This window comes from Shewanella marinintestina (assembly GCF_023283845.1).
GTDB classification, from domain to species: Bacteria; Pseudomonadota; Gammaproteobacteria; order Enterobacterales; family Shewanellaceae; genus Shewanella; species Shewanella marinintestina.
The window spans coordinates 57,672-101,962 of sequence record NZ_JAKILC010000019.1 but is presented as its reverse complement, the minus strand read 5'-3'; the positions used below and the strand labels follow the sequence as shown (position 1 = coordinate 101,962).

Annotated in this window: 44 protein-coding genes and 1 tRNA gene (1 of these 45 only partly in view); 21 read left to right on the top strand and 24 right to left on the bottom strand. The window is 42.5% G+C overall.

Annotated features, from left to right (window positions below; translation table 11 throughout):
• Window positions 1–12: 12 nt before the first annotated feature.
• Window positions 13–88 (bottom strand) — tRNA-Phe (locus tag L2747_RS18040).
• 192 nt (window positions 89–280) lie between these two features.
• Here L2747_RS18040 and L2747_RS18035 point away from each other — a divergent pair.
• Window positions 281–856: a YceI family protein gene (locus L2747_RS18035; protein WP_346347791.1), complete on the top strand. Its 576-nt coding sequence runs from the start codon at window positions 281–283 to the stop codon at window positions 854–856.
• A 91-nt stretch (window positions 857–947) separates the two neighbouring features.
• Here the strand turns inward: L2747_RS18035 and L2747_RS18030 are convergent, their stop codons facing one another.
• Both L2747_RS18030 and mutY read right to left on the bottom strand, forming a co-directional pair.
• A complete protein-coding gene (locus L2747_RS18030) occupies window positions 948–1,226 on the bottom strand; it encodes an oxidative damage protection protein (protein WP_249000394.1) in 279 nt (92 codons plus the stop codon).
• Window positions 1,227–1,228: 2 nt separating this feature from the next.
• Window positions 1,229–2,293: an A/G-specific adenine glycosylase gene (gene mutY, locus L2747_RS18025; RefSeq protein ID WP_249000393.1), complete on the bottom strand. Its 1,065-nt coding sequence runs from the start codon at window positions 2,291–2,293 to the stop codon at window positions 1,229–1,231.
• A gap of 250 nt (window positions 2,294–2,543) precedes the next feature.
• On the opposite strand from mutY, the gene trmB reads away from it, so the two are divergent.
• The 6 genes from trmB (at window position 2,544) to L2747_RS17995 (ending at window position 9,467) form a co-directional block, all read left to right on the top strand.
• Entirely contained in the window at window positions 2,544–3,257 is a 714-nt protein-coding gene (gene trmB / locus L2747_RS18020) for a tRNA (guanosine(46)-N7)-methyltransferase TrmB (protein ID WP_249000392.1), read from the top strand.
• Between the two features lie 50 nt (window positions 3,258–3,307).
• Complete coding sequence (locus L2747_RS18015) at window positions 3,308–3,634, top strand: YggL family protein (protein WP_249000391.1); 327 nt, start codon at window positions 3,308–3,310, stop codon at window positions 3,632–3,634.
• Window positions 3,634–4,548: a glutaminase B gene (glsB, locus tag L2747_RS18010; RefSeq protein ID WP_249000390.1), complete on the top strand. Its 915-nt coding sequence runs from the start codon at window positions 3,634–3,636 to the stop codon at window positions 4,546–4,548. The genes L2747_RS18015 and glsB overlap by 1 nt, the downstream gene beginning before the upstream one ends.
• A 240-nt stretch (window positions 4,549–4,788) precedes the next feature.
• A complete protein-coding gene (locus L2747_RS18005) occupies window positions 4,789–5,604 on the top strand; it encodes a YggN family protein (protein ID WP_249000389.1) in 816 nt (271 codons plus the stop codon).
• A gap of 341 nt (window positions 5,605–5,945) precedes the next feature.
• Window positions 5,946–6,887 carry a LysR family transcriptional regulator gene (locus L2747_RS18000; RefSeq protein ID WP_220781900.1) on the top strand — a complete coding sequence of 314 codons (942 nt, stop codon included), beginning with the start codon at window positions 5,946–5,948 and terminating at the stop codon, window positions 6,885–6,887.
• Window positions 6,888–7,478: 591 nt separating this feature from the next.
• Window positions 7,479–9,467 (top strand): hypothetical protein, encoded by a 1,989-nt coding sequence (locus L2747_RS17995; RefSeq protein WP_249000388.1) that lies wholly within the window; start codon window positions 7,479–7,481, stop codon window positions 9,465–9,467.
• A gap of 341 nt (window positions 9,468–9,808) precedes the next feature.
• Here the strand turns inward: L2747_RS17995 and L2747_RS17990 are convergent, their stop codons facing one another.
• From L2747_RS17990 to L2747_RS17955, 8 genes are all read right to left on the bottom strand, one after another.
• Entirely contained in the window at window positions 9,809–11,662 is a 1,854-nt protein-coding gene (locus tag L2747_RS17990; RefSeq protein ID WP_249000387.1) for a DUF885 domain-containing protein, read from the bottom strand.
• A gap of 165 nt (window positions 11,663–11,827) precedes the next feature.
• The gene (hemW, locus tag L2747_RS17985) at window positions 11,828–12,979 is read right to left on the bottom strand and encodes a radical SAM family heme chaperone HemW (RefSeq protein WP_249000386.1); all 1,152 of its coding nucleotides are present in this window, start codon (window positions 12,977–12,979) and stop codon (window positions 11,828–11,830) included.
• On the bottom strand, window positions 12,979–13,578 hold the full coding sequence (gene rdgB, locus L2747_RS17980) for an RdgB/HAM1 family non-canonical purine NTP pyrophosphatase (protein ID WP_249000385.1): 600 nt from the start codon (window positions 13,576–13,578) through the stop codon (window positions 12,979–12,981). The genes hemW and rdgB overlap by 1 nt, the downstream gene beginning before the upstream one ends.
• A 122-nt stretch (window positions 13,579–13,700) precedes the next feature.
• The gene (locus tag L2747_RS17975; RefSeq protein ID WP_249000384.1) at window positions 13,701–14,135 is read right to left on the bottom strand and encodes a DUF4426 domain-containing protein; all 435 of its coding nucleotides are present in this window, start codon (window positions 14,133–14,135) and stop codon (window positions 13,701–13,703) included.
• A gap of 82 nt (window positions 14,136–14,217) precedes the next feature.
• A complete protein-coding gene (yggU, locus tag L2747_RS17970; RefSeq protein ID WP_283107343.1) occupies window positions 14,218–14,490 on the bottom strand; it encodes a DUF167 family protein YggU in 273 nt (90 codons plus the stop codon).
• 14 nt (window positions 14,491–14,504) lie between these two features.
• Complete coding sequence (locus tag L2747_RS17965; protein ID WP_249000382.1) at window positions 14,505–15,053, bottom strand: YggT family protein; 549 nt, start codon at window positions 15,051–15,053, stop codon at window positions 14,505–14,507.
• A 27-nt stretch (window positions 15,054–15,080) separates the two neighbouring features.
• Window positions 15,081–15,899 (bottom strand): pyrroline-5-carboxylate reductase, encoded by an 819-nt coding sequence (gene proC / locus L2747_RS17960; protein ID WP_249000381.1) that lies wholly within the window; start codon window positions 15,897–15,899, stop codon window positions 15,081–15,083.
• 162 nt (window positions 15,900–16,061) lie between these two features.
• On the bottom strand, window positions 16,062–16,760 hold the full coding sequence (locus tag L2747_RS17955; RefSeq protein ID WP_249000380.1) for a YggS family pyridoxal phosphate-dependent enzyme: 699 nt from the start codon (window positions 16,758–16,760) through the stop codon (window positions 16,062–16,064).
• 35 nt (window positions 16,761–16,795) lie between these two features.
• Here L2747_RS17955 and L2747_RS17950 point away from each other — a divergent pair, with 35 nt between their 5' ends.
• The 3 genes from L2747_RS17950 to hemH all read left to right on the top strand — a co-directional run bounded on the left by L2747_RS17950 (window position 16,796) and on the right by hemH (window position 20,119).
• Entirely contained in the window at window positions 16,796–17,833 is a 1,038-nt protein-coding gene (locus tag L2747_RS17950) for a type IV pilus twitching motility protein PilT (protein WP_249000379.1), read from the top strand.
• 16 nt (window positions 17,834–17,849) lie between these two features.
• Window positions 17,850–18,962 (top strand): PilT/PilU family type 4a pilus ATPase, encoded by a 1,113-nt coding sequence (locus tag L2747_RS17945; RefSeq protein ID WP_249000378.1) that lies wholly within the window; start codon window positions 17,850–17,852, stop codon window positions 18,960–18,962.
• A 143-nt stretch (window positions 18,963–19,105) separates the two neighbouring features.
• A complete protein-coding gene (gene hemH, locus L2747_RS17940; RefSeq protein ID WP_249000377.1) occupies window positions 19,106–20,119 on the top strand; it encodes a ferrochelatase in 1,014 nt (337 codons plus the stop codon).
• Window positions 20,120–20,201: 82 nt separating this feature from the next.
• On the opposite strand, the gene ruvX is transcribed toward hemH, so the two are convergent.
• From ruvX to L2747_RS17920, 4 genes are all read right to left on the bottom strand, one after another.
• The gene (ruvX, locus tag L2747_RS17935) at window positions 20,202–20,627 is read right to left on the bottom strand and encodes a Holliday junction resolvase RuvX (protein ID WP_220781888.1); all 426 of its coding nucleotides are present in this window, start codon (window positions 20,625–20,627) and stop codon (window positions 20,202–20,204) included.
• A 43-nt stretch (window positions 20,628–20,670) separates the two neighbouring features.
• Window positions 20,671–21,231, bottom strand: coding sequence for a YqgE/AlgH family protein (locus tag L2747_RS17930; RefSeq protein ID WP_249000376.1), 561 nt, complete (start codon window positions 21,229–21,231; stop codon window positions 20,671–20,673).
• 24 nt (window positions 21,232–21,255) lie between these two features.
• Window positions 21,256–21,585, bottom strand: a complete 330-nt coding sequence (yciH, locus tag L2747_RS17925; RefSeq protein WP_249000375.1) for a stress response translation initiation inhibitor YciH — start codon at window positions 21,583–21,585, stop codon at window positions 21,256–21,258.
• Between the two features lie 137 nt (window positions 21,586–21,722).
• On the bottom strand, window positions 21,723–22,082 hold the full coding sequence (locus tag L2747_RS17920; RefSeq protein WP_249000374.1) for a hypothetical protein: 360 nt from the start codon (window positions 22,080–22,082) through the stop codon (window positions 21,723–21,725).
• Window positions 22,083–22,209: 127 nt separating this feature from the next.
• Between L2747_RS17920 and L2747_RS17915 the strand changes: the two genes are divergently transcribed.
• Window positions 22,210–22,773, top strand: a complete 564-nt coding sequence (locus L2747_RS17915) for a DUF4136 domain-containing protein (protein ID WP_249000373.1) — start codon at window positions 22,210–22,212, stop codon at window positions 22,771–22,773.
• Between the two features lie 75 nt (window positions 22,774–22,848).
• On the opposite strand, the gene L2747_RS17910 is transcribed toward L2747_RS17915, so the two are convergent.
• A complete protein-coding gene (locus L2747_RS17910; RefSeq protein ID WP_249000372.1) occupies window positions 22,849–23,679 on the bottom strand; it encodes a leucine-rich repeat domain-containing protein in 831 nt (276 codons plus the stop codon).
• A gap of 53 nt (window positions 23,680–23,732) precedes the next feature.
• Window positions 23,733–24,611, bottom strand: coding sequence for a LysR family transcriptional regulator (locus tag L2747_RS17905; RefSeq protein WP_249000371.1), 879 nt, complete (start codon window positions 24,609–24,611; stop codon window positions 23,733–23,735).
• An 84-nt stretch (window positions 24,612–24,695) separates the two neighbouring features.
• Here L2747_RS17905 and L2747_RS17900 point away from each other — a divergent pair, with 84 nt between their 5' ends.
• The 3 genes from L2747_RS17900 to L2747_RS17890 all read left to right on the top strand — a co-directional run bounded on the left by L2747_RS17900 (window position 24,696) and on the right by L2747_RS17890 (window position 26,984).
• Window positions 24,696–25,130, top strand: coding sequence for a PACE efflux transporter (locus tag L2747_RS17900; RefSeq protein WP_249000370.1), 435 nt, complete (start codon window positions 24,696–24,698; stop codon window positions 25,128–25,130).
• Window positions 25,131–25,531: 401 nt separating this feature from the next.
• Entirely contained in the window at window positions 25,532–26,128 is a 597-nt protein-coding gene (locus L2747_RS17895) for an OmpA family protein (protein WP_249000369.1), read from the top strand.
• 31 nt (window positions 26,129–26,159) lie between these two features.
• Entirely contained in the window at window positions 26,160–26,984 is an 825-nt protein-coding gene (locus L2747_RS17890) for a mechanosensitive ion channel family protein (RefSeq protein WP_249000368.1), read from the top strand.
• An 80-nt stretch (window positions 26,985–27,064) separates the two neighbouring features.
• On the opposite strand, the gene L2747_RS17885 is transcribed toward L2747_RS17890, so the two are convergent.
• On the bottom strand, window positions 27,065–27,703 hold the full coding sequence (locus L2747_RS17885) for a trimeric intracellular cation channel family protein (protein ID WP_249000367.1): 639 nt from the start codon (window positions 27,701–27,703) through the stop codon (window positions 27,065–27,067).
• Window positions 27,704–28,041: 338 nt separating this feature from the next.
• Here L2747_RS17885 and ltaE point away from each other — a divergent pair, with 338 nt between their 5' ends.
• Window positions 28,042–29,058 carry a low-specificity L-threonine aldolase gene (ltaE, locus tag L2747_RS17880; RefSeq protein WP_249000366.1) on the top strand — a complete coding sequence of 339 codons (1,017 nt, stop codon included), beginning with the start codon at window positions 28,042–28,044 and terminating at the stop codon, window positions 29,056–29,058.
• Between the two features lie 95 nt (window positions 29,059–29,153).
• Here the strand turns inward: ltaE and L2747_RS17875 are convergent, their stop codons facing one another.
• The 3 genes from L2747_RS17875 to L2747_RS17865 form a co-directional block, all read right to left on the bottom strand.
• Window positions 29,154–29,987, bottom strand: a complete 834-nt coding sequence (locus L2747_RS17875) for a hypothetical protein (protein WP_249000365.1) — start codon at window positions 29,985–29,987, stop codon at window positions 29,154–29,156.
• 155 nt (window positions 29,988–30,142) lie between these two features.
• Window positions 30,143–31,747 (bottom strand): alkaline phosphatase family protein, encoded by a 1,605-nt coding sequence (locus L2747_RS17870; RefSeq protein WP_249000364.1) that lies wholly within the window; start codon window positions 31,745–31,747, stop codon window positions 30,143–30,145.
• A gap of 91 nt (window positions 31,748–31,838) precedes the next feature.
• Window positions 31,839–33,338 carry an alkaline phosphatase gene (locus tag L2747_RS17865; protein WP_249000363.1) on the bottom strand — a complete coding sequence of 500 codons (1,500 nt, stop codon included), beginning with the start codon at window positions 33,336–33,338 and terminating at the stop codon, window positions 31,839–31,841.
• A 397-nt stretch (window positions 33,339–33,735) separates the two neighbouring features.
• Here L2747_RS17865 and L2747_RS17860 point away from each other — a divergent pair, with 397 nt between their 5' ends.
• Complete coding sequence (locus L2747_RS17860) at window positions 33,736–34,104, top strand: acyl-CoA thioesterase (RefSeq protein ID WP_220781874.1); 369 nt, start codon at window positions 33,736–33,738, stop codon at window positions 34,102–34,104.
• 104 nt (window positions 34,105–34,208) lie between these two features.
• Here L2747_RS17860 and L2747_RS17855 read toward each other — a convergent pair whose 3' ends face one another.
• A complete protein-coding gene (locus L2747_RS17855; RefSeq protein WP_283107341.1) occupies window positions 34,209–34,433 on the bottom strand; it encodes a hypothetical protein in 225 nt (74 codons plus the stop codon).
• Window positions 34,434–34,522: 89 nt separating this feature from the next.
• Here L2747_RS17855 and L2747_RS17850 point away from each other — a divergent pair, with 89 nt between their 5' ends.
• The 3 genes from L2747_RS17850 (at window position 34,523) to L2747_RS17840 (ending at window position 37,635) form a co-directional block, all read left to right on the top strand.
• Window positions 34,523–34,804 (top strand): hypothetical protein, encoded by a 282-nt coding sequence (locus L2747_RS17850; RefSeq protein WP_249000361.1) that lies wholly within the window; start codon window positions 34,523–34,525, stop codon window positions 34,802–34,804.
• 607 nt (window positions 34,805–35,411) lie between these two features.
• A complete protein-coding gene (locus tag L2747_RS17845) occupies window positions 35,412–36,815 on the top strand; it encodes a KAP family P-loop NTPase fold protein (protein ID WP_249000360.1) in 1,404 nt (467 codons plus the stop codon).
• Between the two features lie 127 nt (window positions 36,816–36,942).
• A complete protein-coding gene (locus tag L2747_RS17840) occupies window positions 36,943–37,635 on the top strand; it encodes a hypothetical protein (RefSeq protein WP_249000359.1) in 693 nt (230 codons plus the stop codon).
• 676 nt (window positions 37,636–38,311) lie between these two features.
• On the opposite strand, the gene L2747_RS17835 is transcribed toward L2747_RS17840, so the two are convergent.
• Window positions 38,312–39,613, bottom strand: coding sequence for an NAD(P)/FAD-dependent oxidoreductase (locus L2747_RS17835; protein WP_249000358.1), 1,302 nt, complete (start codon window positions 39,611–39,613; stop codon window positions 38,312–38,314).
• 415 nt (window positions 39,614–40,028) lie between these two features.
• Window positions 40,029–40,391, bottom strand: coding sequence for a cytoplasmic protein (locus tag L2747_RS17830; protein ID WP_220782357.1), 363 nt, complete (start codon window positions 40,389–40,391; stop codon window positions 40,029–40,031).
• Between the two features lie 459 nt (window positions 40,392–40,850).
• Here L2747_RS17830 and L2747_RS17825 point away from each other — a divergent pair, with 459 nt between their 5' ends.
• Together L2747_RS17825 and L2747_RS17820 are read left to right on the top strand one after the other, a co-directional pair.
• Window positions 40,851–42,008 carry an efflux RND transporter periplasmic adaptor subunit gene (locus tag L2747_RS17825; protein WP_249000357.1) on the top strand — a complete coding sequence of 386 codons (1,158 nt, stop codon included), beginning with the start codon at window positions 40,851–40,853 and terminating at the stop codon, window positions 42,006–42,008.
• 93 nt (window positions 42,009–42,101) lie between these two features.
• On the top strand, window positions 42,102–44,291 hold the 5' portion of the coding sequence (locus L2747_RS17820) for an efflux RND transporter permease subunit (RefSeq protein ID WP_249000356.1). Its footprint extends 957 nt past the window's final position; only the first 2,190 of its 3,147 coding nucleotides appear in the window; it begins with the start codon at window positions 42,102–42,104; its stop codon lies beyond the right edge, outside the window.

Here is a 44,291-nt window from a genome sequence, read left to right as displayed (position 1 = left end):
ATTAATAAATGTTGGTGCCCGAACCCGGAATCGAACCAGGGACACGAGGATTTTCAATCCTCTGCTCTACCGACTGAGCTATTCGGGCAACTAAGTATTACGTTAAGTAAATCTTAGATTTGCTACTGCAAACTTCTTGGCTTTAAAGCCTGTCTCGTTTGGAGTGCGCGTATCTTATAGCGACTCAAAAAATCCTGCAAGTGCTTTTTTACTTCATTTTGATTGTTCGGCTAGTTTGTGTTCAGCACGCTTTCAAATAACAATCAATTTCCCCTCGTGTATCTACACTCTATTTGGAAAAGCTTCACTTACCACTTCTCTGGGTATGACCAATATAGTGCAAACTGCGGACTATAAAATAGATACAGAAGGTGCACATGCATCAATCGAATTTAAAGTCAGTCATTTAGGTTATAGCTTTGTTGTCGGACGCTTTAATCAATTTCAAGGCGACTTTAGTTTTGATGCAAATAATATTGCAGACTCAAAAGTGAATGTGACGATTGATACCGCGAGCGTAGATTCTAATCATGCCGAACGTGATAAGCATTTACGCAGCAGTGACTTTTTAAATACTGGACAATTCCCTAAGGCAAACTTTGTTTCTACTTCGGCAGTAGATAAAGGTGACGGAAATTTTGTTATTAATGGTGAGTTTACCTTTAATGGGGTGACCAAACCGCTAGCCATTGATGCGCAAATGATAGGAGAGGGACAAGATCCTTGGGGCGGTTACCGTTCTGGTTTTGCCGGAAGCACTGAGTTTGCGTTAAAGGATTATGATGTGAAAGTCGATTTAGGACCTGCATCTGCAAATGTAATGTTAGATTTGGTCATAGAAGGGATCCGACAATAGTCCAAGCGAAATACTATTTATAGTAATAAGGCGCCGCTTAAAAGTTTAAGCGGCGCCTTATGTATTGTGCAGTGAATAGAGCCTTTAGGTGTTACTCATCATCTTTTTGCGGTACGTAGCCTTCGATTTCTACGTCTTTACCTTCAAACAAAAAGTTGATCATTTGCTCTTCAAGAAACTTGCGATCATCAACATTCATCATGTTCAATTTCTTTTCATTGATCAGCATGGTCTGCTTAGATTGCCAAAGGGCCCAAGCTTCTTTACTCACATTGTCAAAAATACGCTTCCCCAAGTCCCCTGGGTACAGCTGAAAACCTAGGCCTTCAGCCTCTTTATTCAAATACACGCAATTTACTGTGCGAGCCATGATTACTCCTTATTTAATACTGAACCTAAGTCGGCTAAAATTCGCTCGGTAGCTGAGGCTAAACCAACTTTAGGTGGATGAGTTAAGTTATACCAGACAGTGGAAGCTTGTTCCATGATCTGGTTATCGCAATATCCACTTACTCGTATCAGTATTGGCTGGATATCGAGGTGAAAGTGACTAAATGTATGTCTAAAACCTAACAGCTCTTGCTGTGAAGTCAGTTTTAACTGCTTATCTGAAATATAAGAGTCTAATTCTGCTCGGCTGCTAAATTGTGGAAAACACCAGAGTCCTCCCCAAATACCAGCTGAAGGACGTTTCTCTAACTGAACTTGCAGTTCATTTTCTATGACCAGTAACCAAGCAGACTTCTCTGGAATCGTTTTCTTTGGTTTTTTGCCAGGAAATTCACTTTGGCGCCCACTTAATTGGGCTTTGCAGTCAATAGCAACGGGGCAGAGTGGGCAGTTGGGTTTGGAACGGGTACAAACTGTTGCACCAATATCCATCATAGCCTGATTATACTTTTGAATATCTTTTGCCGGAGTAAAAGCTTCGGTTAGATGCCAAAGTTGCTGTTCAACAGGCTTTTTACCTGGCCAACCTTCAATAGCACCATGACGGGCTAAGACTCGCTTTACATTGCCATCTAAAATTGGAAAGTTAAGCCCAAGCGATAAAGACAACACCGCACCAGCGGTTGAGCGCCCAATCCCTGGCAGAGCTAATACATGGTCAAAGTCAGTCGGGAATTTACCGTCAAACTCTGACTGCATGATTTGCGCTGCTTTATGTAAGTTACGTGCGCGGGCATAGTAACCTAATCCTGTCCAATAATGCAGGACTTCATCTTGATCTGCTTTGGCCAAGGTTTCGATATCAGGAAAGCGGGCAATAAACTTTTCAAAATAGGGGATAACAGTCGCTACTTGCGTTTGTTGTAGCATGATCTCTGAAATCCATACTTTATATGGGGTTTTGTTTTGTTGCCAAGGGAGTTGTTTACGACCAAAGTTGTCGTACCATTCGATAATTCGAGTTGAAAAAGCTGCGGTAGTTTTCATCGGCGCAGTGTAACTTTAGGCAAAGCTTTAAACAAGGCACTGACCTAGGTTTATCCGTGACAAAGTCAATTAAAGATAGGCACAATTCTATTGATTTAATGGCAAACTAAAGCCACTGTTCGCACAAACTGAGATTCTTGGTATAATTTTGCCACAATAAGGCTTGCACTGAAGGTTTAACTTTGGATAATGCCTTTCTTTTTTAAATAATAGCTGTCTAATGCTAGCGCAGCCTTAAGTGAGGGCGAAAATGAGCGACGTAACAACCGCTGAATTCAATGAAGAAGGTAAATACCTTCGCAAAGTCAGAAGCTTTGTGTTGAGAGAGGGCCGCCTAACTAAAGGTCAAGCTCAAGCAATGGAGCAGCAGTGGCCGCTAATTGGTCTTGACTACACTCCAGAAGCTATCGACCTAGTTGAAGTGTTTGGCCGTGAAGCTGATACCGTTTTAGAAATTGGTTTTGGTATGGGCGCGTCATTAGTTGAAATGGCAAAAGCCTCTCCAGAGCTTAACTTCATTGGTATTGAAGTGCATAAACCTGGTGTTGGTGCGTGTTTAGCTGAAGCTGCAGAAGCTGGTGTAACGAACTTACGTGTTTATCACCATGATGCAATTGAAGTGCTAGAGAACAGCATTGCCGAAGGTAGCTTGTCTCGTGTGCAACTTTTCTTCCCAGATCCTTGGCATAAAAAGCGTCATCATAAGCGTCGCATCGTTCAAGCGCCTTTTGCTGAACTGATCCGCAGTAAACTTAAGGTTGGCGGTGTATTCCATTTGGCAACTGATTGGGAAAACTACAGTGAACATATGCTGGAAGTAATGACTGCAGCACCTGGTTATAAAAACCAGTCTGCTACAGGTGACGTTGTTGAGCGTCCAGATCATCGTCCACTAACTAAATTCGAAGCGCGTGGCCACCGTTTAGGTCATGGTGTTTGGGATCTTATGTTTGAGCGCGTTTAATCGCCCCAAAAAACATATACTTTAAAAATAAGTTATCTAGGAGAACAACCATGGCAGCAAACCGTAGCCGTCGCTTACGTAAAAAATTACGCGTAGATGAGTTCCAAGAGTTTGGATTTGACGTTAACTGGACATTTAATGAATCAGTAACAGAAGAGCAAATTGATGCAATCGTTGATCAGTTTATCGACGAAGTGATTGAACCTGCAGACCTTGGTTACCACGGCGGTGGTCATAAAGAGTGGGAAGGTATTATTGCTACTCAAGGTATTGGTAAGTGTACTGAAGAAAACCGCGCTGCCGTTAAAGCATTCTTTGACGCACAACCAGTATCGGATCTCGAGATTGGCGAGCTTTATGATATTTGGTGGGGTTAATGCCTGAATTGGCATTACTCGAAGAGGTCGTCGAAAAAGTTCGACCTCTTTTAGGCCAAGGTAAAGTGGCGGATTATATTCCTGCACTTGCCGAGGTTGATGCTAATAAACTGGGTATTGCAGTGACAACCGCTGATGGTGTCACTATAGGGGCTGGAGATTATCTCGAGCCCTTTTCTATTCAGAGTATCTCTAAGGTTTTTAGCCTTACTTTAGCGCTAATGTTGTATGAAGAAGATGAAATTTGGTCACGTGTGGGTAAAGAACCCTCGGGTCACTCATTTAATTCTCTGGTGCAGGTTGAGCTAGAAAAAGGTTTACCGCGAAATCCATTTATTAATGCGGGTGCTTTAGTTATTGCAGATTTACTGCAAAGTCGGCTTGGCGCGCCTAAACACCGTATGCTCGAAATTGTGCGGGGTTTAAGTGAAAATCATCGGGTCGGTTACGACAAAGTTGTAGCAGCATCTGAATATCAACACAGTGCACGTAACGCGGCTATTGCTTATTTGATGAAGTCATTTGGCAACTTTAATAATGATGTCGATACTGTACTGCATAGCTATTTTCACTACTGCTCATTACGTATGAGTTGCGCAGATCTATCTCGTGCCATGTTTTACCTTGCTAATTCAGGTAAGAGCCTTGCTGGAAAACAGTTGGTTAGTCCGGTGCAAAATAGGCAATTAAATGCTTTATTGGCTACCTCGGGTCTATACGATGGCGCTGGTGAGTTTGCTTATCGTGTTGGTATGCCAGGTAAAAGTGGTGTTGGTGGCGGCATAATTGCTGTGATCCCCGGTGATATGTCGGTTTGCGTATGGTCTCCAGAGTTAGATGCAAACGGTAACTCCTTAGCTGGTACTGCAATGCTCGAAGCATTGAGCCAGACTTTAGGTCGGTCAATATTTTAAATCGAGTGTCAGCTCGATATAGAAAAACCGCAATATCAGTAAGTTTTGATATTTAGCCAATTGTTAGTTTAATTGGCTAAATATATCATCCATTCGATTATTCAAAATCAACAACCTCAAGTTGCAATATCTATCAATGCATTTAAAAACATAGCTTTAGCTATTTTGGCATGCTCTGTGCTTTATCCTAGTCAAGATTGAATAAATCATTTAGATACTAAGCGATAAGGGATTAATGCAATGAAAAAACTACTTACCTCAGTCGGGATCACTGCCGTATTGTTATCAGCGTCTAGCTTACAGACTGTGGCAGCTCACAGTGAGCATGACGTCAATAATGAATGCGAAGTCATGCTTAATTACGATATAACTGTTGAGCCTAAAAAGCTGGTTGTTAGCGAAACTGGTGATGAAAAGTATCGTATCGAAATGGACAAACTATTTGTTAATGGCAAGCAGGTTGCACTTAGTAGCCAGCAACAAGCTTTAGTCGAACAATATTCGCATGAGGTTTCTTCGCAAGTACCAGAAGTTATTACGTTAGTGAATGATGCGGTGTCAATAGCTTCAACTGCGGTAAGTCTAGCGCTTACTCCGCTTCTTGGTGATAGTGCTGGGGCGCAAATTGATGAGATGATGGCTGGTCTTGAGGAGCGCATTGAAGAGGTTGCTTATCAGCAAGGAGATACTTTTTATCTAGGCGCGACAGAGTCTTCTTTAGAAGATGCTTTTGGGGAAGAGTTTGAACAAGAGATGGAACAGCTAGTTCAAAACTCTTTGGGAAGCATGATGATGTCTCTAGGCGCGCAAATGATGTCTGGCGACGGCGACTCATTTGAGCAAAAAATGCAGTCTTTCTCAGTAAAAATGGATTCTATTGGCGAAGAAATAGAGCTGCAGATCGAGCAGCAAGCTGATGATATTGAAGCGCGTAGTGAAAAGCTATGTCAAAACTTTAAGTCTTTAGTGGTATTGGAAAAGCAGCTTCGTACAGCTATCCCTGAATTGGCAAGCTATCCCTTGGTGGAGCAAACGAACGGGACTTTACTAGAGTAAACCGTACTGAAGTAAATCTTACTGGACTAACCTGTTGCCTTTGACAGCCTTGCAACACCCCTGCATCCTTCCTTTGTGCAGGGGCTTTTCTATTTTAAAACCTTTTGAATTTCAACACTGAAACATAGTCTTGTAATAACCCCAAAATGACATATTTGATGAGTTATGGGGAATTTTTGGTATACTTCTAAAAATAAAAGCAAAAACCAATAATTGGTTTCATAATAAAAATCCTACTCTAGCGTACATATATTCACTTAAGATATTGTTTTTATAAATGAAACTTCATGTCTTAGCGATGGAAGTACTATTACTGTCGTAAACACCTTAAGGCGATTTACATGTTAGAACTTTTAGAACCAATCGCAATTTTCACCCATGTGGCACGAGCAGGCAGTTTTAGCTCTGCAGCGAGAAAGTTAGGCATATCTAAGTCTAAAGTTAGTACTCAAGTTGCCGACTTGGAACACAAACTGGGTGTTCAGTTAATACAGCGTACCACCAGAAGTCTAAGTTTGACCGAAGCCGGTCAGCTGTTATATGCCCAAGGTGAAGAGCTATTAAGAGATGCTGACCAAGCTGTTGCTAGTGTTCATAATCTTAATGATGCAACTCGTGGTGTATTGAAAGTGGGTATTTCTCAATCTTTCGGTACCATGCATATAATACCTGCCTTGCCTGAATTTATGGCAAAACACCCTGAACTTGAATTACAAGTTAGCCTTCTTGACCATAAAGTTGATGTCGTCAGCGAAGGTTTAGACTTGCTATTGACTATGTCTGAGCAGCTACCGCTTGGTATGGTGGCACGGCCATTAATGAAGTGCCAATTCCTACTGGCAGCATCACCTTCTTATGTTGAAAAACATGGTGTACCCAATCGTCCTGAACAGTTAGTTGATCATAATTGTTTGGTATATCAAGGCGAATGGCATGAGCACAGTATTTGGCAGTTTAAACAAGGTGATGATTACTGTGAAATTGGTGTAACAGGTAATTTTAGAGTCGATAATGCACCAGCATTAAAGTCTGCAGCGGTAAGTGGTTTAGGTGTGGTTTATCTTGCTAGTTACTTACTTGAAGATGAGCTTGAAAAAGGTACCTTAGTCCCTATTCTAGAAGACTGGCAGTTAACGCATCACTTACCGTTACAAGCTGTTTATCCAAGACGTAAACATTTAGCGCCAAAGGTAAGCGCTTTTATTGATTTTATTAAGGATCATATCGGCACGCCTCCATATTGGGACACACCGCTTAAAGAATTGTATGCAAAACGTAAGTAAATTGGGGAAACATTGTTCTAATTAATGAACAGTGTGAACCACCTCTAATGTAGAGGTTGCTTATTATCTTTTATTTCAGTGTTTTATGCGTGTTGTGTGGCTTGTTTAGTTAAGTTGAATTTAGGCTTGGCTAAACAAGTTGAAATCATTTTGGTTGAAGTTTGTTCTCATTTTAATACAATTGCAGTCAGTTGATTCAAAAGCTCTGAGCCCTATACTGCAGTTGAGAATGACCCCTCTTTGTTGTGATATACAGAGCAGCTAAAAGCAGTTTTGTTTCAATGTTGACAGAAGTTTACGAACTAAAACAATGTCAGCCTTAAAACCATCATCCTAATTTTGGTTTACCCCGGCTTTAACCGGGGTATTTTTCTTTCTAGGCTTTATTAAAACTCTAGCTTTCCTTTCTATTTCTGTTACTTCAAATAGTTTCATAATTTCTTATCGTAAAAGAAAGATAGCGAGTGACGAGCTACTTGCATCATAAAGCACTTGAAAGTGTTGGCTTTATAGCTTTAAGCTGCTTACTTATCTTCAGCAATAGTGACATGTATGGCGTAAAGTCATTTATTTTATGAGACGAGTATTACATTGAATAAATTTATTAAGACATTTTTCCCTCGTATTTTAGGCTCTGTAACTAAAAGCTCTGATGTTGAAACTGAACTTTTAGATATTGAGCTTATAGAAAATAAAGATACTGCTTCTACAGAGACGCTTAGCACTTGTTTAGCCTCTAACGAATATTCGTTTCAGCACCACGGTTTGTTTTATGATGGGCTTATACAGTTACAAGTAATTAAGCGTACCGGTTTTAATACTGACGTTATTAGTCAGTTTGAACTGCTTGAAACTCAAAACTGTGAGCTATTGATTGCCGAGTGGCTTGATAACCAGCAGTTTATCGCTGTTGACTCAACAGGGCGGATTTTTAGCTCGAGATTTAATGCTGCGGAACCGAGTAAACAGAGTCTCTCTGCCATCGCATCACTCGGTCTATATCCAACCAAGGATGCCTGTATCAGCAATGGTAAATTATGGATAGCGGGGGCGCCTAAAGGTGGACGACGCAGTGCAAGCTCTTTGTATTGTGTTGATATAACAGCTAAGAATTTAAATGTCAGTCATTTTGAGCTTAATGATACTGCCATTAGCAACTACGAAATGCCGTTTAAGTTTGTTAATGACAGCATGGTGTGCGTCCAAGGTACAGAGTTCGTATTCTATCAGCGTGAAAAGCGTAGAACGCATCAACTTGTCAGTTTTAATCCAATGACTGCAGAGACTCAGATATATCCGCTTCAAGGTCAGCCTGCGCCCGAAGAGATCTCTGTGCGTAATACCTTTTTTATGGATAAAAAGCGCGGCGTTGCATTACTTGCTAACACCGAAACACTCAGTGTCTTAGAGTCTAGTGATGAGAACCTCCGCTTTAACTTTGAACTGCAGTTTATCGATTTTAAGCAAAAAAAAGTACTGTGGAGCCATAAAGTCAGAGTGCTTGAAGCTGCACAGATTTGTGCAGAATATCAGGCTGAAGACCTTATTGAATCATTGACGGCGATTGCGGCGGGGAACACCAGTTCTGAACACCATGACGAGTTGCAAACGTTTATTGAATGTCTTACGTCAGCGACTATTTCAGCTGATGGCAACAGTGTTTGGCTGGGGTGGCAGGACGGTGTTGTACAGCAGTTATCGTTAACTGGCGACTCTATATTGCCATTGCACAAGTTGATGAAAGATAGTAACAATGGCAACCAGCGCTCAGTCCAAGTATTTGAACATGATCCCGTTGTCATTAAAGGTAAAATTGATAAGCAATTGATCGTGGCTGTTGGTGAAGATGAAGACGCGCTGATTTGGCGTGTGGATCTTCAAGAAAGGAAGGTCAATAGTGTAGAGACTGCTATTAGTGAACCTCATAGAGCCGCTGAAGAACAGGGTGAATGCTTAGTCAACAGCGTTGTGCCAATCATATGTCAGTCTCTAGGGTTAAATTTGTCTATGCCGACTAGCTTGACAGAAGTCCCGACCTCTAATGGCCAAGTTGATATTAGTCTGCAAAATGTCAATGATACGGCTGCCAAGGTTCACTCACTTACAGAGCTTAACGCGCTTATGCCTGCACTTGAGTCGCACTATCTTAAAAGTGGTCAAACATCATTATTTTTTGGTTTTGTGGCGCAACAAGTCGACAGTTGTGCCGTGCTAAGTGAATATGATTTGTTTGCCTCAGCAGCTTACGATGAAAAGGGCGCAGAGTTATTGGCAAGTATTATTAGGCAGTTTGCGAGTTGGCGCTGTGCCGCGGATTTATCGGGGTTGAAAGGTGCGCCAGTAATGGCTGATGCGGTGCTAGGCTTAGCCGATAAAAGGCAGTATTTAGCGACGCTAGCCGAATACTTTATTGCCATTGGTGGGCAAGAGCCAATTCATCAATTTCATGTAAACAGAACCATGATGGTGATCCGTGAACAACATGCTGATACGCCTGAACTGGCGGCGTTTATGGCAAAAGTGCCATGGCCTTGGAATGATGCAAGCTTTAGCGTGCCGAATGTCGGTGATTATGACTAATACCAATTAGTATAAAGATTTGATCGCTTAGCGAGAATTTAGCGACACTGAGACAATGCAACGAGTGAAGAGCATAGTTGTTCTACGTTCAAGCTTGTTAAAGCAGTATCAGAGCCGCTAAAACTCGCCATTCTGGAGTGTTTTTGGCTGCCTACTTCTGCGTTGAATAACTTCACAAGAGAGCTACCATTCTTTCAGTTATTCGCCTTGAATTAGTTTGCCAAAAACGCTCTAAGTAGATCAACTTCTTATACTAAGTGGTATAATACTTAACAGCTCTAGATAAAAAAGCCTCGTCAGCAATAATTTGCTGACGAGGCTTTTTCGTTTAATGCTATTAACTAGCTGCTTTGTTCAATCCATAAGTTGATTTCACTTTCTAGTACGTCCAATGGTACAGGGCCATTTTTGAGTACAATGGTGTGGAAATCACGGATATCAAATTTATCACCAAGAGCTTGTTGCGCTTTGTCTCTAAGGGCTAATAGTTTAAGCATACCGACTTTATAAGCGGTTGCTTGTGACGGCATGACTACATGACGTTCAACCATTTTCACTGCATCAGACTTGGCGTTTGGTGTATTAGATACGTAGTACTCAATAGACTCTTCTCGAGTCCACTTTTTAGCGTGAATACCGGTATCAACAACCAAACGGCAGGCGCGCCATAGTTCCATTGCGAGACGACCGAAATCTGAGTATGGGTCAGAATACATGCCCATCTCTTTCGGGAAGTACTCGCTATAAAGACCCCAACCTTCTATGTAGGCTGTATAACCACCGAACTTACGGAACTTAGGCACTCCTTCAAGCTCTTGTGCAATCGCTATCTGCATATGGTGACCCGGCGTGCCTTCATGATATGCCAGTGCTTCCATTTGATATTTTGGCATTGCCTTCATGTCATAAAGGTTTGCGTAGTAAGTACCTGGGCGGCTGCCATCTGGTGATGGATTGTTATAAAACGCTTTGCCGGCTGACTTTTCTCTAAAGGCTTCAACTTGCTTCACAATCATCGGTGCTTTAGGTTTGACCTTAAACACTTCATCAAGACGGCTGCTCATGGTATCAATTAATGCCGTCGCTTCCGTTAGGTAAGCTTGGCGACCTTTGTCATCATTGCTGTAATAAAACTGCTCATCTTCACGCATAAACTTAAAGAATTCAGTCAATGAACCTTCAAAGTTAACCTTCTTCATAATGGCGCGCATTTCACTATGAATACGTGCCACTTCCGCTAAACCTAGTTCATGGATCTCGTTAGCGGTCATATCCGTTGTTGTCGTACGTGCAAGGGCATTGTTGTAGTAGGTTTCACCTTCAGGAAACTTCCAAGCACCATCGCGGGTATCGGCTTTGGCTTCAAGCTTAGTCATATAGGCAATAAGCTTGTCGTAGGCAGGTTTTACATCTTCAACAAGAGCAAGTTTTGCCTGACGTAATAGGTTTTCTTTGTCGCTATCACTTATTTCAAGCTTTGATACTTTACGTTTAAAGTCGCTCCATAGTGCGCTGTCTTCTTTGTTTGAACTAGGGGTGAATGGCGCACCGTTAATAATATTCTTACTGTCATTTATCACGTATGGGAATACAAACTTCGGCGCAATAATGCCTTTGCCTTCACGGACCTCTAGTGCAGTTTGTAGCTGTGATAAACGCTTAGGTACACCTTGTAAGCGGCTAATATAAGCCTTGGCATCTTCGACACTGCCAATTTGATGTTGGTTAATTAGGAAAGAAGCTATTTGCGAGTGGCCGCCATACATCTGGTTAACCGGGTAGTTATGGTAGCGCCATTTATCATCTTTAATACTTTGCTCAAGTTTCTGTGTCAGCAGTTGGTAACTCAGTAATGTTTGTCGGTCGAGTTTTCTGGTGTTGATTTGCTTTAGCTGAGCCAAGTGTTTTTTGTCGCGAGCAAGAGCGGCATCATCAGCAGCGTCACCCATTTCATCCCATTTATCATAATCGGTTTTGATACCTAGGTGAGTTTGTGAAATTGGACTAGCCATAACATTTTCCATGAAAATGCTTTCGAATAAAGCGTTGGCTTTTTCTGATTCACTATGTGCCTTATGAGCAACACTCTCACTTGGACTTAATTGTGCTATCGAGGTAGGGGCTGCAATCGCAGTGGCACTAAATGCCAAAGAGAGCGAAAGGGCAATAAAGCTAATATTTGTTTTTATAGGCATTTTTTGGGCTTCCTTAGAATTATGATTGTTATCCTAAAGAAGCCGCTGGTTAATTTTTTGATCTAAGTGTTAGCAAATGTGTCTGTATTCACTGGGTGGTGATTATTAACCATTTAATTCAATGGCTTATTTTATTTTTTGCGTATTAGTATGAATTAATGCACATTACAAAAATTGTGACAGTAGCTCATTGACGAATAAGTGACCTTTGCTAGTGAGCTGCCAATGTTCTTCTGAGTCAGTCATTAAGCCTTTTGCGCAGGCTTGCTTAATCCCTTCGCTAATCGTCGCTCTTGCAAGACCTGTTCGCTGTTCGAACTCAATCTTTGGAATTGGACTCATTAAACGAAGGCGGTTCATTAGGTACTCCAAAGGCCTATCTTCTTGCTCGACTTCAGTTGTTTCGTAGCAGTAGTCATTTGCGGTCAAGTAGCCTTTCGGGTGCTTAATTTTCACAGTGCGCACAATCTTGCTGTCATTAACATTAGTGTTGTTAATCTGGGTGATTTTGCCGTGAGCACCACAGCCGATCCCTAAGTAATCACCAAATTGCCAGTAGTTGAGGTTATGTCTGCATTGGTAGCCTTCTTTGGCATAGGCAGAGATTTCATACTGCTGGTAGCCAAGCGCCGCTAACCGTTTTTGACCTTGTTCATAGATCCGCCATAGATTCTCATCATCTGGTAGTTGCGGGGGCTTAGAGTGAAACAGGGTATTTGGCTCAATCGTTAACTGATACCAAGACAGATGTGGCGGTGCTAAACCTGCCGCGGTTTCAATATCGGCTAATGCTTCGTCAAAACTCTGATCAGGCAAGCCGTGCATCAAGTCTAAGTTGAAGCTTTGGTAACCAGAAACTTTTGCTTTTTGTGCGGCAACCTGTGCTTCATTTTTATCATGAATACGGCCGAGTAAATTGAGCTTATCGCTTGAGAAACTTTGTACCCCTATAGAAAGACGAGTGACACCGGCTTTATTGTAAGCTGCAAAATCATCATGCTCTAACGTACCTGGGTTGGCCTCCATGGTGATCTCAATATTGTCGCTAAAGGGGATAAGTGCATCAACCTCTGTCAGTAAGCGGCCAATATGTGCTGCGTCAAATAAGGATGGAGTTCCGCCACCGATAAAAATGGTGTGAAGCTGTCTGCCTTGCACATAATGTAGGTCTTGTTTGAGATCATTAATCAGTGCATCAACATATTCTGTTTGTGGTAACTCGCCATGTTGACCATGTGAGTTAAAGTCGCAATAAGGGCATTTTTGTACGCACCAAGGAATATGAATATATAGGCTTAACGGTGGCAGGGTTAGCATTAGTTAAAAATACCTTGTTGCTTCATGGCTTCAATTAACAACACAAGTGCTTTACCACGATGGCTAAGCTTATTTTTTTCTTCACTACTTAGATCTGCTGCTGCGCAATCGTGCTCCGCAGGGATAAAAATGGGGTCGTAGCCGTGGCCATTTTCGCCTTGTGGAGCAAAACCTATTGTACCTTCCCAAGAAGCTTGGCAGATAATTGGAGTTGGATCTTTAGCGTGACGCATGTAAACCAATACACACTGAAAGCGTGCATTACGTTCTGTTTGACCATCAAGTGCATTAAGCAATTTTGTATAGTTTTGCTCATCTTTAGCGCCTTCTCCCGCATAGCGCGCAGAGTAAATTCCTGGTGCGCCTTGTAAGAAATCGACCTCTAGACCAGAGTCATCGGCAATCGCTGCATGGCCGGTCACCTCTGCTGCGTTTCTTGCTTTTATAATGGCATTTTCAACAAAGGTGGTACCGGTTTCTGGTACTTCAGCTACGTTTAACTCGCTTTGAGCCAAGATTTCAACGCCGTAATCTGCCATTAATTCTGAAAATTCTTTTAGTTTACCTTTATTGCCACTAGCAAGGACGATTTGATTCATTGGGAGCCCGTAGATGAGTCATAAAATAATGGCGGCAATAATAGCCGAGATACGGTTTTTTCGATAGTAGAAAGGCAATAAAAAACAGGGGCGCTTGGCCCCTGTTTTTAGTGATTTGGCAATTATTCTACGTAAAATTTTTGCTTGAAGGTTAGCGTAGTGTTGAGCTTTTTATCGTACTTAACCGCAATTTTAAAGTTAATTTCTTGGTCGTCACGGTAAGGGACTTCAGCAATATAATAAATGGAATCACCTTCACGAATCTCTCTAAATTTCAGATCAATCCGAGCATCGAGTAAGTTATTGGCAACCCCCGAAATTTCTACCGGAACCGCAGGATTGCCTTCTACACTGGTATCGAGCACTGCGATATTAATAATACCTGTGTAACTACTGCGTTTTATCCCGTATGACTTAGCAATACTGGGAGTTAAAAAGGTACTGCTGAGAGCGACATAGTGGATATCGAAATTACCCACTTTTTCTTTTTGTTCGGCGAATGCGGTACTGCTTAGACAAAAGCAGAGCACTAGCATAGTGGTTAATAAGCGGATCATATTAGCTTTCCTTAAATGATATCTTGATAACAGTATAGAACTTAACCGGCCTCAATGCCCCATAGTAATGGTAAGTACAAGGTTACAATAGGTTTTGTACTTCCTCAGGGATAAGTTTCGGGTCGATAATCCTAACTTGCTTGTGGCGACCCATTTGACCTTTAACGATTTCAATATCCCCTTTAGGTACTTTAAAGGCTTTAGAGAGGTACTTAGTGAGGTGAGCGTTAGCTTTTCCATCAACGGGGGGAGCGGTAATGGCTATTTTGATTTCTTCGCCATGAAGACCAACAATCTGATCGCGACTCGCTTTAGGCTGGATATAAAGTTGTAGCAGCAGGTTTCCCTGCTGCATCTGTGCTGGAGTCACTATACGCTAGCCCAAAATGGAACGTATTGTGCGAGCAAAATGTTTAAAAAGTTTAGGATAATCATCATCACTAACAGTGATAAATCTAAACCACCCATGGGTGGTAATATGCGGCGAATTGGTGCAAGTAATGGCTCTGTTAATTGACCCATGACCATTTCAATTGGATTACCCCCTTGGCTTACCCAGCTCAAGATCGCACGTAGAATTAACATCCAGAAAAGTAATACACCAGCTTCTTTAATCACTGACACAAGTGAGATGAGCAGTAACGTTGGCACGTTAATCGCTGCGCCAGCCATCAAGCTTAAAATCACAAACTTGAGTACGACTACCGTAATCGCAAGTACAAACGATGCTGTATCAAAGCTACCAAATGAGGGTAATACGCGGCGCATCGGGCCGACAATTGGGTGTGTCGCTTTAACAATAAATTGGCTAAATGGATTATAGAAATCGGCTCTAGCGAGTTGTAGCCAAATACGCAGTACCACGACCATCAGGTATAAGTCGAATACTGTGCTGATTAGAAAACTAAATGCATTCATCTATTTACTCTACTTGTTTAAATTAAATTAGTACTGCTTTGCCATTTCTTCAGCGCGGGCGATGCAATTGCTCATTGCGCTGTCGACTAGGCCTCGTAAATCACCTTTTTCAAAGGTCTCGACTGCTTGTGCTGTAGTGCCGCCTTTAGACGTAACGTTAGCTCTAAGTTGCGCCAAGCTTACATCTGGGTTTTGTTTAACCATTAACGCCGCACCCAGCGCTGCTTGTTGTGCCATTTCTCTAGCAGCGACTTCTGACATACCACCTTTGACCGCACTTTCCACCATAGATTCTAAAAATAGGAAGAAATAAGCAGGAGAGCTACCAGCAAGGGCGATAACTTGGTTTAAGTCTGCTTCTTTTTCAACCCAAACTATTTCACCACCGGTTGCCATCAAGGTTTCGCAAATTACTTTTTGCTCGGCAGATATATCGTCGCCAGCATAAAGTCCTGTTAAGCCTACACCTATTTGCGTCGGGGTATTAGGCATAGTGCGTATTAGTTTGATCTCTTGCTTAAAAAAATCACTGTAACGTTTAGCGGTTACGCCTGCGGCGATGGTGATAATCAGTTTGTTAGATAGATCTAAGCCGCTAAGTTCTTCACCGACAACTTCCATAAAGTGTGGTTTTACGCCTAGCACAATCACATCTGCATTTTGAGCAGCAGAAACGTTGTCATTAGACACATTAATACCAAAGTCACTGACCATGGCATCTAGCTTAGGTTGGCTTGGGTTTGTGGCTTCGATAAGGGCTGGGTTGTAACCACTTTTCACAAGACCGCTAACGATACTGCGGGTCATATTACCTGCGCCAATAAAGCATACTTTTTGTTGTGTCATGAAGATCTCTTTTTGTTTTAGTTGGTATATAGCTACTTTAGTTATTAATGTTTGGGCTGAATCGTTAAATACAAGCAGCAGCGTTAAAAATAGCTAACGCCGCGGTTTATGTTAATACGACTTTAATCCATTTTATATTGCTGTTTTTACTCGGTGTATAAATTACACGGTATAATTTCGTTCGCCAAAAATGGCACTACCAATACGTACCATAGTTGAGCCATGGTCTACAGCAAGTTCTAAGTCATTGCTCATACCGACAGATAGCGTGTCGACAGTGTCAAAGCGCTGTGCAAGTTGCAAATATAAGTTGTGCAGTGCCGCTAATTCCTGGCTGGCTGTTTGCTCATCAACATCGGCTGATGGAATTGCCATTAAGCCGCGTAATACCAAATTAGGTAGCACTGCTAAGCTATTAGCCATTGCTAACACTTCAGTTGCTGCAACGCCTGACTTACTCGATTCATTACTGATATTGACCTGAATACAAATATTAAGCGCTGGCATATCGTCTGGACGCTGTTCACTTAAGCGCTTAGCCACTTTTTCACGGTCAACTGTATGCATCCAATCAAAGAGGCTAGCGACCACTTTGGTCTTATTTGATTGTAAAGGACCGATAAAATGCCATTCAATATCTGGGTACTCTTGGCTAAGTGAATTAATCTTCATTTCGCCTTCTTGTACATAGTTTTCACCGAAGCGGCGTTGACCCGCTTGATAGGCTTCAATGATGTATTCATTAGGCTTGGTTTTGCTAACCGCTAAAAGTTGTATATCTTCTGCCCGACGAGAGGCATTTTGCGCTGCTAGGCTGATTCGATGCTGGGCGATTGCGAGTCTGTCTGTTATTGTTGTCATCTTGTAAGTTTTTGGTTGAATGGATATCCCAAACTATGGAAATCACAGAGTTACTTGCCTTTAGTGTAAAACACAATGCGTCAGATCTACACCTTTCTGCAGGTGTTTCTCCCATGATCCGTGTTGATGGTGAAGTGAGAAAGATAAATCTACCTGCTTTAGATCATCAAGGTGTACATAGTCTCGTCTATGACATCATGAATGATAAGCAACGTAAGGACTATGAAGAACATTTAGAAATAGATTTTTCTTTTGAAGTACCGGGTTTAGCGCGTTTTCGTGTTAATGCTTTTAATCAGTCTCGCGGTGCTGCAGCTGTATTTCGTACCATCCCGAGCGATATTTTAAGTTTGGAGCAATTAGGCGCGCCTGAAATCTTCAAAAAGATCTCTAGTTTCCCGCGCGGTTTAGTATTAGTTACTGGCCCAACCGGTTCAGGTAAAAGTACCACTTTGGCGGCGATGATTGATTACGTGAACGAAAACCGCCATGACCACATTCTTACGATTGAAGATCCGATAGAATTTGTACATCAAAACAAGCAATGCTTGATTAACCAGCGTGAAGTACATCGCCATACTCATAGTTTTAATGCGGCGCTTCGTAGTGCACTTCGTGAAGATCCGGATGTCATCTTAGTTGGTGAGATGCGAGATCTTGAAACCATTCGCTTAGCAATGACGGCGGCTGAAACTGGTCACTTAGTGTTTGGTACTTTGCACACCACCTCAGCAGCTAAAACTATTGACCGTGTGGTCGATGTTTTCCCTGAAGGTGAAAAAGGCATGGTGCGTACTATGTTGTCAGAATCTTTACAGGCAGTCATTTCACAAACACTGATCAAAAAAGTCGGTGGTGGTCGAGTTGCCGCTCATGAAATTATGATGGGTACACCAGCTATTCGTAACCTTATTCGTGAAGATAAAGTGGCGCAGATGTACTCGGCGATTCAAACGGGTATGGCTCACGGTATGCAGACGCTCGATCAATGTTTACAAAACTTGGTTAATCGAGGCCAAATTACTCGTGAAGATGCCTTAGCAAAAAGCTCTAATAAACAAGCTAACTTTTAATAGGGATAGTTAATCTATGGATGTTCGTCCTTTTCTAAAAGTGATGATTGAGCGTAAAGCTTCAGATTTGTTCATTACTGCGGGATTTCCACCGAGCGCTAAAATCGATGGTGAATTACGTCAATTGGGTGAAAGCCCGTTTACACCGGCGCAGTCTCTAGACTTTGTAGAGTCATTAATGACGGATGTACAAAAGCAGGAGTTTCACGAGTCGCGAGAATGTAACTTTGCCTTCTCTGCGAAAGATTATGGTCGTTTTCGTGTCAGTGCATTTTGGCAGCGTGAATCACCCGGCTGTGTAATGCGTCGAATTGAAACCCAAATCCCCGATGTCGATGATTTGATGTTGCCACCAATTTTGAAAGATTTGGTAATGAGCAAACGTGGTTTGGTGATCATGGTAGGTGGCACAGGTACAGGTAAGTCAACGTCACTCGCTGCACTAGTGGGTTACCGTAATAACCATGCCCGCGGACACATTTTGACTATTGAAGATCCTGTGGAATTTGTGCATGACCATAGGCAGAGCATTATCACCCAGCGCGAAGTTGGCATTGATACTGAGTCATTCGATGCAGCGCTTAAGAGCTCTTTGCGTCAAGCGCCAGATGTGATTTTGATTGGTGAAATTCGTAGCCAAGAGACCATGGAGTTTGCACTGTCTTTTGCTGAGACGGGTCACCTCTGTATGGCAACATTACATGCCAATAATGCCAACCAAGCGCTCGACCGTATTATGCACTTAGTGCCAGAAAGTAAGCATCATCAGTTGTTGTTTGATTTATCGTTAAACTTGCGCGGTATTGTGGCTCAGCAACTGGTGCCTAAAAGTGATGGTACTGGCAGACGCGCGGCAATTGAGGTACTAATTAACACTCCACGCGTGGCGAGCTTGATAGCTAAGAATGAGCTGCACTCATTGAAAGAGACGATGTCTAAATCTAATGAACAAGGCATGCAGACTTTTGACCAAGCATTATTAAAGCTTTATACCGATGGAGAAATTAGTTACGCCGATGCGCTGCACCATGCTGACTCGCCAAACGATTTACGTTTGATGATCAAGTTGCAGAGCTCAGATCCAACAAGTAGCAGCTCGATGGATGGTGTAACACTTAATTTAGATTAATACGCTTGAGTGATTGGTTTGATTATTCAGAGTTAAATTAAGCACAAACTGGCAATATTTTATTGCCAGTTTTTTGTTGCTGTTGATCTTTAAGTTATTTTCAACGTATCAGCACATAACATTTTTAAGTTTAGGGAGTTACCTTGGCTAAGTATTCTGGGTTGACCAAAGAGGTCGGACATAAAAAGCGTGGCAAAACCGGTGTGCTACTGATGAATTTAGGCACGCCAGATGAACCTACAGCTTCATCGGTTAGGCGGTATTTAGCGGAGTTTTTGGCCGATCCCCGTGTGGTTGAGATCCCGAAGCTAGTGTGGATGTGTATTTTGCACGGGATTATTTTACGTGTACGCCCAGCAAAGTCTGCGGCGCTCTATAAGCAAGTGTGGACCGAGCAAGGCTCGCCACTTATGGATATTACCCGTCGGCAGACACAAAAGTTAGCAAGCTATTTTGAGCAAGCTGGTGAAGACGTATCAGTAGAGTTTTGTATGCGCTACGGTGAGCCATCTGTGGCATCAACGCTTAAAAGAATGCATCAGCAAGGCGTTGATAAAATGGTGGTACTCCCGTTATATCCACAATATGCTGCGCCGACAACGGCATCGGCATTTGATGCGATAGCAAAAGAGTTGACTAGTTGGCGCTATCTGCCAGCGCTGCACTTTATTAATACCTATCATGATCACCCTGACTTTATCGATGCGTTAGCCGCTTCGATTGCTAAAGACTTTGAGACCAATGGCAAGCCGCAAAAACTGGTTCTGTCGTACCACGGTATGCCTGAGCGTAACTTACACTTGGGCGACCCATATTATTGCTTCTGCATGAAAACCACAAAACTGGTGGTTGCAAAGCTGGGATTGGCTGAAGATGACTACATCACAACTTTCCAGTCGCGTTTTGGTAAAGCCAAATGGTTAACGCCATACACAGACGCAACGATGGAGTCATTACCTGGGCAAGGGGTTAAAGATATTGCGGTTGTCTGCCCGGCATTTAGTGCAGATTGCCTAGAAACGCTGGAAGAGATAGCAGGTGAAAACCGTGAGATTTTTGAACAGGCGGGCGGTGAAAACTATCGTTATATTGCCGCACTGAACGATGATGATGCACACATTAAGATGATGGCCAATATTGTTAAGCCGCACATTTAAGTTTTTTATCTCCATAGATAAAAGTAAAAGGGAGGCTAAGCCTCCCTTTTTTATATTGAGCCAATCTTTTTACTGCTAGCTTTTACTCGCCGTATTGATTCTCAAAATAACTTTCAACAATTAATACTGCTGACATAGCATCAACTTGGCCTTTGGTTAGCGCTTTATAACCGCCCATTTCAAACAGTCGTGCTTTGGCATCTGCAGTGGTTAGACGTTCATCTTGGGTAGCAACCTTTACGCCAAAGCGACCACTTAAGCGGTTGGCAAACTTGCGCGCTCTTTGGGTCATCTCTTGCTCAGTGCCATCCATATTGAGTGGTAAGCCTACAACAACGAGATCTGGTTTCCACTCTTCAATCAATGCGCCAATCTCTTCCCATTTAGGGATCCCATCTACAGCTTTAATTGATAATAGTGGTCTTGCGCTAGCAGTGAGCTCTTGTCCAATCGCAATACCAATACTTTTAGTACCGTAATCAAATCCTAAGACGCTTTTATCGCCCATTTAAGTTTATTCCTATCTAATAATCTATCTTGAATTGGCGTTATTACGCATGCCCTGCAAGGTTGGAGAGCTGCCAGATATCAAAGCCTAACGATTCAGTGGCTTGTTGCCAGCGTTGCTCATGTTCTACATCGAACAATAACTCTGGAGTGGCGGGGATTGATAGCCAAGTATTTTCAATAATTTCTTGCTCAAGCTGACCACGTGTCCAACCTGCGTACCCTAAGGCAATAAGAAACTTTTCAGGGGCTTTATTCGAGCCTAAACAGGTCAATACATCTTGCGATGTCGTCAGCATGATCCCATTGGTGATCTCGTCGCTATTATTCCAACCGTCTTGGCTTGTATGTAGCACAAAACCTCGCTCAGGATTTACTGGGCCACCAAGGAGTACTTCACCTTCGATGCCAGTTACTGGTGTTGGCTCTTCATTTAGCTCCATTTGATCGAGAAGTTCATCGACGATGATACCGCTCGGCTTATTGACGACAATTCCCATGGCACCTTTTTCGTCATGCTCACAGATGTAGATCAGTGAGCGTTCAAAATAGGTGTCCTGCAAAGAGGGCATCGCAATTAAAAAGTGGTTCTGTAAACTGTCCATAGACTTTTCCATATCAGCTTGCTGTTAACCACCGGCTAATTTAACGGTGTAATTGAGCTTTTCTAGCAAAGTCTTGATTTGCTCTCTATTGTCAGTTTGTACTTCAATGTTGAACTCTTTAACTGTACCGCCACAACCACATTGTTTCTTTAGTTTCTGGGCTAATGCTTTTAACTCTTTTTCAGGAAGCGCCAAGCCTTTAATGACAGAAACACCCTTGCCTTTGCGACCCTTACTGTCTTTATGAATTCTTACAATACCGTCGCCTTCAGGTGCCGATTGGGTTTGTTTTTCAGGCGCAATTCTGCCGCCATCGGTGCTATAGACTAAAGATACGTTTGGATCGGATTTCATATATATGGTCGTTGATGAACTGATAGCGCCAGTTTAGCAAAGTTACTTGGCTTTCGGGAGAGGTTTAGGCTTGGAGGAACTGATTCTGATGATATTAACGCTGCTAGGATGTCGAGCCACCTAACAGCGTTTGAGTTTTAAAAGTATAGCGCAAGTTCAATCAGTAACGATGCAAAAGTCAGTGTTGCCAACAAAGCGATGTATTTGTGGGTACTTGGTAAGGCGATGGCACATGAGGTTAAAACAAAACCAATTGCGGTGCCGGCAAAATGAGTCACTGGTGCACTGGCAATAGCGATAACCAGCCAGCTAAGCACAAGTATTGGTAAGATAACTAAAGAGTGTTTTGTAAGTTTATCGACTGAAGAAGGCTGGGTGTCAGAATGGCTAGACACTTTTTCCGGCGTGATAATAAAGACGACACTGGCGATAGCAAACGCTGCGATAAACCAAAACATAATGATATACTCAACAAGGTAATTGATAATCATTATCATTAAGTGGCGTTCTTAAGTCAAGCTTAACAAGTGGGTGAATTACTAAAATTGAGTTGTAGATTAAGACATTGCTCTGTAAGCTAATTATTAAGCGGTTAATATCTGTAAGATTATTGTTGGAGAAAACATGAAAAAGTTATTGGTCATTATTACTGCGCTAGCCCTAAGTGCATGTAGTTCACTTAAAACAAGCTCAGATTATGATCCAGGGGTAAACTTTAAAGAAGTGAAAACCTACGCTTGGGTCGAAAAGAAAACTGCAGATGCAACGTATCATCTAGATGGATTAATGGATCAACGCGTGCGCAAAGCCGTTGATGATCAGCTACAGCTTAAAGGCTTAACGCCAAGCGACGCCGAAACTGCTGATGTATTAGTTAACTACTTAACTAAAGTCGACAAGAAAATTAATGTTGATACCTTCAACACAAATTACGGTTATAACCCTTATTACGGTCCAGGTTGGGGCTGGGGTGGCGGTGTAGGTCATACACAAACCACTGTACGTGAATATGAAGTGGGTACCTTAATTCTTGACTTAGTTAATGCTGAAACCGGTAAGTTAATCTGGAGAGGTTCTGTTGCAGACACTATGCGTGACAAGGATACACCAGAAGAGCGCGTTGAAGTGGTTAACGAAGCGATTGGCGCGTTACTGTTAAATTATCCGCCAAAACCTGAAGCTAAGTAGCTTTTAAGTGTTTGAATAAAAACGGCCAAAAGGCCGTTTTTTTTGTCTCGAATGTTGGTCTCGAATCTCCGACTACTAGGCTAAATGAGCCAGTGACTCTGGTACGCTGGTTAATTGTAAATTCCTAAGACCTAGAGACTGTAACGCGGTTAAGTTTTCTATTTCATTAGGCAGCTCAGTTAGCAAGGAATAGCTTAAATCTAGCTTTACTAGGTTAGTGAGTTTGCCGATCTCTTTAGGTAATATCTCAATCTCACTGCAATATAGATTAAGCTCTTTTAGTTGCGCTAAATTGCCAATTTCTGCGGGTAAATTGTTTAGGCAGACATTATCAGATAAATCTAACTTTTCTAGTGATGTGAGCTTGCCTATCTCTTTAGGTAGCGCCACTAAACAACAACCATTTAGGATTAATTCTTTTAAATGGATTAAATTACCTATCTCTGCAGATAACTCTTCGATATCGTCACATACGCTAGAGAGATCTAACTTTTCAAGTGATGTAATCCCCCAAATCTGCTCTGGTAAAGCATCCTTTTCGCAACAGATAAAATCTAATTCTTTTAAATTAGGCAAATCAGTAATTTGACTTGGTAGTGTCGTCATTGCTGGATATGCGATTTTAAGCGCTGCTAAAGAGACTAGGTTGCCGATCTCTGCTGGTAGTCGCTCAGTCCCTGACATGTCTAATTCCAGTTCTTTTAGCTTTGTTAACTGGCCTAGCTCTTTAGGTAACTCAATGACCTCTGTGCCGGATAAATGCAATATTTCCAGTGAGGTTAGCTGAGCGATTTCTGGGGGCAAGAGCTTAATTTCTCGGCCTGTTAATTTAAGCTCGATTAGCGTTTTACATTGCTGCTCATTGGTGAGCAGTGCCGCTAAGGCTTCGGCTGTATTTATTTCCATTGGCTTCCTTATGGCGCTTTATCAAATAAACAACATGGTGCAGCAAGGTTTTGCTAGTTAAGTAAGCCGCGCATTAAAGCCCTAACTTGTTTATTAAACTGATTTTCTGATCGGCTTTTATGTTGAATAACATCGACGTTAGCTTGCCAACCTAACTGTTCAAAATCAATCTTAAGTTTGCAAAGTTGTTGAGCCGCTATGGCTTCTTCACAAAGATGTTGTGGTAATAAGGCCCAGCCAAAGCCTGCTTTGGTTAGCTCCAGCAACATATAGTAGTTGTCGGCATGCCACACATCTGGTGAGTGCGGGGTGCTAAACCAGCCTTTGCGGTCCTCTTTAGCGCCGATTAAGAGCTGACGATGCAACTTAAGCACATCAATATGCGATGAGTTTTCTTGAGCAAGAGGATGGCTTGGGCTAACTAATAGCTCAAACTGGACGGCGCCTAAAGATTCAAAGTCTATTGCTTCTGGGTAGGTTAACTCACTAAATACAATGCCAAGGTTAGCGCGCTTACTATCCACTAAGTGAATAATATCTAGGCTAGATGCGCAAAGGAGTTCGAGCTCACATAGAGGGTAGAGCTTTGAAAGGTTTTTAAGTAAAGCGGTAAATTTATCATAGGGGATCCCCTCATCGACGGCCAGTGTCAGTTTCAAATCGTCTTGTTTATCTAGCGCCTGAACTTGCAAGTTAAGCCGTTGGTGTTGGGCGATGACGGCTTTTGCTTGCGGTAGCAATTGCTTTCCAGCTTTAGTGAGAGTGGGGTAACGGCTGCTTCTATCAAACAAAGTTTGATTAGTATCGACCTCTAGATTGATGATGTGCTGGCTTATGGCCGATTGCACTTTTCCTAGTTTTCTTGCTGCTGCAGAAAACGAGCCTGTTTCAACGGTAGTGACGAATGAATAAAGCTGTTCAATAGATAACATATCAGTAAAGGTGATGGTATATGATTTTTACCTATCGTAATTAAAGATGATAATGACTGCAACTTAACTGTAGAGCACCTTGTTATGACATTTAAAGATAGAGTTATTCACGCCGTTCTTTTTGAAGCGATAGCATTAGCGATCATCGTTCCAGCAGCGGCATTGTTTTCTGGTAAGGACGCTAGCTCGATGCTAGCTGTAGGGGTAGGCCTTAGCCTTTACACCGTGGTGTGGAATTACTTTTATAACATCTGGTTTGATAAGCAGTTTGGTGCTGATCGAGTAAGCCGTAGTTTAATGACTCGAATTGGTCATACCTTAGGTTTTGAGGGCGGGATTATCTTTATTACAGTGCCAGTCGTGGCATGGTTTTTAGGGATTACTCTGTTGCAGTCTTTAGCGTTAGAAGCTGCGTTTTTAATATTCTTCTTTTTTTATGCCGTGGCATTTAATTGGTGCTACGACAACGTGCGCATCAAGTTGAAGCTAAAACAAGCTGAAAAAACAGCGCCTCTATGATTTATAGCAATAGATACTATTTCATCTGCTAACCCTTTACCGTCAACTTTTTAAGTTGGCGGTTTTTTTGTATGACTCTTCTGGTTGTTAATCATTCAACGACTAAACCTTCATGGAAATTCAAATTACGTTTCAGTCCACATCTCATTGCAGGATTTACTGACTCAGTGCCAAGGCTCTTTTAGGCTGTGGATTAAATATCGAAAAATACCAGATATTAACTATGCTTGTAATGCATAAGTTAATTATTTGACTGTGTTTTTGTGTTTATTGGGGGTAAAATGTTATCGGCTGACATTTGGCTGCTGAATTGGATTTTGGCTGCTTAGGTCGTCTTGAGTGTTGAGCATAGCGCCTTGGTTAAATAAATCCTGGTATTGACGGCTTAATAGGTGAGGGCGATGAAAGCAATATTGTTTATTTGGATTGCAGCATTTTTGTTTACCAGCAACTTATCGGCAAGGCAGTGGCAAGATGAAGATCTTGATGGAGTGCCAGATCTTAAAGATGCCTGTGCCAGCACTGTCGCTTTGCAACGTGTCGATGCCAGAGGTTGCAGTGTTTTACAAGCGAATACGCAGCAAATACAACAGCTAAATATAATGCCTACATTGTGCTTTATCACCGATGTAGGGCAATTATATCCAAGCTCATGTAATCAGGCGTCATCTATTGCAGTTAGGTTTGAATTTGCTAAGTCACAAGTTTCGATGTCGCAACAAGGTGCTTTTCAAAACTTAAGCCGCTGGTTGAGCGCAACCCGAGTGCCGTTAGCTTTGGTTGGTCATACCGATTCGGTGGGCAAAGATAGTGTTAACCAGCCGTTATCGCTGGCAAGAGCAGAGCAAGTCAAAACTATATTAGTGGAGCAATTTGGCTTCGCAGAAAACAGATTTCAGATTAAAGGCATGGGAAGTCATCACCCAATTGCCAGTAATCAAACCGACTATGGGCGTAAATTAAATCGCCGAGTTGAGTTTATTGTTATTGTTCAATAGCTATATTTTTATAATTTAAGGGAGTATATACATGGATAACTTGCAAGGTTTAATGGACCAAGCGCCAGAGCTGATCGTTACTTATGGCATGAAAGTCGTCTTTGCCATTGTTATTTTTATCATCGGTAAATTCTTATCGAATGTCGCTAAAAACCTCACTACTAAGTTGCTGAAAAAGCGTAAAGTCGACAACACTGTTGTATCGTTTGTTGCCAATATGGCTTGGGCATTGGTGTTTGTGTTCACGATTGTCGCCACTCTAGGGCAAATCGGTGTACAGACCGCGTCGTTAGTTGCTGTGATTGGTGCCGCCGGTTTAGCGGTAGGCCTAGCGCTTCAAGGGTCGCTATCAAACTTTGCTGCGGGTGTATTAATGGTGCTATTTAGACCATGCCGTGTTGGTGATTACGTTGAAGCGGCAGGCATTGCCGGTACAGTAGATGAAATCACTATCTTCTCTACTAAGCTGCTTACTCCTGATAATAAAGTGATTATTGCACCAAACTCAGCAATGATGGATGGCACGATTATTAATTACTCTGCGATGGAAACACGTCGTTTAGATCTTGTTATTGGTGTGTCTTATGATGCGAACTTGGCTGAAACCAAAAAGGTGTTAACTAGCATTCTTGAAAACAGCCAGTATGTATTGAAAGATCCTGCATATACTGTTGCGGTAGCTGAGCTTGCTGACTCATCAGTTAACTTTGTGGTTCGTCCTTGGGTAAAAGGCTCTGACTACTGGCCAGCACATTTTGAAATTCTAGAGCAGATTAAAGTTGCATTAGATGAAGCGGGTATTGGCATTCCATATCCACAAATGGATCTGTATGTAAAAGAAACGCCAGCGGCTTAATCGATTTATTGATTAAAGTGATGGCTACAAAAAAGGTCGGCATAAGCCGACCTTTTTATTGTGTGTAGATATTATCTATCTTAATGCGCGTTGTCTGATTGATACTGATAATCAAACTTTGGCATTGACCATTTATAATGGATAGCCAGCATTCTGAAGCTAAAGCCAAATACCAGAGATATTGATAAATTAATCCACTCAGGTACCCCATATAGCTTCATTGCGACATAGGCACCTGCAGTTAATAGCGCCACTAATGCGTAAAGCTCTTTTTTGAAAATTAGCGGTACTTGGTTACACAGAATATCTCTGATTACCCCACCAAAAACCCCGGTAACGACTCCCATTACAATAGCTATTTCAGGGCTAAAGCCGAGCAATAAGGTTTTCTGTGCGCCGATAATTGAAAAAACAGCTAATCCGACAGCATCGATGGCTAAAAACAATTTCGATAAATGACGCATCAAAGGTGCAATCATTACCGTGAGTAATGAGGCAGCAGCGATAGCAATCAGATAGTGGACATTTTCGATCCAGATTAATGGGTAATTGCCGAGCAAAATATCGCGCAAGGTGCCGCCGCCAATGGCAGTAACACAACCAATGATGACGACACCGAAAAGGTCCATCTGTTTTTTACCTGCAGCCAGTGCGCCAGTCATTGCTTCAGCAAGAATACCGACGAGCCATAAAAAGCTGATAACTTTAACTTCTAACATTTTTTGCACTAGCTAAATAAAAGGGAGACGATTTTGCCTCTTTTTACGGCTTAAATACAATGATAAAAGTTGTATTCTTGCATTATATTTTCTAATGCTTTTATTGTTGGGTGTGACTTGGGTCTACATATTTAAAGGGCTTTGTTAATAATTTGATTAGATTTATGATTTCTTTATATCTAACTTATAGCAATTTGCTTTGAATTTGAAAGATATGCTGCAAACTAGGCATTTGTTGCGGTTTGTAAACTTTGGTTTTTTGCTGGCGATTGCCAGCACCTAGCAGTAGTATTAGGCTGTTTATTTACATTCCAGATCAAGATACTTTGAGGTTAACAATGATTGATTTTCGCAGTGATACGGTCACTAAGCCTACGGCTGCTATGCGCACCGCAATTGGTCAGGCTGAAGTTGGGGATGATGTTTATGGCGATGATCCAAGTGTTAACTACCTTGAAGATATGGCCGCAGAGATGTTTGGCTATGATAATGCGCTATTCACCTCATCAGGTACACAGGCAAACTTACTGGCATTAATGGGTCATTGTGAGCGTGGCGATGAGTACATATGTGGCCAGCAATCTCATAACTACAAGTTTGAAGGCGGTGGAGCAGCTGTATTAGGCAGCATTCAGCCACAACCTTTAACAAACCAAGCTGATGGTAGTATCTTGCTTAGTGATATTGAAGCCGCGATAAAGCCTGACGATATTCATTTTGCGCGTACTCGTTTATTAAGCTTAGAGAACACTATCGGCGGTAAAATTGTGCCGCAAGAATATTTAGCCCAAGCACAAGCGTTAGCGTTTGAGCGTGGATTGAAAATTCATCTAGATGGTGCGCGTGTTGCAAACGCAGCCGTTGCACAAAACATTGCGATGACTGAGATTACTCAGTATTTTGATTCAGTGTCGATTTGTCTTTCAAAAGGTTTATGTGCGCCAGTAGGTTCTATTTTATTGGGCGACGAACGCTTAATTACTAAGGCGCGTCGTTGGCGTAAAGTGCTTGGTGGCGGTATGCGTCAAGCGGGCATTCTCGCCTCTGCTGCAACATTAGCATTAACTGAGCAAGTAGAGCGCCTAGCAGAAGATCATGACAACGCAGCTTATTTAGCTCGTGAGTTGGCCAATATTGAAGGCTTCACGGTTGATATGTCACAAGTGCAAACCAATATGGTATTTGCAGAGGTCAATGACGAAATTAATGTTAAAGCGCTAGCCGTTGATCTAAAAGTCAAAGGTATACTAATTAGTCCTGGCAAGAAGATCCGCTTGGTTACCCACGCAGATATTTCACGAGCTGACGTCGAACGCTTTATTGTTGAATTAAAAGGGTTGTTGCATCGCGCTTAATTTGCCTGCAGCTATCGCGTAACAATAAAACCTAGGCATTGCCTAGGTTTTTTGTTTTTAGCACCAAAATTAGCACTTACATTTTGAACCATTCCTCAGTGCTGGTGGCCTTGGCTGTTGCTCGATAATTGATTACCTTGGCTATCGTAAAAACCTGAGCTGCCATGCTGAATAAAGCCTTGATGGATCATCTCTGCAATAAAAGGGTCGGACTCATTGTCACCCACATCGGCAAAATCTAAGTCGCGGTAATTCGCCGTGAGTGCAGAAAATGCTTTATCTGAAAGTGTTTTTATCGCCACTAATTGGTACTGTTGCTGCATGCCATCTTGACTGATATGCATGTTTGCTGGCAGTGCTAAATGTTCTACCCAATCAATCTCGAACTGACTATGACCTAACTGACCTTGGTAGCGTTCGTTAGCTGGGCAAACATCATTTATCGCGTTATTCGCGGTTGGCTTAACTTGAGTTAGCGATTGCAGTGCACTTGGCGGGATCAGATGGTTCAACTGCTCAAAATCAAAATGCATATTTAACGAGAGTAAGTCACCTTTGCGGTAAGAGATAGAACGTTGCTGAGCAGGAAAGTAACGCACATATTCGCCATTACTATCCCAAAGCTCAAAGCTTTCTGGGCTGCGCTGATAAATTAATTGGTCATTATTTCTTAGTAAGGTGATGGTTTTTTGCTGACCTGCGTTATTGGTGACAGTGTAAGTTGCACTGACATGTGCAGGGTCGATTTGCTCACATGGGGCTAATGCCATTTTGCTGGCGATTGCTGTGCTAGGGATAACTACCAACATGGCTGCGAACAAGCCGCAGTAGATAACGCTACTAAAAACGGCAGCTTTGTTGAATAACACCTGTGGCTTACCGGCGTTAGCTTTAAAGCATGTTGATAACGAAAAGTATGAAAGTAGCATGTTGTCTCCTAAGAGGATTAAGGTTTTAATTTAACGCTAAGATAAAGCCACCGAGTTAGCTCGGTGGCAATAATAGGCTTACTTAGTCAATGTAAATACGGTGAGTTTTGCTTTCGCGATAGTTATAGCGATAGCAATTTTAAAGCTTGCCATGACTATTGAGCGGCCTCAGCTTTACTGACCAGATTGCCGGCATGGTTCATCACATGGAATAAATGATTTTGCTCAACCGTACCTTGGATTAAATGCGCGCCAGGACCACTTGCAAAAATTCCCACATCTTCACCAGCATGGGTTTCGCTGCTTAGTGGCACCAAAGCTTCTTGATGAAAGCCAGCGCTTTGAGTATCGACATAGTTGAGGTCGAAACGCCCAGGAGCTTCAGCATAGCCATAGCGCTCATCGCCACCGGTTTCAAGATTGGCGTAGCCGCGACCATTGGTGTAACCCACTGTTGTGTATGGCAGGCCATTGGCATCGGTTGCATTAGTCACCGCAGGTTGACCGTCTGAGCCATTACCTTTAACTAGACCAAGAATTGGGTTACCACGGGTTGGGTAACCCGCAATGGTAAACACATGGCTATGGTCGGCAGTGACCATGAGTAAGGTATCCTTTGACGAGGTTTTTTCCATGGCAACACGCACAGCTTCAGACAGGGCAATGGTATCGTGTAAGGCACGCGCTGCGTTACCAGCGTGGTGCGCATGGTCGATACGTCCTGCTTCAACAATCAGTACAAAGCCTTTGTCGTTTTTCTGCAAAATATCGATAGATTTAGCGGTCATTTCAGCCAGCGATGGTTCACCAGCTGCGCCAACTGTTGTGCGGTCTAACTCATATTCCATATGTGATGAATTAAACAAGCCTAATGCGTGATCCGTGGTTGTAGGATCAAGCGCTAAAAACGCGTCACGGTCGGCAACATAAGCAGCGTTGGTATATTTACTGAGCCACTCAGTAGTTAAGTCGCGGTTATCTTCACGACGACCAGACTTACCCTCAGGGTCAGTAATCGAGGTTGGGATGAACGAGCGACGACCGCCACCCATCACCACGTTTATACCGCTACCGTAATCAAAATCAAGCAACTGTACAGCAATGTCGCTACAGCCATTGGCAACGGCTTCATCAGGTAGGTCAGCATCATTTTCCCAGTTACGCTCAGGGGCATGGGCGTAGGTTGCTGCTGGTGTTGCATGCGTAATACGTGCAGTTGATACCACACCCGTTGATAGTCCAGCCATAGCGGCAAGCTCTAATGAGGTCACTAAGTCTTGGCCTTCGGTTGAGGCGCAGTTACCGCGAATTACGCCCTCGGCCTGACCAATAACACCGACATCGGTTTTAACGCCTGTGACCATAGCTGTCATGGTGCCAGCAGAATCTGGCGTTTGTCCATCTACGTTATAGGTCTTAGCGAGCCCAACATAAGGTAAGGTTTCAAACGACAGTGAGTTTTCCTCACCGGTTTGACCTTGTAATTGGCCTTCTAGAATACGCGCCGCAGTAACAGTTGAGATCCCCATGCCATCACCCACAAAAAGAATGATGTTCTTCGCTGCGCCAGCTTCATTATTCACTGTTAACTCTTGAGCTTGAGTAACACGAGACTGTCCATCAACATACCATTGGTTAACGGTTGTCCAATCTTGGCCATTATTGCCATTCTCACCTTGGTCGCCTTTGTCACCATCATCGCTACAAGCTGCCAGACCTAAGATTGCAGACATGCTTAATACCAGTAATTTTTTATTCATTTTAAACTCCATAAATGGGTACTTTTTCTGGCTTTGAGCCAGTTAAAATCAGTAGTGGTTCGATATTGCTAAAGATTTAGTACTCATCTTTTTAGTATTTGGTTCCACCAAGCTCTTGGGCTTGATTGATGATGTGGTAGATAACATTTTGCTCCATAACGCCTTGAAGAAGGTCGGAGCCAGGACCCATTGCATGCAAGGTAATATCTTCACCTGCGTGGGTTTCACTGCTGGTTGGCACTAATGCTTGTTGCTTGAACTCTTTATCTTGGGTATCGACAGAGCTCAAGTCATCACGAATACCGACAACTGCTCCTGGGCCGTTGGTGTAGCCAACAGTAGTGTATGGTTTGCCGTCTTTAGCGATGGTGACGTTGCCATCAACACCATGCACTAAACCTAGAATTGGGTTACCGCGTTTTGGGTAACCTGCAATGGTAAATACATGGCTGTGGTCGGCAGTGACCATGATTAAGGTTTCTTCTGGATTGGTGTTTTCAACAGCCGCGCGAACGGCGTTTGATAGCTCGACGGTATCCATCATGGCGCGATAAGCATTACCGGCATGGTGAGCATGATCGATACGACCTGACTCAACCACTAGCAGGTAGCCATCTTCATTCTTGTTGAGTAATTCAATGGATTTAGTGGTCATCTCTGTTAGCGATGGTTCACCTGCAACGTCGTCTAAACGGTCTGCTTCATACTGCATATGCGATGAGTTAAATAGACCTAACAGGTGATCGGTTGCGCTAACATCAATGGCATCAAAACCGGCTTTATCCCACACATAAGCTGAGTTGCTTAAGTTGTCGGTCCAAGCCTGAGTCAGGTCAACACCATCGGCGCGGCGGCCTGTTTTACCTTCGCCATCGGTTGTATCCTGTGGAATAAAGTTACGGCGTCCGCCGCCAAGTGCAACCGTTAGCGCATCGGCTTCATCTCGCATAACCAGTTGATAAGCGATGTCTTTACACTCGTTGGTTATCGCTTCATCGGGTAAGTTTGAGTCAGCTTCCCAGTTACGCTCTGGTGAATTGGCATAAGTTGCAGCAGGGGTTGCGTGAGTAATGCGCGCAGTACTCACTACACCGGTAGATAAGCCCTTAGCGTTTGCTAAGTCGACTAAGGTGATTAGCTCATTGCCTTTTGAAGACAGGCAGTTGGCTCGCAGGCTGGTATCAGATACTGACAGCACGCCGGCTTTTGACTTTACGCCCGTCGCCATTGCCGTCATGGTGCCTGCTGAATCAGGGGTTTGTTGGTTAGTGTTATAGGTTTTCACTAACGCTGTTTTAGGGAATTGCTCAAAGCTTAAGAAGTTCTCTTCGCCGCCTTGGTTACCAGCTTGTTGTTGGCCCTCAAAAATGCGCGCTGCAGTTAAGGTTGATACCCCCATACCGTCACCCACAAATAAGATCACGTTTTTAGCTTTAGTTGGTGTGCTCTGTTGGGTTTTGTCACTAACAAGCTTGGCGCTATCTTTATACCATTGGCTGTTAGTTTGGTTATCGGGTAATACAGCAGCGTTAGCTGCGATAGGTGCGAGACTACAAGAGATAATCACAGCTATTTTTTTGATATTATTCACTATTGTCACCGTAAATTAGTAAGGTTTATATAAGATTTCCTTGTGGCGGTGTGATTGTCAGTGACAAGCATGACGTTATTGAGTCGAATTTATGTCGTTTTTGTTGCTAAGCTAAAATTGACTCAAGCAAACTGAAGATAGAGGTTTAATAAACCGAGCCGTAATGAAACGCTGTAATAAAAGGCACGCAGCGACTAAGCAGGCTTTATCAATATCACGGTTGGTATATTGCTTAGGCATAAGCCCTACTTTGGCGCAATAAAGCGCTAAAACAGGGCAGTATATTTAACTGAGGTGAGTCTAGGACTATATAAGCTGCTGATTTATAAGGCTTAGAAAACTTGGCTGTATATTTGCTACTCCTTATTAGGTATTTAACAGGAGTAAGGAATTTAATATGAAATACTATAGCCGCCGTTTTATAAAGCCGGAACATCTTAATCCAGCAAACTTTCTCTTTGGTGGGCAACTGTTAAGTTGGATTGACGAAGAGGCTGCAATTTATGCTGGCTGCCAAATGAAAAGTCAGCGTCACGTTACCAAGATTATGAATGAAATTAATTTTATTGCGCCCGCAAGGCAAGGGGATGTGATTGAATTTGGTCTAGAGCTGATCAGTGCCGGCGCGACCTCGATAACCATTAGCTGTAAGGTGCGTAATAAGCTGACTCATTTACCTATTGCCAGTATCGACAAAATTGTCTTTGTGCATGTTAATGAGCAAGGTTTACCCACGCCCCACGGTATGCGCGCCAATGCCGCCTAGTGTGTAACTGATGAGTTAACAAGCGAATAAAAACAAAGGCTCATAATGAGCCTTTGTTTTTATATTTTGTTTTATATTTTGTGTTAGTAAAGTCTGCTCAACAGCTAGTCTTCGCTAAGATCTTGTTTCACCGATTTAACCGCATCTCTAGAAGCGTGGCCGATTGCGCGAGTGGTATCTCGAGTCGCATGGCCAATATCTGTGGTCACTTCTTTAGTGGTGTCACCTATCTGCCGTCCAGCGTCTTTGAGTTCTGCACAACCGGTAATGACCAAGCTGCATAATAGTGCGCTAATTAAAGCTAACTGTTTCACTGAATGATATTCCATTTCTTATTAGATTGCGGGCATATTGCCAGCAATTTATAAGCTGCGCTAGGGTAGTGTGTCACGTTATTAGACTAGCCTTGGAATGAAGGTTGATTACATTTATTTTTGGCTTGGTGTTACCAAGTAGAGTGTATGAAACTTGCAGTTTCGTCGCTATTAATCGCCTGCAACAGGGGGAGAGTAGCCTTGAAATGAAGGCTGATTATATTTCATTTTTACTCGTTGCTACATGGAAGCGTGTTTTGCGTTTTAGCTTTATGGTTATCAATCGCCTGCAGCGGGTGCTGGACAGGATGTCCGAATGTCGTGAACACATGGATGTGAAGGAACGACCGCATGTGCAGATACTGCTGAAGCTCGCCTCAGGTTAGACTTCGTCTAACAACTAAAGTCGTGGGATTCCATCCCACACCCGGGCAAGGAGGACTGCTCGTCCTTATCCTCCTTGCATCCACCATGACGCCCCAAACGAAGTTGTTGATCCTCATGCTTCAATAAAAATCGCCTAACGGCTCAGATGGGACATCCATGTCCCACCGAGCCTACACCATCATCCCTGATGGTCCTACGGCATTTTTACCTACGCACTTCGGCAACTTCGATGGGAAATTGGTGTTTTCTGTGTGTGCCGTAACTTAGTTTTGCCCCCAAATCATTTTCACTGATAAAAATGGTAAGTAGCACAAGTAAGCTTTGGCTATAGAAAAGCTAATATGAAAGGTTTGGCGTACACCATAAGTAATGCCAGTCCTTTTTCTTTAAGCTCAATTCTTCCGCTTTAATCTTACAAGAGACCCGATAAATGTTCTGCTTTACTTTGCGGGCAAGGTAAATTCAAATTTGTTAACACCAGTAAGATTAACGGCTTTACATCAATGAGTTACGTTGCTAATTTTGACGTAAATTAAAAAAAGTGCAGGGATTTATCTGAGACGCTGGATAATAAGCTGTTAGCTTTCACATCACACTAGGTGCAAAATGGAATTTAAATCTCATAAAGTCATAGTCGAGTCAGAAAACCCTTTCAAAAATGACAGGTTGAACCGTCAACCTCATGTTGATAATTTTTCTACCTTATTAGAGAACATTAGTTCACCTATAGTTTTATCCGTAAATGCTCCTTGGGGACAAGGGAAAACAACATTCCTAGAAATGTTGCATGCTCAGTTGGTAAATAAGGAGCATAATTCTATTTATTTTAGTGCTTGGGAAACTGACTTTGCTAGTGATCCTTTGCAGGCTTTTCTTGGTGAAATAAACGAAAGTATAGAAGCATTAATTAATGGTGATGAAGAAAAAAATAAAGCGTGGGAAACTACAAAAAAAGCAGGTTCTCATATTCTAAGGAAAGGACTACCTGCATTAATAAAAGTAGGTACAGCCGGTATTTTAGATGCTGAAAAAATCATTGAGGATGAGTCATCTAAAGTGATGGAAGGTTTAACCAAAGACTTTTTAGCAGAATATACAAAAAATAAAGAAGCAATTGCCCAATTTAAATCTGGCGTCTCTAAAGTCCTAAGTAATGAAGGAGGTGAATCGACCCGTTTGTTCATATTCATTGATGAATTAGATAGGTGTAGACCAACCTATGCAATTGAATTACTTGAAAGGATAAAACACTTACTTGATATTGAAGGTCTGGTTTTCGTTTTAGCAATGGACAAGGTTCAATTGTCTCACAGCGTAAAAGGCATATATGGAGCTGAGTTCGAAGCTATAGGCTATTTAAGGCGGTTTATTGATATTGAATATACTCTACCTGAAAATGATCTAGATGCATTTATTGATCAACTTTATATAAATTTTGGGTTTAATGACTTCTTTCAAAAAAGAATGCTATATCGAGAATTCCAATATGATAAGGATCATCTAAAAGATACATTTAAATTATTAGCTAAGGCTAAAAAATTATCTTTACGTGAAGTTGAACAACTTTTTGCGAAGATAAATTTGGTCATCCAATCTACAGCTGAAAACACATATCTTTACCCTGCATTATTAGCATTTCTAATAATTGCTAAAGAGTACCATTATGATAACTATAATGACTATATCAATAAGGGTGATACACCTGAAAAGTTAATTAGTGACCTTTATGCCATGATTCCCCAATCAGAATTGCTAGATTCGCATTCTTGCGCTTTAGTAGAAAGCTTTTTAATCGGGGCTAAGTACGATAATTATAATAATACTGTTGGAAATTCTTTGAAACGTCATGAAGATATAGAGAATGATGAGAATTCTAGTAAAGAGCAAAAACGTTACTCAGACAAAATAGTTCAAATTTCGACTAGTTTTAGTGGGTTCAGAAACTCTATTAGTCTAGACAGCTTAAAACAAAGAATAGAAATGGTAGAAAGCTTTCAGTTTAGTCGTTAAAGAAAGCTAACAAGAACAAAAAACAGTTGGCTTTTGCTCCTTCGTCGCTTATTTTAGCCAACAATTTTTTGCCTGTTAATTGGCGTTATGAAGATTCGGAAAATCTTACAATTGGAATATATTTACAGTGAAGAAAACTCTTAAAGAGAACCCCACGTTACTGCTCACGTTTGGATTTATTTACATCTCAATCCTAGGCTACTTTAGTTCTAGTAAATTCCTCAACTACTTCAATATCAAAGCAACGGATTACTTTACCTTTGAAGATTTTGTTCTTTCTATTGTTCGAGAGGGAGATTTGTTTCTATGGTTACTGCCCATTATTCCAATTAGCTATGTGAAATTTTTCTGGTTGTTGAGGCAACAGAAAGATCATGCTAAAAGGGTTCGTGCTCTTATAGATGAGATCGATAGTGCTGGAAATATTGAAAATTTATCAAATGAAGATAAAGAAAAATTAACTCCTAAAGCTAAGCAGTTAAAAATGTATAAAATTGGTCTGGATAGCTACCCTGAGGAAATTAAAAAGGCAATCGCAAGCGCACCAATATACTTTTGTCTCTTAAGCATACCTACTGCATGGCAAGTTGCTAACTTCAACTACTTAGATGTTAAAACAGGTCAAGTTGAATCTGTCAGAATTGAGGTTAAGGATAAGGTAAAAGAGTTGGATACTAATAAACCATATGTATTATTACTTAGAACAACAAACCATACATTCTTACTTAAAGATATGGATGACAATTCAACCGCTATAGTAATTCCAAACAGTAATATTATTTCTGTCTATTATGGTGCGAGCAATAAAAAATCTTCATAACAAAGCGTTTAAGACTGATTCTCAACGCATGGCATTTTCATTCCATCGTTGGGTTTTGTGTTTAAGATGGTATGGTTTCGGTTCAGTGGTGGCCTTGCTCACTACTTAACGCGGCGTTACCCCATATAGGATTGCCATAGTTTTCTTAATGCCAAGAGTCATTTTCAGAGCTTAAGCTCTAGCACAGTTATGTCCAAAAGTGAGTTAGAAGCTTGTTTCGTTTCTAACCATAGCTGTAAAGCTAGATGAAGTTATTAGGCTAAAAGAAAACACCAATTCCCCATCGAAGTTTCCGAAGTATGTAGATAAAAATGCCGAAGAACTATCATGGATGATGGTTCAGGCTCGGCGGGACATGGATGTCCCATCTGAGCAGTTAGGCAATTTTTATTGGAGTATGAGGTCCGTATCTAATGCATGTAACTTCGTTAGGGGCGCTGAGGGTTTGCGAAGGGGGACAAGCGCTTTCCCCCTTGGCTCGGGTGCGGGCGAAGCGCCGCGACGTTAGTTGTTAGACGCAGTCTAACCTTAAGTCCGCATGTGAGCTGGAAGCTCACGACCTTTTATCAAACGAAGTTTGATTTATAAGTGTCGCAGGACTGAGAAAGCCAACTCAAATTGGCAGAAAATGTTGCTGGTGCTAAAGCAAAATACCAGCAACATTCATAAAGCTAAATTAGTGCAACTTCAAATGTGGGTGCACAATGCGGCTGATGCCTTTAGCAAACATCAATAGCGTGCCTTTAATTGGGCCGTGCAGCTCAATTAAGTGTCTGCGGTATAGTGAGGTGTAAACAAAACGCGCAATCTTGCCTTCAACCATGACGCCACCACCAATGAACGACATTAAGTTACCTACAGTGTGGAACTTGGATAGATTAACCAAGGCGCCTAAGTCTTTATAAACATAGTTATTTGACGCCGGTTTACCTGCTAACAATAACTTAATGTTATCAGCAGTCATCAGTGCCATTTGGCGTGCAGACTGACCACGTGGTGGCACCCAACTGCCATCTTCTTGCGGGCAAGCCGCGCAGTCACCAATCGAAAAAATTGCCGGATCGCGGGTGGTCTGCATATTTTGATTAACCATGACTTGGTTAATGTGATTGCTCTCTAGGCCGCCAATCTCTTTAAGAAAATCTGGCGCTTTAACACCGGTTGACCAAATCACCATATCAGATGGGATAAATTCGCCTTCAGAGGTATGCAAGCCTTCTTCTGTCACTTGATTGATGCGGGTGCTAGTCATCACCTTTACACCAATTGCGGTAAGCTCTTTGGCGACAGAAGCTGAGATCTCTTCTTTTTCTACCTTAGGTAGAATGCGCTCATCGGCTTCAATAAGGGTGATTTCAAGCAGGCTGCTATCGATTTTGTAGCCAAAGCCGCGCAGCTGATCAACCGCGTGATGCATCTCTGCTGACATTTCGACACCTGTAGCACCAGCGCCAACAACGGCAATTTTGATTTTATCATCAAGTTGGTGGTGGCTTGCATAACGCATGAATTTGTTAAGCAGCATGGTACGAATTTCCATGGCTTGCTCAGTGCTGTCTAAGAATACACAGTGGTCACGTACACCAGTAATATTAAAATCATTGGCGATACTGCCAATAGCAATCACTAGGTAGTCATAATCAATGCGGCGTGCAGGTAAAAGCTCGTTGCCTTTTTCATCATTAATCGGCGCAAGGATCACTTGCTTGGCTTCACGGTCAAGGTCGGTCATTGCACCTTGTTGAAAGTGATAACCATGATGGGCAGCGTGGCCACGATAGCTAATTGCATCAATACCGATATCTAAGGCGCCTGTAGCGACCTCATGCAGAAGGGGCTTCCAAACATGGCTTTCTGCGCAATCAATCAATGTAACTCTGGCTTTGCCTTTTCGGCCAAGTTGGTGACCAAGTTTTGTTGCGATTTCCATACCACCAGCGCCGCCACCAACGATGACAATATTAGCCATTTCATGCATGAGTTTTAAAATCCTTAATTAGATAAAACTGTAAATTAAATATGGGTTTAACTTGCCGATTAACGAGTTAACTATGCAGTTTTGAGGCTGTTTTTAGTTGCTCAATGCTTGTACTGCAAGTGAAAAGTAGACAGGTAAGTTTGCTTAAAAAGTGTAGCAGTAGATGTGAAAAACGGCAATTAAGCCCTTGAATTGGCTTAAGGTGGTTTTTTAATTAACTATTTAATTTTAATTGCTTGAATCTTAACGGTTTAAAATTTTACCAGGTTAACTTTTTACATATTTTTTGTGGCTAGGTGGTCATAAAGGAAGGAGATAAACTTTGACTAGAATGTTAGAAGTGTGATCTGACTCGGTGTAACAACAAGAGCTAAAATGCGGCATGCTTTAAGGAGATAAAACATGCCGGCAATTATTAGAGTTTGCTTAAGCGAGACTTATAGTCTTCGATTACATGTTCCATGATTTCTTGTACTGAAGTGTCTTTGGTCTTGTTATCCATAAACACCTTGAATGTCACCAAAGCATGTTTGTCATCTTTGAGGCGGTCATTCTGCATGGCGAAGTAGGCTTGTTCCTGTTCGCACTCTCTGACGACAAAGCCTTCATGTTCAAATAGTCGGTTGCCAGAATGGCCGTGCCACTTAGTAATTCTGTCTAGTGCGATTTCACAAGAGCGATTGAGCTCAACATGGTTACGCCAGCTTGTTGGGTGTGCGGGATCCTTAACGTGCGGGCATCGGACTGTGTAGTTGTATACATGAGAGATTGCTGTCATAAATTACCTACCTGTTCGCTGTGACTAATGCCATCTTAGGCATCGTTTTTTATCTTGGTCAACCACTTGCGTAGTTTGAGCGTACTTTCTGTGTAGTTCGAGCAAGTTGAGCTAACTGAATATCGATTATTTCTACCGCGCACAAACATAACGCTTAGTTAACACTCTAGTTGCTGTACCTATTGTTTACCATGACATTTAACTGAATAACCTTGTTCCAGCTCTCACTTTTACTTATGAAGGTAAATAAGTAGCGGCTTTGACTAATAAAGCATCAGTTTAAGTGCGTTTGGGGTTCTGAGTCGATAATTTACGTCAATATAAAAACAGAGCTTAGTTTAGATGTCTAATGTTAATAAGTTTGCGATTTCATTACAAAAAGGTTTCTTTTGCTTGATGAGGCAGCCTATAATTTCAGGACAAAAATAAAGCACATATCCTACCCCTCTGGAGGCTAAAATGGCCGGTTCATCAGTTTCAAACCTTAAATTATGGATGTTAGCAGCAACGACTGTCGCTTTGTCGGCTTGTGGTGATGCACCAGCACCGCAACAAGCTATGCTACCCAGCGTGATTGTTAATACTGCTCATACTGAAATGATCACGCCTAAATCTGAAATTGTTGGACGTACGCGCGCTTCAGAGGACGTAGTGATTAAATCGCAAATTCAGGGACAATTACTGCAGCGTGCCTTTGTTGAGGGGGATGACGTTACTGCAGGCGATTTATTATTTGAAATCGATCCCGCGACCTATAAAGCTGAGCTGGCGCAGCAACATGCGGTGTTAAAGCAAGCGGTAGCTTCACGAGATGTTGCGGTGATGAACTGGGAGCGTGGTCGTCGATTATTGCCTGATGGCATGATTAGCGCGCAGGATATGGATGAGTTAACCAGTCGTAAACTCACCACTGCAGCAGGTGTTGTGCAGGCAGAAGCTGCGGTACAAGCAGCCGAGCTGCAGTTGAGCTATACCAAGGTCTATGCGCCGATTTCAGGGCGTATTAGCCACTCTAAAGTCAGTACCGGTGACATTATTACCCCTCAGTCAGAGATGGCTAATTTGGTGCAACTTCAACCTATGTGGGTTAATTTCCAAGTGCCAGAAAAGGGGCTTATTACAGCGCAGCAAAATTTTTCTAAGGCAGAACAACGCGAAGTTAAAATCACCGATATTGTCATGCGTTTGCGTCTTCCTAACGGCACCATGTTTGACGAGATTGGTCATATCGACTTTGTCGGTAACCGTGTTGATGCCGCAACAGGTACCTTGCCTGTGCGCGCTACCTTTAAAAATGACGACAAACTCATGTTACCCGGCTTGTTTGTTACCTTAGTGATTGAATCTCCGATTACAGAGAGCGCTTTACTTATCCCGCAAGCTGCTGTGCAGGAAGATCAGCAAGGGCGCTTTGTGATGGTGCTTAATGAGCAAGATGAAGTGCAAAAGCGTATCGTCAAACTGGGTGACCGCTTTGGTGTTGAATGGCGAGTGTTAGGTGGTTTAGAAGACGGTGAACGTATTGTGGTAGAAGGATTGCAAAAAATCCGTCCCGGGATAAAAGTCAAACCTGTTGAGCAAGAAGTTATCCCTTTTAAAGAAGACGAAACTAAATAGGAGTTGTCTTGATGAACATATCTTGTTTTGTCTACTTAAGCGGCGCAGATGCCTATCGCTTTGAGTGCGTTTTAACGCCGACAGGGGAATTCCATGATTAGTGATTTTTTTATTAACAGGCCCAAATTTGCCTTTGTTATCTCAACTGTACTGACCTTAGTCGGTTTAATCGCAATTCCTGTGTTATCGGTTTCAGAGTTTCCTGAAATCGCGCCGCCACAGGTGAGCGTTTCAACCAGTTATTCTGGCGCCAGTGCCGATATTGTAAAAGATACTATTGCCCAGCCGTTAGAGGCCGAAGTTAACGGTGTTGAAGGCATGCTCTATATGGAGTCTAAAAGTGCTAATGACGGCAGTTACTCTTTAAATGTGACTTTTGAAGTGGGCACTGATGCCGACATGGCACAGGTAAAAGTGCAAAATCGTGTGCAACAAGCGATGCCAAGATTGCCGGAAGAGGTAAAGCGTCAGGGGGTAAAAGTTGAAAAACAAAGCCCTAATATGCTGATGGTGGTTAACCTTGTCTCACCTGACGAGACCTTTGACTCGCTGTTTATTACTAACTATGCCGGTTTAAATGTTAAGGATGCGCTAGCGCGTCAATACGGCGTGTCTAAAGTACAAGTGATTGGTGCGTTAGATTATGCTATGCGTATTTGGCTCGACCCTGACAAGATGGCCAGCTTGAGTGTTACCGCAAGCGATGTTATTGGTGCGCTGCAAGAGCAGAACATTCAAGTTGCAGCGGGGCGTATTGGCGCCGCACCGGTGGATCCTGAGCAGCAGTTTCAGTACACGCTGCAAACCAAAGGACGACTTAAAGATCCAAAGGAGTTTTACGATGTGATGATCAGAGCCAATAATGATGGCTCTAAAGTGGTGGTTGGCGATGTGGCTCGTGTAGAACTTGGCTCACAAACCTATGATGCTCAAGGTAAGTTAAACAATAAGCCGTCGGCGATTATTGCTATTTATCAATCTCCGGATGCGAATGCACTTGAAGTCGGTAAGGCGATTAAAGCGGAAATGGCAAAGCTGTCAGAGCGTTTTCCTAATGATCTTGAATATGAAGTCTTATATGACACCACTGAGTTTGTTGAAACCTCGATTAAGGAAGTGGTACAAACCCTGTTTATTTCTATAGCGCTGGTGGTTTTTGTGGTGTTTATCTTCTTGCAAGATGTACGCTCAACGCTGGTGCCTGCAATCGCAATTCCTGTCTCTTTAATTGGTACCTTTGCCTTTTTACTTGCCTTTGGCATGAGTATTAACACTGTGTCGCTATTCGCGCTTATTTTAGCGATTGGTATCGTGGTCGATGATGCCATTGTGGTGGTCGAAAACGTCACTCGTCTAATGCAAGATGAGGGACTATCACCGAAAGAAGCCACCTCAAAAGCTATGAAAGAGGTAACAGGGCCGATTATTGCAACCACTTTAGTATTACTCGCGGTGTTTGCTCCGACAGCGGTTATGCCGGGGATCACCGGTCAAATGTATGCACAGTTTTCGGTGACTATCTGTATTTCGGTGCTTATCTCTTCAGTCAATGCACTGACCTTAAGCCCGGCGCTGTGCGCCTCATTATTGCGTCCGCCTAAGACACATACTAAAGGGTTCCATGCGGCGTTTAATAAGCATTTTGAGCGCTTTACCGGTAAGTACATGAAGCTAGTATCATCACTTACTCGCAAGTTGGCATTAGTGGGCATAGTGTATGTTGGCTTGATTCTGCTAACCGGTGGTATCGCGAAAATCTTACCGTCAGGCTTTGTGCCAATGGAAGATAAAAAAGCCTTTATGGTAGATATCCAGCTACCCGATGGCGCTTCGCTTAACCGTACTGAAGAGGTGATGCGTGATTTAGTTGAGCTAACGCGCGATGAACCGGGTGTTGAAAACGTGATTCATGCCAGTGGCTTTAGTATTTTGACCGGCTCTGTGTCTTCAAACGGTGGTTTGATGATTGTCACCCTGTCGACTTGGAGCGAGCGTGAATCAGCCGATATGGCAGAGTCTGCCATTGTTGCCAAACTTCAAGCTAAATACGCGGCCAACCCTGCAGTAAAGGCCATGGCATTCTCACTGCCGCCAATTCCAGGTGTGGGTAGTGTCGGTGGCTTTGAGTTTGTGCTGCAAGACACGCAAGGACGTACGCCTCAAGAGCTCGCTTCTGTCATGCGAGCCTTGATTATGAAAGCCAATGAGCAACCTGAAATTGCGATGGCCTTTAGTAACTTCCGCGCCGATGTGCCGCAGATGTTTGTCGATGTTGATAGGGAT

Coding starts and splice junctions, on each gene's coding strand:
- L2747_RS17830 (WP_220782357.1), bottom strand. CDS start 40,391: ATGACAGCAATCTCTCATGTATACAACTACACAGTCCGATGCCCGCAC.
- L2747_RS18030 (WP_249000394.1), bottom strand. CDS start 1,226: ATGGCTCGCACAGTAAATTGCGTGTATTTGAATAAAGAGGCTGAAGGC.
- L2747_RS17930 (WP_249000376.1), bottom strand. CDS start 21,231: ATGGACAGTTTACAGAACCACTTTTTAATTGCGATGCCCTCTTTGCAG.
- L2747_RS17945 (WP_249000378.1), top strand. CDS start 17,850: ATGGATGTTCGTCCTTTTCTAAAAGTGATGATTGAGCGTAAAGCTTCA.
- L2747_RS17910 (WP_249000372.1), bottom strand. CDS start 23,679: ATGGAAATAAATACAGCCGAAGCCTTAGCGGCACTGCTCACCAATGAG.
- L2747_RS17890 (WP_249000368.1), top strand. CDS start 26,160: ATGGATAACTTGCAAGGTTTAATGGACCAAGCGCCAGAGCTGATCGTT.
- yggU (WP_283107343.1), bottom strand. CDS start 14,490: ATGCAGCAGGGAAACCTGCTGCTACAACTTTATATCCAGCCTAAAGCG.
- L2747_RS17990 (WP_249000387.1), bottom strand. CDS start 11,662: ATGCCTATAAAAACAAATATTAGCTTTATTGCCCTTTCGCTCTCTTTG.
- L2747_RS17895 (WP_249000369.1), top strand. CDS start 25,532: ATGAAAGCAATATTGTTTATTTGGATTGCAGCATTTTTGTTTACCAGC.
- proC (WP_249000381.1), bottom strand. CDS start 15,899: ATGACACAACAAAAAGTATGCTTTATTGGCGCAGGTAATATGACCCGC.
- L2747_RS18015 (WP_249000391.1), top strand. CDS start 3,308: ATGGCAGCAAACCGTAGCCGTCGCTTACGTAAAAAATTACGCGTAGAT.
- yciH (WP_249000375.1), bottom strand. CDS start 21,585: ATGAAATCCGATCCAAACGTATCTTTAGTCTATAGCACCGATGGCGGC.
- L2747_RS17825 (WP_249000357.1), top strand. CDS start 40,851: ATGGCCGGTTCATCAGTTTCAAACCTTAAATTATGGATGTTAGCAGCA.
- L2747_RS17905 (WP_249000371.1), bottom strand. CDS start 24,611: ATGTTATCTATTGAACAGCTTTATTCATTCGTCACTACCGTTGAAACA.
- L2747_RS17855 (WP_283107341.1), bottom strand. CDS start 34,433: ATGGAATATCATTCAGTGAAACAGTTAGCTTTAATTAGCGCACTATTA.
- L2747_RS17860 (WP_220781874.1), top strand. CDS start 33,736: ATGAAATACTATAGCCGCCGTTTTATAAAGCCGGAACATCTTAATCCA.
- ruvX (WP_220781888.1), bottom strand. CDS start 20,627: ATGGGCGATAAAAGCGTCTTAGGATTTGATTACGGTACTAAAAGTATT.
- L2747_RS17950 (WP_249000379.1), top strand. CDS start 16,796: ATGGAAATCACAGAGTTACTTGCCTTTAGTGTAAAACACAATGCGTCA.
- L2747_RS17875 (WP_249000365.1), bottom strand. CDS start 29,987: ATGCTACTTTCATACTTTTCGTTATCAACATGCTTTAAAGCTAACGCC.
- L2747_RS17900 (WP_249000370.1), top strand. CDS start 24,696: ATGACATTTAAAGATAGAGTTATTCACGCCGTTCTTTTTGAAGCGATA.
- L2747_RS17975 (WP_249000384.1), bottom strand. CDS start 14,135: ATGATCCGCTTATTAACCACTATGCTAGTGCTCTGCTTTTGTCTAAGC.
- glsB (WP_249000390.1), top strand. CDS start 3,634: ATGCCTGAATTGGCATTACTCGAAGAGGTCGTCGAAAAAGTTCGACCT.
- L2747_RS17835 (WP_249000358.1), bottom strand. CDS start 39,613: ATGCATGAAATGGCTAATATTGTCATCGTTGGTGGCGGCGCTGGTGGT.
- L2747_RS17915 (WP_249000373.1), top strand. CDS start 22,210: ATGAAAAAGTTATTGGTCATTATTACTGCGCTAGCCCTAAGTGCATGT.
- L2747_RS17920 (WP_249000374.1), bottom strand. CDS start 22,082: ATGATAATGATTATCAATTACCTTGTTGAGTATATCATTATGTTTTGG.
- L2747_RS17885 (WP_249000367.1), bottom strand. CDS start 27,703: ATGTTAGAAGTTAAAGTTATCAGCTTTTTATGGCTCGTCGGTATTCTT.
- L2747_RS17955 (WP_249000380.1), bottom strand. CDS start 16,760: ATGACAACAATAACAGACAGACTCGCAATCGCCCAGCATCGAATCAGC.
- mutY (WP_249000393.1), bottom strand. CDS start 2,293: ATGAAAACTACCGCAGCTTTTTCAACTCGAATTATCGAATGGTACGAC.
- L2747_RS18005 (WP_249000389.1), top strand. CDS start 4,789: ATGAAAAAACTACTTACCTCAGTCGGGATCACTGCCGTATTGTTATCA.
- ltaE (WP_249000366.1), top strand. CDS start 28,042: ATGATTGATTTTCGCAGTGATACGGTCACTAAGCCTACGGCTGCTATG.
- rdgB (WP_249000385.1), bottom strand. CDS start 13,578: ATGAATCAAATCGTCCTTGCTAGTGGCAATAAAGGTAAACTAAAAGAA.
- L2747_RS17845 (WP_249000360.1), top strand. CDS start 35,412: ATGGAATTTAAATCTCATAAAGTCATAGTCGAGTCAGAAAACCCTTTC.
- L2747_RS17870 (WP_249000364.1), bottom strand. CDS start 31,747: ATGAATAAAAAATTACTGGTATTAAGCATGTCTGCAATCTTAGGTCTG.
- hemW (WP_249000386.1), bottom strand. CDS start 12,979: ATGCTAACCCTGCCACCGTTAAGCCTATATATTCATATTCCTTGGTGC.
- trmB (WP_249000392.1), top strand. CDS start 2,544: ATGAGCGACGTAACAACCGCTGAATTCAATGAAGAAGGTAAATACCTT.
- L2747_RS17965 (WP_249000382.1), bottom strand. CDS start 15,053: ATGAATGCATTTAGTTTTCTAATCAGCACAGTATTCGACTTATACCTG.
- L2747_RS18000 (WP_220781900.1), top strand. CDS start 5,946: ATGTTAGAACTTTTAGAACCAATCGCAATTTTCACCCATGTGGCACGA.